Origin of the sequence: Nonomuraea sp. NPDC050643 (assembly GCF_040654715.1) — a bacterium.
Classification (GTDB): domain Bacteria; phylum Actinomycetota; class Actinomycetes; order Streptosporangiales; family Streptosporangiaceae; genus Nonomuraea.
The window spans coordinates 1-56035 of the sequence record NZ_JBFAIM010000078.1 but is presented as its reverse complement, the minus strand read 5'-3'; the positions used below and the strand labels follow the sequence as shown (position 1 = coordinate 56035).

At 69.9% G+C, this 56035-nt stretch carries 53 protein-coding genes (1 of these 53 cut by a window edge); 23 read left to right on the top strand and 30 right to left on the bottom strand.

What is annotated here, in order from left to right; genetic code table 11:
- Nucleotides 1–898: the 3' portion of an aspartyl protease family protein gene (locus AB0I15_RS56325; RefSeq protein ID WP_358116517.1), read on the top strand. Its footprint begins 425 nt before the window's first position; 898 of the gene's 1323 nt are visible here — the last part of the coding sequence; its start codon lies beyond the left edge, outside the window; it ends in the stop codon at nucleotides 896–898.
- Between the two features lie 60 nt (nucleotides 899–958).
- Here the strand turns inward: AB0I15_RS56325 and AB0I15_RS56320 are convergent, their stop codons facing one another.
- From AB0I15_RS56320 to AB0I15_RS56310, 3 genes are all read right to left on the bottom strand, one after another.
- Complete coding sequence (locus AB0I15_RS56320) at nucleotides 959–1459, bottom strand: hypothetical protein (protein WP_358116515.1); 501 nt, start codon at nucleotides 1457–1459, stop codon at nucleotides 959–961.
- Between the two features lie 36 nt (nucleotides 1460–1495).
- Nucleotides 1496–2209 (bottom strand): DNA/RNA non-specific endonuclease, encoded by a 714-nt coding sequence (locus AB0I15_RS56315; RefSeq protein ID WP_358116512.1) that lies wholly within the window; start codon nucleotides 2207–2209, stop codon nucleotides 1496–1498.
- Between the two features lie 394 nt (nucleotides 2210–2603).
- Nucleotides 2604–2741 carry a hypothetical protein gene (locus AB0I15_RS56310; protein WP_358116510.1) on the bottom strand — a complete coding sequence of 46 codons (138 nt, stop codon included), beginning with the start codon at nucleotides 2739–2741 and terminating at the stop codon, nucleotides 2604–2606.
- Here AB0I15_RS56310 and AB0I15_RS56305 point away from each other — a divergent pair.
- The gene (locus tag AB0I15_RS56305) at nucleotides 2740–3225 is read left to right on the top strand and encodes an N-acetyltransferase (protein WP_358116507.1); all 486 of its coding nucleotides are present in this window, start codon (nucleotides 2740–2742) and stop codon (nucleotides 3223–3225) included. The two genes, AB0I15_RS56310 and AB0I15_RS56305, sit on opposite strands and share 2 nt — an antisense overlap.
- Before the next feature lie 173 nt (nucleotides 3226–3398).
- Nucleotides 3399–4394 carry a pentapeptide repeat-containing protein gene (locus tag AB0I15_RS56300; protein ID WP_358116504.1) on the top strand — a complete coding sequence of 332 codons (996 nt, stop codon included), beginning with the start codon at nucleotides 3399–3401 and terminating at the stop codon, nucleotides 4392–4394.
- A 7-nt stretch (nucleotides 4395–4401) separates the two neighbouring features.
- On the opposite strand, the gene AB0I15_RS56295 is transcribed toward AB0I15_RS56300, so the two are convergent.
- On the bottom strand, nucleotides 4402–5088 hold the full coding sequence (locus tag AB0I15_RS56295) for an AraC family transcriptional regulator (protein WP_358116502.1): 687 nt from the start codon (nucleotides 5086–5088) through the stop codon (nucleotides 4402–4404).
- Nucleotides 5089–5360: 272 nt separating this feature from the next.
- Here AB0I15_RS56295 and AB0I15_RS56290 point away from each other — a divergent pair, with 272 nt between their 5' ends.
- Nucleotides 5361–6065, top strand: a complete 705-nt coding sequence (locus AB0I15_RS56290) for an alpha/beta fold hydrolase (RefSeq protein WP_358116500.1) — start codon at nucleotides 5361–5363, stop codon at nucleotides 6063–6065.
- Between the two features lie 384 nt (nucleotides 6066–6449).
- Nucleotides 6450–6662: a hypothetical protein gene (locus AB0I15_RS56285; protein WP_358116497.1), complete on the top strand. Its 213-nt coding sequence runs from the start codon at nucleotides 6450–6452 to the stop codon at nucleotides 6660–6662.
- 64 nt (nucleotides 6663–6726) lie between these two features.
- On the opposite strand, the gene AB0I15_RS56280 is transcribed toward AB0I15_RS56285, so the two are convergent.
- The 4 genes from AB0I15_RS56280 to AB0I15_RS56265 form a co-directional block, all read right to left on the bottom strand.
- On the bottom strand, nucleotides 6727–7131 hold the full coding sequence (locus tag AB0I15_RS56280) for an SSI family serine proteinase inhibitor (RefSeq protein WP_358116494.1): 405 nt from the start codon (nucleotides 7129–7131) through the stop codon (nucleotides 6727–6729).
- A gap of 168 nt (nucleotides 7132–7299) precedes the next feature.
- A complete protein-coding gene (locus AB0I15_RS56275) occupies nucleotides 7300–8088 on the bottom strand; it encodes a hypothetical protein (protein ID WP_358116491.1) in 789 nt (262 codons plus the stop codon).
- A gap of 60 nt (nucleotides 8089–8148) precedes the next feature.
- On the bottom strand, nucleotides 8149–8553 hold the full coding sequence (locus AB0I15_RS56270; RefSeq protein WP_358116489.1) for a hypothetical protein: 405 nt from the start codon (nucleotides 8551–8553) through the stop codon (nucleotides 8149–8151).
- Between the two features lie 21 nt (nucleotides 8554–8574).
- The gene (locus AB0I15_RS56265) at nucleotides 8575–9672 is read right to left on the bottom strand and encodes a DUF6745 domain-containing protein (protein ID WP_358116487.1); all 1098 of its coding nucleotides are present in this window, start codon (nucleotides 9670–9672) and stop codon (nucleotides 8575–8577) included.
- Between the two features lie 202 nt (nucleotides 9673–9874).
- On the opposite strand from AB0I15_RS56265, the gene AB0I15_RS56260 reads away from it, so the two are divergent.
- The 3 genes from AB0I15_RS56260 to AB0I15_RS56250 all read left to right on the top strand — a co-directional run bounded on the left by AB0I15_RS56260 (nucleotide 9875) and on the right by AB0I15_RS56250 (nucleotide 14186).
- Nucleotides 9875–10798 carry a hypothetical protein gene (locus AB0I15_RS56260; protein WP_358116485.1) on the top strand — a complete coding sequence of 308 codons (924 nt, stop codon included), beginning with the start codon at nucleotides 9875–9877 and terminating at the stop codon, nucleotides 10796–10798.
- Nucleotides 10795–12708: a hypothetical protein gene (locus tag AB0I15_RS56255; protein ID WP_358116482.1), complete on the top strand. Its 1914-nt coding sequence runs from the start codon at nucleotides 10795–10797 to the stop codon at nucleotides 12706–12708. Before AB0I15_RS56260 ends, AB0I15_RS56255 begins: the two co-directional genes overlap by 4 nt.
- Before the next feature lie 302 nt (nucleotides 12709–13010).
- A complete protein-coding gene (locus AB0I15_RS56250) occupies nucleotides 13011–14186 on the top strand; it encodes a cytochrome P450 (RefSeq protein WP_358116480.1) in 1176 nt (391 codons plus the stop codon).
- A 4-nt stretch (nucleotides 14187–14190) separates the two neighbouring features.
- Here the strand turns inward: AB0I15_RS56250 and AB0I15_RS56245 are convergent, their stop codons facing one another.
- Together AB0I15_RS56245 and AB0I15_RS56240 are read right to left on the bottom strand one after the other, a co-directional pair.
- Complete coding sequence (locus AB0I15_RS56245) at nucleotides 14191–17025, bottom strand: poly(A) polymerase (protein WP_358116477.1); 2835 nt, start codon at nucleotides 17023–17025, stop codon at nucleotides 14191–14193.
- Nucleotides 17025–18764: an RNA ligase family protein gene (locus tag AB0I15_RS56240; protein ID WP_358116474.1), complete on the bottom strand. Its 1740-nt coding sequence runs from the start codon at nucleotides 18762–18764 to the stop codon at nucleotides 17025–17027. The genes AB0I15_RS56245 and AB0I15_RS56240 overlap by 1 nt, the downstream gene beginning before the upstream one ends.
- 366 nt (nucleotides 18765–19130) lie before the next feature.
- On the opposite strand from AB0I15_RS56240, the gene rox reads away from it, so the two are divergent.
- Nucleotides 19131–20612 (top strand): rifampin monooxygenase, encoded by a 1482-nt coding sequence (gene rox / locus AB0I15_RS56235; RefSeq protein WP_358116471.1) that lies wholly within the window; start codon nucleotides 19131–19133, stop codon nucleotides 20610–20612.
- A 252-nt stretch (nucleotides 20613–20864) separates the two neighbouring features.
- Here the strand turns inward: rox and AB0I15_RS56230 are convergent, their stop codons facing one another.
- Nucleotides 20865–21326, bottom strand: coding sequence for a GNAT family N-acetyltransferase (locus AB0I15_RS56230; protein WP_358116469.1), 462 nt, complete (start codon nucleotides 21324–21326; stop codon nucleotides 20865–20867).
- 252 nt (nucleotides 21327–21578) lie between these two features.
- On the opposite strand from AB0I15_RS56230, the gene AB0I15_RS56225 reads away from it, so the two are divergent.
- The gene (locus tag AB0I15_RS56225) at nucleotides 21579–22388 is read left to right on the top strand and encodes a hypothetical protein (protein ID WP_358116466.1); all 810 of its coding nucleotides are present in this window, start codon (nucleotides 21579–21581) and stop codon (nucleotides 22386–22388) included.
- Nucleotides 22389–22607: 219 nt separating this feature from the next.
- On the opposite strand, the gene AB0I15_RS56220 is transcribed toward AB0I15_RS56225, so the two are convergent.
- On the bottom strand, nucleotides 22608–22931 hold the full coding sequence (locus tag AB0I15_RS56220; RefSeq protein WP_358116463.1) for a hypothetical protein: 324 nt from the start codon (nucleotides 22929–22931) through the stop codon (nucleotides 22608–22610).
- A gap of 280 nt (nucleotides 22932–23211) precedes the next feature.
- Here AB0I15_RS56220 and AB0I15_RS56215 point away from each other — a divergent pair, with 280 nt between their 5' ends.
- A complete protein-coding gene (locus tag AB0I15_RS56215; protein ID WP_358116460.1) occupies nucleotides 23212–24237 on the top strand; it encodes an FAD-binding oxidoreductase in 1026 nt (341 codons plus the stop codon).
- Nucleotides 24238–24718: 481 nt separating this feature from the next.
- Nucleotides 24719–25075 (top strand): hypothetical protein, encoded by a 357-nt coding sequence (locus tag AB0I15_RS56210; protein ID WP_358116457.1) that lies wholly within the window; start codon nucleotides 24719–24721, stop codon nucleotides 25073–25075.
- 351 nt (nucleotides 25076–25426) lie between these two features.
- Here the strand turns inward: AB0I15_RS56210 and AB0I15_RS56205 are convergent, their stop codons facing one another.
- From AB0I15_RS56205 to AB0I15_RS56195, 3 genes are all read right to left on the bottom strand, one after another.
- On the bottom strand, nucleotides 25427–25918 hold the full coding sequence (locus AB0I15_RS56205) for a hypothetical protein (protein ID WP_358116455.1): 492 nt from the start codon (nucleotides 25916–25918) through the stop codon (nucleotides 25427–25429).
- Nucleotides 25919–26257: 339 nt separating this feature from the next.
- Nucleotides 26258–26386, bottom strand: coding sequence for a hypothetical protein (locus tag AB0I15_RS56200; protein WP_358116452.1), 129 nt, complete (start codon nucleotides 26384–26386; stop codon nucleotides 26258–26260).
- A gap of 12 nt (nucleotides 26387–26398) precedes the next feature.
- Entirely contained in the window at nucleotides 26399–27397 is a 999-nt protein-coding gene (locus tag AB0I15_RS56195; protein WP_358116450.1) for a winged helix-turn-helix domain-containing protein, read from the bottom strand.
- A 59-nt stretch (nucleotides 27398–27456) separates the two neighbouring features.
- On the opposite strand from AB0I15_RS56195, the gene AB0I15_RS56190 reads away from it, so the two are divergent.
- Nucleotides 27457–28665, top strand: a complete 1209-nt coding sequence (locus tag AB0I15_RS56190) for an MFS transporter (protein ID WP_358116446.1) — start codon at nucleotides 27457–27459, stop codon at nucleotides 28663–28665.
- Between the two features lie 241 nt (nucleotides 28666–28906).
- Here AB0I15_RS56190 and AB0I15_RS56185 read toward each other — a convergent pair whose 3' ends face one another.
- From AB0I15_RS56185 to AB0I15_RS56175, 3 genes are all read right to left on the bottom strand, one after another.
- Nucleotides 28907–29566 carry a DUF1707 domain-containing protein gene (locus tag AB0I15_RS56185; RefSeq protein WP_358116443.1) on the bottom strand — a complete coding sequence of 220 codons (660 nt, stop codon included), beginning with the start codon at nucleotides 29564–29566 and terminating at the stop codon, nucleotides 28907–28909.
- A gap of 258 nt (nucleotides 29567–29824) precedes the next feature.
- Nucleotides 29825–30544, bottom strand: coding sequence for a helix-turn-helix domain-containing protein (locus AB0I15_RS56180; RefSeq protein ID WP_358116441.1), 720 nt, complete (start codon nucleotides 30542–30544; stop codon nucleotides 29825–29827).
- A gap of 92 nt (nucleotides 30545–30636) precedes the next feature.
- A complete protein-coding gene (locus AB0I15_RS56175) occupies nucleotides 30637–31857 on the bottom strand; it encodes an FAD-dependent monooxygenase (protein ID WP_358116438.1) in 1221 nt (406 codons plus the stop codon).
- A 69-nt stretch (nucleotides 31858–31926) separates the two neighbouring features.
- Between AB0I15_RS56175 and AB0I15_RS56170 the strand changes: the two genes are divergently transcribed.
- On the top strand, nucleotides 31927–32691 hold the full coding sequence (locus AB0I15_RS56170) for an alpha/beta hydrolase (protein ID WP_358116435.1): 765 nt from the start codon (nucleotides 31927–31929) through the stop codon (nucleotides 32689–32691).
- A 100-nt stretch (nucleotides 32692–32791) separates the two neighbouring features.
- Nucleotides 32792–32944: a hypothetical protein gene (locus tag AB0I15_RS56165; protein ID WP_358116432.1), complete on the top strand. Its 153-nt coding sequence runs from the start codon at nucleotides 32792–32794 to the stop codon at nucleotides 32942–32944.
- Between the two features lie 259 nt (nucleotides 32945–33203).
- Here the strand turns inward: AB0I15_RS56165 and AB0I15_RS56160 are convergent, their stop codons facing one another.
- A complete protein-coding gene (locus tag AB0I15_RS56160) occupies nucleotides 33204–33536 on the bottom strand; it encodes a hypothetical protein (protein ID WP_358116430.1) in 333 nt (110 codons plus the stop codon).
- A gap of 376 nt (nucleotides 33537–33912) precedes the next feature.
- Here AB0I15_RS56160 and AB0I15_RS56155 point away from each other — a divergent pair, with 376 nt between their 5' ends.
- The 3 genes from AB0I15_RS56155 (at nucleotide 33913) to AB0I15_RS56145 (ending at nucleotide 35639) form a co-directional block, all read left to right on the top strand.
- Complete coding sequence (locus AB0I15_RS56155; protein ID WP_358116428.1) at nucleotides 33913–34362, top strand: VOC family protein; 450 nt, start codon at nucleotides 33913–33915, stop codon at nucleotides 34360–34362.
- Between the two features lie 108 nt (nucleotides 34363–34470).
- Nucleotides 34471–34986, top strand: coding sequence for a pyridoxamine 5'-phosphate oxidase family protein (locus AB0I15_RS56150; protein ID WP_358116425.1), 516 nt, complete (start codon nucleotides 34471–34473; stop codon nucleotides 34984–34986).
- An 86-nt stretch (nucleotides 34987–35072) separates the two neighbouring features.
- Nucleotides 35073–35639 (top strand): dihydrofolate reductase family protein, encoded by a 567-nt coding sequence (locus tag AB0I15_RS56145; protein WP_358116422.1) that lies wholly within the window; start codon nucleotides 35073–35075, stop codon nucleotides 35637–35639.
- 162 nt (nucleotides 35640–35801) lie between these two features.
- On the opposite strand, the gene AB0I15_RS56140 is transcribed toward AB0I15_RS56145, so the two are convergent.
- Nucleotides 35802–36146: an alpha/beta hydrolase gene (locus AB0I15_RS56140; RefSeq protein ID WP_358116420.1), complete on the bottom strand. Its 345-nt coding sequence runs from the start codon at nucleotides 36144–36146 to the stop codon at nucleotides 35802–35804.
- Nucleotides 36034–36279 (bottom strand): helix-turn-helix transcriptional regulator, encoded by a 246-nt coding sequence (locus tag AB0I15_RS56135; RefSeq protein WP_358116542.1) that lies wholly within the window; start codon nucleotides 36277–36279, stop codon nucleotides 36034–36036. Before AB0I15_RS56135 ends, AB0I15_RS56140 begins: the two co-directional genes overlap by 113 nt.
- 83 nt (nucleotides 36280–36362) lie before the next feature.
- Between AB0I15_RS56135 and AB0I15_RS56130 the strand changes: the two genes are divergently transcribed.
- A complete protein-coding gene (locus AB0I15_RS56130; protein ID WP_358116417.1) occupies nucleotides 36363–37214 on the top strand; it encodes a class I SAM-dependent methyltransferase in 852 nt (283 codons plus the stop codon).
- A 133-nt stretch (nucleotides 37215–37347) separates the two neighbouring features.
- Here the strand turns inward: AB0I15_RS56130 and AB0I15_RS56125 are convergent, their stop codons facing one another.
- Both AB0I15_RS56125 and AB0I15_RS56120 read right to left on the bottom strand, forming a co-directional pair.
- Nucleotides 37348–40152, bottom strand: a complete 2805-nt coding sequence (locus tag AB0I15_RS56125) for a SpoIIE family protein phosphatase (RefSeq protein WP_358116414.1) — start codon at nucleotides 40150–40152, stop codon at nucleotides 37348–37350.
- A 350-nt stretch (nucleotides 40153–40502) separates the two neighbouring features.
- Entirely contained in the window at nucleotides 40503–41369 is an 867-nt protein-coding gene (locus AB0I15_RS56120) for a helix-turn-helix transcriptional regulator (protein WP_358116412.1), read from the bottom strand.
- Between the two features lie 184 nt (nucleotides 41370–41553).
- Here AB0I15_RS56120 and AB0I15_RS56115 point away from each other — a divergent pair, with 184 nt between their 5' ends.
- Complete coding sequence (locus AB0I15_RS56115; RefSeq protein ID WP_358116409.1) at nucleotides 41554–42324, top strand: SDR family oxidoreductase; 771 nt, start codon at nucleotides 41554–41556, stop codon at nucleotides 42322–42324.
- Nucleotides 42325–42357: 33 nt separating this feature from the next.
- Here AB0I15_RS56115 and AB0I15_RS56110 read toward each other — a convergent pair whose 3' ends face one another.
- From AB0I15_RS56110 to AB0I15_RS56095, 4 genes are all read right to left on the bottom strand, one after another.
- Nucleotides 42358–43209, bottom strand: a complete 852-nt coding sequence (locus AB0I15_RS56110; RefSeq protein WP_358116406.1) for a hypothetical protein — start codon at nucleotides 43207–43209, stop codon at nucleotides 42358–42360.
- Nucleotides 43210–43470: 261 nt separating this feature from the next.
- Entirely contained in the window at nucleotides 43471–44043 is a 573-nt protein-coding gene (locus AB0I15_RS56105; protein WP_358116403.1) for a hypothetical protein, read from the bottom strand.
- 161 nt (nucleotides 44044–44204) lie between these two features.
- Nucleotides 44205–44540, bottom strand: a complete 336-nt coding sequence (locus AB0I15_RS56100) for a hypothetical protein (RefSeq protein WP_358116400.1) — start codon at nucleotides 44538–44540, stop codon at nucleotides 44205–44207.
- Nucleotides 44541–45284: 744 nt separating this feature from the next.
- Entirely contained in the window at nucleotides 45285–45527 is a 243-nt protein-coding gene (locus tag AB0I15_RS56095) for a hypothetical protein (protein ID WP_358116397.1), read from the bottom strand.
- A gap of 19 nt (nucleotides 45528–45546) precedes the next feature.
- Here AB0I15_RS56095 and AB0I15_RS56090 point away from each other — a divergent pair, with 19 nt between their 5' ends.
- Nucleotides 45547–45990 carry a DUF2690 domain-containing protein gene (locus AB0I15_RS56090; RefSeq protein WP_358116394.1) on the top strand — a complete coding sequence of 148 codons (444 nt, stop codon included), beginning with the start codon at nucleotides 45547–45549 and terminating at the stop codon, nucleotides 45988–45990.
- 4 nt (nucleotides 45991–45994) lie between these two features.
- On the opposite strand, the gene AB0I15_RS56085 is transcribed toward AB0I15_RS56090, so the two are convergent.
- Nucleotides 45995–46876 (bottom strand): helix-turn-helix transcriptional regulator, encoded by an 882-nt coding sequence (locus AB0I15_RS56085; RefSeq protein ID WP_358116391.1) that lies wholly within the window; start codon nucleotides 46874–46876, stop codon nucleotides 45995–45997.
- A 302-nt stretch (nucleotides 46877–47178) separates the two neighbouring features.
- Here AB0I15_RS56085 and AB0I15_RS56080 point away from each other — a divergent pair, with 302 nt between their 5' ends.
- On the top strand, nucleotides 47179–49311 hold the full coding sequence (locus AB0I15_RS56080; RefSeq protein ID WP_358116389.1) for a hypothetical protein: 2133 nt from the start codon (nucleotides 47179–47181) through the stop codon (nucleotides 49309–49311).
- A gap of 80 nt (nucleotides 49312–49391) precedes the next feature.
- On the opposite strand, the gene AB0I15_RS56075 is transcribed toward AB0I15_RS56080, so the two are convergent.
- Nucleotides 49392–52217 carry a BTAD domain-containing putative transcriptional regulator gene (locus tag AB0I15_RS56075; protein WP_358116386.1) on the bottom strand — a complete coding sequence of 942 codons (2826 nt, stop codon included), beginning with the start codon at nucleotides 52215–52217 and terminating at the stop codon, nucleotides 49392–49394.
- A 110-nt stretch (nucleotides 52218–52327) separates the two neighbouring features.
- On the opposite strand from AB0I15_RS56075, the gene AB0I15_RS56070 reads away from it, so the two are divergent.
- Complete coding sequence (locus AB0I15_RS56070) at nucleotides 52328–52990, top strand: hypothetical protein (protein ID WP_358116383.1); 663 nt, start codon at nucleotides 52328–52330, stop codon at nucleotides 52988–52990.
- 152 nt (nucleotides 52991–53142) lie between these two features.
- Here the strand turns inward: AB0I15_RS56070 and AB0I15_RS56065 are convergent.
- Nucleotides 53143–56035, bottom strand: a 2893-nt coding sequence (locus AB0I15_RS56065) for a DddA-like double-stranded DNA deaminase toxin (RefSeq protein WP_358116381.1), incomplete at its 5' end; no start/stop codon positions are given.

Sequence of the window (56035 nt, the reverse complement as noted above, 5' to 3'; positions counted from 1 at the left end):
CGGTGAGGCGTATCAGGTCCATGGCGAGACCGCGCGGCTGCCGATCCAGCAGATGGATCCGATGCCGCTGGTGGAGGCCTCGATCAACGGCGGACCGCCGAAGCGCTTCACGTTCTACACGGGCGCCCCGAATCTGGGCCTGCGCGCGTCGGTGGCCAGGGAGGCCGGGCTGAGCCCTGTCGCCAGTCAGAAGATCGATTTCGAGGGCGGCTCCGTATGGGCGTACTACGGCATACTGGACTCCTTCAAGCTGGGCGGCATCGAGCTGCGTAACGTCCCGGTGGGCTGGTCGGCGACGGAGTCGGGCGACGATGTCGACACCGAAAGCGACGGCCTGATCGGCATGTGGGTCTTCTACCACTTGCTGACCACCTTCGACTATGCGGGCCGGCAGCTGATCCTGCGCCGCCGGACCCCCGAAGCGGCCAGGAAGGCCCGCGCCGCCGCCACACGGGCGGGCGTCGAGCCGCTGCCGTTGTGGCTGGCCCGTGAGCAATACCTGCACAGCAGGGGCAGCTTCGCCGGCGCCGCCGGCTCCCGTACAGGGATGGTGGGCGTGAACTTCGGCGGAGTCGGCGAGATCGCCGCGGGCATGCGCGGGAAAACGGCCGAGCAGTTGGGGATCCGCACCGACCACGACCGCCAGATCGGGACCTTCGCCCACAGCCACCCGGCCGTCGTCTACCCCTGCTACCCGAAGGAGATCCGCATCGGCAACGCCGTCGCCAAGGACATCTACTGCTATACGAACCCGAACCAGCCGGTCAACGTGCCCTGGCCCTATGGGACAGGGTTCGACACGATGGGCTGGTTCTCCCATTGCTTCTGGAAGCCGTACAACGTCACCGTCGACTTCACCGACATGAACCTCTACATCGCCCGCGGCGCGGCCGCCTGATCGCCGCGACCACATAGGCGTCACGTACGGGCGCGGGGGAAGGGCGGCAAGGAGCCCGCATCAGGATTGGAACAGCACCCGGGCACGACGCCGGTCCGCGGAGACGAACAGGTACATGTAGCCCAGGTCGTCGGCGGGCGGCCAGGCCCGTAGGTCCCATTCCGCGCGTACTTCAGCCACGAACTCGGGCGCGCTGGGCGGCGTGTCATCGTGCTGGATCCAGTGCGGCTCGCCGGTCGTCAGCGGATCGACCGGTACCAGGACGTCCGACGGAAGGACCTGAGGGCCCGCGTGCAGGGCCCTCGGCCGCACCCAGTGGGGGTATTCGCCGACCGGTTCCACGATGGCGGCGTTCCCTCCTTCCTCCGCACGCCACCACAGCACGTCATCGGGGGAAACAAAGACCAGGATGAGAAGGTCGTCGTGGCGGAACTGGCCCCAGAACGGCAGGAGGTCCCCTCCTACGGGCCAGCGGGGAGTTCGTGTCCAGCTCGGCTGCCCGCCGATCCTGGTGACGGCCGCGTCTCGTTCGTCGGCCGCAGCCGGGCGCCACCTCGCCATGATGGCTCCTATCCCCCGGTCAAGCGTCCGCCTCTGCTAGGAGGCGGCGCACCCGGCCTCGCGGGCCGCGTCCTTCATTCTGTTGACCATCGTCTTCATGGGACCCTTCCCATAGGCGATGTTACGGAACGCCATGGTCACCAGCCCCCGTTTGTTCTGGTCACGGTCCCGCTGGATGACCATGGACATCGTCAGATGGTCGGGGACGACACCGGAGTCGTTCCTTTTGTAGAACGCCGTCGTCGTGTAGTTGAGAACCTGCCGGTTCGGCGTCGACAGGCACCGTTTGGCCTGGTTCTCGAATGCTTTCATGAGCGTCAGGTTGACCTGGGTGGTCACGGGCACCAGGTTCGCCCGCTGGCTGGTGCCCTTGAGTGTGGCGGCAATCATATGGCCGCCCTGATGGTTCGGCCCGCCCCATTGCCCCACCTCCTGCTCGCACTTGCTCCGGCGCTGCGTCTGCGACGTGAGATTTCCGGCCTGCGCCTGATGGGGGCGGCCTAGGTCATCCGTGGTGTACGCCCAGATGGAACGGTAGGTATGGTTCTTGGCCAGGTATTTCACGCAAGGGATGCCGGCGCTTCTCGGCGTGGCCACGGGCTGCTTGGTGCTCCTCGGCGAGGCCACAGGCTGTCGGGGGTTTCTTGGTGAAGCGGTGACGGGCGGCGGCTCGAGACGCCCCGATAACGACACCAGCGTGGCCGCCTGCCCAGCCGACGACACCGCGGCCGCGCCGGTGATCGCGATCACGGCCGCACCCACTCTGTGGGACAGTCTGTTCCACCGCATGAAATTCCCCTTCGATTACGCAGCTCATCCGGCTGCACATTCCTGAATGGAGGCCGGCAGGACGTCCGTCGCACCGTGTACGGGCCGCACGACTGCACGCCCGTGACCCGCCCCGTCGACGAAACCCAGAGAGACGGCAGAGGCCGATCGCCTCGAGCCAAGGAAGCGATGGCCTATCGCATGCCGCACGCCACCCGCCGGCCGTGCGGCCGGATGCAAGACGAGAAGCTCGCGTGCTTCAGGTTTCGTGTGGTTCGCGCAGATCCGCGAAGAAGGCCGACCCGCTTGATGAACGCTAGCCAGGTGCAGTGCGCAAACGGTGTCAAAAGGGTGCCAACCACGTGGTGTGCCCGGGTCACGCGGCTGACGTCCTGCGCCTGCGCTGCCGGTAGCGGCCTGACGACGTCCACGACCGCGCGATCGCGGGCCGGTCGAGAACGGTGCCGCCGCTCGCTCCCCTCAGCCGCCGATTCTCGCCGTAGTCTCCGATCATGCCGATCCGGTACGCCCTCCCGCCCGACGCGGACGCCATGGCCGAGATCACCTGTGCCGCGTTCGCCGAGTTCGAGGACTTCGACGTCACCCGCGAACAATCCGCCGCCAACTGGCGCCGGAATCTCCTCGGGGAGGCAGCCGCACGGCCCCGGCCGCACCACACCAGGGTCGCCGAACTGCCGGACGGGACGATCGTCGGCCTGGTCATGGGCGGCCCGGCGGATCCGGGGCTCGGCCTTGACGCCGAGATCTACGCCCTCGCGGTGCGTCCCGGCCATCAGGGCCATGGCCACGGCCGCGCCCTGCTGCGGGCGGTGGCGGCCGATCTGTCTGCCGATGGGTTCGGCTCTCTGGCGATCCGGGTACTGGCCGTGAACGACCGCGCCCGCCGCTTCTACACCGCCCTCGGCGGAGTCCTCGCGGGCGAGGTGCCCCCCGACGAGGTCTTCTACTCCTGGCCGGAGATCGCGGCGTTCCTCTGATCCGGCTCAGCGCTGAACGATCCCCGCCGCCGCAACCGCCGGTCCCCTGCCTCCGGCAAGAGACGCGCCCTGTTCGCGAGCCTTGGTCGCTGCTCAGCACCGGCGGACTCGGCTTTCCCCGCGTGATCTCAACCTCTGTAGCAGTGTTCAGCTCACGCTGCCATGATTCCCCTATGAATCACCAGCGTCGTTGGCGTACCAGCCGCAGTTGGACAAGGCGGCTGCCGATCATCATCGTGGCGATATGTGCACTGATGATGGCGCTCATTTTCCTCCCACCATATTTCGCGCCCAATAGCGCTTTCACCACCGCTGCAGAGGCCGTCCGCGCGCAGCACGAAGCACGAGGGCTGCTCCTTCAAGGACTGGCCGGGTTGGCAGTACTCATTGGTGCTTACGCCGCGTGGCGTCAGTTCCACGTGAGCCGCGAGCAGCTTCAACTGAACCTTCGAGCAACGACCGAACAACTCCTTATCGCCCAGCAAGCGCAGATCACCGAACGCTTCACCCGAGCCGTCGACCAGCTCGGCAGCGAGCAACTCGTCGTACGAATCGGCGGCATCCATGCACTGGCACGCATCGCCAGGGATTCACCGGGAGACAGCGGGGTCATCGCGGAGATTCTCTGCTCCTATGTCCGGCAGTATGCACCGGCGTGCACGCACGACGAAGCTTTGGGAACACCCACATTAGAAACAGAAATACCCCATCTGATCAAAAGAGTCCCTGATGTTCAGGCGGTGCTCACCGTGCTGAGCCAAAGACGAATCCAGCCCGACGAGCACGAGCCCCTGCGATTGATGGGCACCGACTTGCGCAGGGCGAACCTGTCTCGAGCCTTCCTGGTTGGCGCTGATCTGGAAGGGTCACAATTGAACGGTGCCTGGATGCCGGAGGCCCGGTTGGATGACGCCGACCTTACGCGTACCGGTTTGCGAGGGGCCAACCTGGCTGGAGCCATCCTTGACGGCGCCGACCTGACAGATGCGGACTTGTGCAACGCGCATCTGGAAGGTGCATCTCTGCGGGAGGCCAACCTCCGTGGCGCACGGCTCGACGGTGTCGTGGCCAATCAGGCGACCATCTGGCCGGAAGGATTCGTACCTCAGGAGCGGAACGTCGTCATAGGAGGAGGCCGTGATTTCGAGTGGTGGAGATCCGATCACTAACCTCTCGCTATTGCGCCAGGGACATCAGCGGAGGGTGAACGAGTTGCTGGCGACTGGTTCGGTAGCGGCCCGGGGTCGTTCCGATGACGTTGGTGAACGCCGCGATGAAGCCGCTGGGGTTGGCCCATCCGCAGGCGTAGGCGGTTTGGGTGGTGTCGTGGCCGTCGGCGAGGAGCACGAGCGCGTGGTAGATGCGTAGCTGCGTGCGCCATTCGTAGAAGGTCATGCCCAGTTCGTTGCGGAACAGCCGGCTGAGGGTGCGGGTGCTGGCTCCGATCGTCTTCCCGAGGTCGGCCAGCGAGGCGTTGTCCGCCGGATTCTCGTACAGCATCCGGGCAATGGCCTGCAGCCGGTCGTCCCGTGGCTCCGGCAGGTGCAGTGGCTGTTCGTGTGCTTCGCGGAGTTCTTCGACGAGGACTCGAAGGAGACGGGAGCGCGCGGAGCGGCTGTAGCCAGGTGCGGCGTCGTCGTAGTTGCGGGGGCCGGTCAGGGCGAGCAGGACCTCGCGAGCGAGGTCGGAGGCCAGGAACACGGCGGGATGGTCTGATAGGAGCCGGGCGAGGGACGGCGCGAGAAAGACGATCCGCATATCGGTGTCGCCGTGGGCGCGGTGGTAGTGGGTGAACCCGGCGGGGGTCCAGGCGACCCGGTTGGCGGGCACGATCGACGTGCCGCGCTCGGTCTGAACCGCCAAGACGCCGCTGGCCGCGTATACCAGGTGTCCCCGTGCGTGCGACTGCACCGCGCTTGTTCCGCCGGACGGCCAGAGGTGGCGCCCGCCAGACGGCCACATATGTGACGTCACACCGGCGATCCGGCGAGGTTGGCGGCGAACAGGCATCACTTGGCATCCTATCGGTAGTCGGCCACCCCCTGATCTGGTGACATTTCCTCCATACGGCGTGGTCTTCAGTCGCGCAGGGCGCCCGGCCGAACCACATGGCGGCTTGAGAGATGGAGAAACGCATGGCGACGTTCGTCCTCGTGCCCGGCGGTTGGCACGGCTCCTGGTCGTTTGAGGCGGTGGTTCCGCTGCTGGAGCGTGCCGGTCATGCCGTTCACGCCCTGACCCTGACCGGTCTGCGGCCCGACGACGGCAACGCGGCGATCGCGACCGCCAACCTCGACACGCACGCCGACGACGTGTTGCGGCTCCTCGATCGCGCCCACATCACCAGCGCGACGCTGGTCGGCCACAGCTACGGCGGGATGGTGATCGCTGCCGCCGCCGATCGCGCCGGCGGCCGCATCTCACGACTGGTTCACCTTGACGCCTACGTGCCGCGCGATGGCGAGTCGTGCTGGTCGTCAACGACCGAGCGCTACCGGCAGGTGTTCGTCGCCGGTGCCGCGGCCACCGGCTACACCGTCCGACCGCCGGACGGCGGCGATCCCCGCCGCCGTCCCCACCCCCTCGCCTCGTTCCTGCAAACGATCCGGCTCACCGGCGCTCTCGCCCAGGTCCCCCGTCGGGAGTTCATCTACTGCTCGGGATGGGAAGACCGGACGCCGTTCGCCGAACTCCGCACCCGGCTCCAAGCCGATCCCGGTTGGCAGGTCCACGACCTCCCAACCGGCCACGACGCCATGCATGAGGCCCCGGAGGCGGTCGCCGCACTACTGCTCGGCGAACGCACCGCGGATGCGTCGACGCACGGCTGCGGAAGCTGATCGACACCGTCAGCGACGATGTACCCGCAACCTCACCAGCCACATCGCCAGGAGCCTGCTCGAAGCCGGCGGGTTCAGACCGCAGTGAAGTCCGAGCGTTGTCACCGGAGGTTGATCAGGACTACGGTGGCTGACCGAGGGCCGAGTGCGATCTTGAGCGTTTCCGCGGGTCGCGGGGGCCTTCTGCACCATGATCCATCTCGTTGCTTACGGTTGGCCGTCGTTCCCCGATCCGGAATTGATCCACTTCTCCCACTTGAAAGCGAGACGAACGTGAGTAGTCGTCGCGACAGTGATGTGTACCGGTTCGGACCTCCCCGAAACAAGCCGCTGGACGATGCGGTGCCGCTCCCCGTTCACAGTCCCGCTGCGCCTGTCGCGGACATGGATCTGTACGAGGTGGCAACCCTGTCCGTTCAGCAGGACGGCACCCTCGGCTGGTCGACAACCTGCTGGCTGGCCTCCCAGGCGGATGCCGACTTCATCGCCAAGGCGTACGTCACCCGAATCGACCGGGTGTTTCACGCGGCCCACGTCTGGCACCGCGGGATGATCGTCGGCGACTACCGCCGTGACGAGAGAGGTGACCGGCCGTGACAGCCCGGCTCGTCCCCCATCGGGGCGGCGGGCTCGCGGCACCCACGCCAACGACCCCCGGCGTCTAGTAGATGAACAGCCACCCATAGGTGCTGCGAAGGCAGGTCCAGCCCGACCACTGCTCGTCCCGGTTGATGGTCTTGCCGTAGGCGGTCCCGGTGATCCGTGTGCGGAGCGCGCCGTTGGTGGTGGGCGGGCATTTGGCGCCGCCCTGGTTGTACAGCTTGTCCAGGTCGCCGCCGGCCTGGCGCAGGTCGTCACAAGCGCGCCACACGTCCATGTACCAGTCTGTCTCGGCGGTGCCGCCGTCCGGGTCGCAGGTGATGGTGTAGCTGTAGACCTCGGTGGGGCGGGAGGTGGGGTTCCACTGGACGAAGAGATCGGCCTGCGGGTCACTTGCCGCGGCGGCGGGTGCGGCGACGGCGAGCAGTGCGGTGGCGGCGAGCGCGCCGGCCAGTTTGCGGAGCATGGGATCGGCTTCCCTTCGGATGATTCGGCCTCTGCATGGAGGGCGGGACATTCCGTTCCCTGGTGTTCCATCGGCCGTGCCGGCCCGTAAGGCCGGATGGCACGAGCAGGCCAGACGACCTTCACCGCATCTCTGCCGAATACGCCGCCGCCCGGCAGACCTGCCCGTCTAGCGCTTTCTCGCCAACCGGCCCAGGCGTTCCCGGGGTGCGGCCTTGAGTTGCCTGAACCCGAACCAGGTGTCGGCCTTGGTCATCATGCCGTTCTGGGAGCGGAAGGAGCCGTTCCAGTGGCAGGTGACCTCCCCGCACTCGACGTCAGAGGCGGTGAACGCGCCCGGTGTGCCCACGCCCTGAGCGGCGCGGATCTCAGGTGGCATCCCCTGAACCATGAGCCATGCGAAGATCAACCCCACTCCGATGGTCACCCAGCCGAAGCTCCGGCCCAGCCAGAGGAAACGTGTTCGCGTCGGCCGGCCTCGCACCGTGGCCCCGGCATTCCGCCGCTTGGCCGAAGGCGGCTGGTGCTGGTCGAGCCAGTCCTGCAGCCGTTGCCCGGTCTGGTCGTTGTGGTCCCTGAGGTGGTTGAAGACGCGCGCGAGCGAGACGAACGCGATCACCGGCGAGGTGCGCAGGCGGCCGGTGGCATCCAGCCACTCCAGCGTGTCTGACGTCAGCCCGCCGGCGCCGATCACGTCCTCGATCGGGATCGTACGGCCACGCACCCACCCCCGCACCGTGATGGTCGCGGGCGTGCAGACGATCGCCAGCCGGAAGTCACGAACGGACAGGTACAGCATCGCCGGTCCCACCACGACCAGCAGGCCGTTGCCGACCGGTTCCGGCACGCGGAAGACGTCCTCGGTCAAGGTCATGACGCCCATCAAGGCGACAAAGGGCAGGACGAGGCCGACGAAGGCGTTCGCGCAGCAGGTGATCAGTCCATGGCGTAAGTGCACACGCCCAGAATGAACCCCACCGGCGCTGTGGATCAACGAGCCCGCAGTGGGGGCTGGGCCTCAGTCGGCGACGAGCCGGACCTGGTCCGCCTGCTCGCGCTGGCGGCGCAGTTCGTAGGTGCCGGGCGCGATGCCGGTGAAGGCGTGTTCGGGGTGCGCGAGGTAGGCGGTGGCGCCCTCCTCGACGGTCAGCACGCCGAGCGCCAGCGCGCGGCCGGACTGGTCAGGGCTGAAGAACGCCGCGCCGGTCGCGACCAGGAGGTGGGTGTTGGCCTGGGCCTGGCCGCGGACGACCGGGACGCCGGAGGTGGGGATCGGGGTGCGGGCCGGCTCCCTGGTGACCGGGACGACGGCGACATCGCCCTGGAACTGCAGGCCGGACAGGACGGGGATCTCGGCCTGCCGGTCGAGGTGCTCGTCGACGGTGACGCCGAAGGTGGCGATGGCCTGCTCGATGGTGGGCATCTTCTCAGGGCTCCTCGAAGGTCAGGATCGGCGCTGTGCCTGGGCGTACTGGGCGGGGGTGAGGCCGTAGGTCCAGGCGGCGGCCTCGATGGGGTCGGTGCAGTCGGCGGGGACGGTGAGGCCGAAGCGGCGGCGGGTGCCGTCGCGTTCGACGGTGCCGTTGGTGCACAGCAGGACGCGTACGCTCGTGGGGTAGACGTCTGCGGGGACGTCGTGCAGGGTGAGCGTCTGGCCGGGGTTGCCGGGGTCGGGCGCGGCGGGCCCGACCTGGGCGAGGCGGGCCTCGATGACGAAGCGGTCCCAGCCGCGGCGTTCGATGGCACAGCGGCGGATCTCGGCGTTCGGCTCGCGAATGATCTCGTCGGCGGTCAGGGCGTCGTCGATGACGGCCCGGGGGACGTGGGTGCCGTGCCAGAAGTGCAGCCCGAACCCGTCGGCCCAGGTGACGGCGGGTCCGTCGGGGCAGTGGAGCCGGCGCCTGGCCAGGTCGCCCTCGCCGACCTGTTCCTCGCGCAGATCGTCCGGGGGCGGGCACAGCAGGACGAAGTCGCGGAACGGCCACCACCACCAGGCGGCGGGCGCGGACCGGTGGCCCGGCAGCCAGGCCCGCCACAGCAGGCGGATCGCGCCGCGGATCGTGTCCTGCCGCACGCCGCCCACCGCCGCGTCCACCGCCCACCGCACGGCCGCCTCCGCGGCCTCGGTGACCGTGGCCCGGGTGCCGGCGGGCGTGCCGCGCGGCGCGGGGTCCGCCGTCGCGGCGATCTCGGCGTGCTGGGCGGTCGCCGCCGCCCCGTGCACCGGATCGCCCGCCACGCCGGCCGCCGCCGCGTGGACGGCGTCGCGTACCGCCTGCCCGATCGTCTGGCCGGCCGTGGCGTCCACGGCGCGGTGGACCGAGTCGAGGACGCGGGCGTTGCGGTGGCCGGTGGCCAGGCAGGCGGCGATCGGTGCGGCGAACGCGCCGACGAGCGGTGAGGGCACCCACACGACCCGCTCCGGGAACGGGACCCCGATCTGCCGGTAGCAGGCGCGGGCGGCCGGCTCGAACGCCTGCCTCTCCTCGGCGGGCACGTCCTGCCCGTCGGTCGCCGGACGGGCCGGACCCGGTGCGCTCACAGTGGAGACCTCCCATGCCGGCGGCCTGGCTCCGCTTCAGGACGCCGCGGTGTGTACCGGTGTGTACCGTGCCGCGCGGAGCTGTCGATGCCCGCGATCATGCGTCCGGTGGGGCCGAAACGCCTGCGGGCAAGGTCGTTTCGGCGGTAGTTTAACGGATCTTTGACTTGACATGTCAACGGTGATCCGTACATTAGTTCGAATGGAAGTCATGGTCATCGAGGAAGCTTTACGGGCTCGTCCCGACGACCTCGCCGCGTGGCACGCCTACAGCGACCGGCTGCTGCGGCAGGGCGACGCCAGAGGCATGCTGATCCGCCTTGAGCAGCGCCTGACACGCACCCGCCCCGCCGATCGGCCGGCCGTGGAGCGCGAGATCGCCGACCTGGTCGCGGAGCACGAGGACCGATGGGACGACGGCCTGCCGGGCAGGGCGCGGGTGCGGTCACGCCGGTACGGCTTCGCCACGGAGGTGGCCGTCGAGTGGTCGGACGATGTCCGCGAGGTCGTGGAGCAGGTGCTGCGCGCCCCGTTCGTCACCACGCTGCGGATCACCCCGAACGCGGCGGCCGAAGACGACGAGGAGTGGGACGACGAGGACGGGTACGACGACGAGGAGTGGTACCTGGTCGTCGACCGCGGCGAGCCGCGCCCGGGCCGCCTGGACCTGCGCGCCCTCGCCGGGCTGGACCTCGGGCGGCTCATCGAGCTCGACCTGTCCTACCTGAGCGTCGGTTTCGACGGCGCCGAGCTCCTCGCCACCCTGTTCGCGTCGGACCGGTTGCGGGCACTCGACCTGCGCTACTGCCGCATCGCCGACACCGGCCTGGCGGCGCTCGCGGCCTGCCCGCACCTGGGCGGGCTGCGCCGCCTGCACCTGCAGCGCAACAGGGTGAGCGCCGAGGGCGTGCGGTCGCTGCACAGGTTCACGGAGCTGACGGAGCTCGACCTGCGCTACAACGACCTCGGCGAGGCGGGCGCGCAGGCGCTGCTCGCCGCCCCGTTCGCCGGATCCCTCACCCGGCTGTGGCTGTACGACTCCGACGTGGGCCGGAACGGCGTACGACAGCTGGCGCAGGCCGCGAATCTTCCGCCGGGGCTGCGGAGCATGTGGAGGTGCGTGTGAGCATCGAACTTCGGGACCGGTTCTTCGCCCTGTCGGCCGGGGACGCCCCCGCCGAGGAGGTCGCCCGGTATCGGGCGGAGGTGGAGGCGACCGATGCAGGACCGGCCGCGACGGTGGACGGGCTGGAGGTCTGCTGGCATCCGTCGGCGCGGTTCAAGGCCGTGCGCTTCATCGACGCCGAGCTCATCGACGAGCGGGTGCGGGAGCTGTTCGCCCGGCCCAGCGCGGACGCTCCATACCTGGCCGCCGTGTTCGCCGATCCGCACGAGCTGTCGTTCCGCACGTTCGAGAACATCGTCCCGCTGGACCGCCTCCTGGAGGCCGTGCCGCTGGAGATGGAGCTGACCGGGCCGACGGAGCACGCCGAAGGGGTGTTCTCGTTCTCGCTGCGCCTGCCGGATCAGGCCCGCGACCGGCTGACGCGGCTGGACGACATGAACCTGTACGTGCCGCCGCTGAACGCCGCCTCCCGGGGCGGCGAACGGTTCATCTTCCACTCGGCGCTGCTGGCCGAGGCGTTGACCGCGGCAGTGGCCGACGCGGTGGCCGACTCGGTGGCCGACGCGCTGCCGGCGTCCGTGGCGGAGGGGTTCTCGCACGTGAACCCGGTGTTCCGGTGCAACGGGTTCGAGCCCGGTGACGCGAATTTCCACCTGCATCGGGACACGCCGTACTACGACGCGACGCGCCGGCACATCTCCCGCTACACGCTGCTGCTGTACCTGACCGGCGGCACCGGCTCGCCGGCGCTGGACCTGGTCGGCGGCGCCGCGATCGGCGAGATCGGCGCCTTCACGTGTGTGATCTTCGACCAGCGGTACGAGCACGAGGGCGCCCCCTACCGCGACGGCCGCAAGGTGTTCCTGCGCACCGAGCTGATCTTCACCGCCGGCGAGGTCACCGAGGCGCCGGAGATCGGCGCGCTGTTCAGCAAGGCGTGCTACCTGACCGGCGAGAGCGTGTTCGCGCCCGAGCTGGCCCGGCACGCCGACGCGTACTACGACCGGGTGGCCGCCGCCCACTGGGACGGCTGGGGCGAGGGCCCCGCCCGCGAGACCTTCGTGCACAAGGAGTTCCGCGGGGTGCACTTCGTGACCAACGGCTACGACTTCTGGTTCCCCGCGACCGACGCGCTGCCACCGGCCGAGTGCGCGGCCATCACCCTGCTCGACTACTTCAACTGCAAGCTCGGCGACACCGCGTTCCGCGCGCTGTGCCGGACAGAGGCCATCGAGGCCGAGGACGCCCGCTGGATCCCGGAGTTCCTGCGGGACAAGCACGGCCACTCGGTCATGACACGGGTGGACAAGTCCGCGTTCTTCCCCGAGCCGGAGCGGCCCCACGGCGCGATCTGCTGCCCGTTCCACAGCTCCGGCCACTTCGACCCCACGCGCTTCGACGAGGTCGTCAAGCTCTACACCGACGCCCAGTCCTTCGCCCAGGCGCACATCCTGCCCGCGCCGATCCTCATGCTCGGCGAGGACGTCGCCCTCGACCCGGACCGGTTCGTCATCCAGGACGGCCTCATCCACGTGCTCGGCAAGAACGCCCTCACGCCGGTCAACTTCGCCGCCTGCTGGAACGACGAATCCATCCCCGAAGACTACGTGGTCGTCGCGGCCAAGGTCGGCGTGGAGCGGTTCCTCGTACCACCGATCATCTACAACGAGTCCGCCGGCTGCCGCCACCTCAGGTTCGACTTCTTCCGCAACTCCTGGATGGTCGGCCACCAGCGGGCCACCGTGCCCGTTCCCAGGATCACCGAGCTGAGCTGGGCCGATCCCGAGGACAGCCAGGCCTGGCGGCGCGAGGTGGACGACTCCCTCATCGACGACGAACACCCGCTGGAGCCCAGCGACCTGTGGGACGACGACGAGGACGACGACTGGGACGACGAGGACGAGGAGTGAACGGCCGGAGCCTAAGGTATCGGCTGCGAACCGGGCGGCTGCCTGGCAGATGGGTACGCCGGGCCGGGCCCGTGGCGGCGCGGCAGCGTTCGGCGCGGCGATTCGTCTACGCGGGCTTGCTGGTGACCCTCGCGGCGGTCATCGAAGTGCCCGGGCTTCGGCAGGAGGAAGTAGGCACCTGACGGGATGTCCACGATGTCCGGCCCGGCCGCCACGTAACCGTTCCGAGCAGGCGCTGGATCAGTGCGGACGGCGCGTTCACAATCACGGCCAGAGCCCTCCACGCTGAGAGGCGGTCGATCGTGATCGTGTACAACCCGAACGACCCGGAGCTACGCGCCGACCCGTACCCGACCTACCGGCGGCTGCTCGACGACGTCCCGCTGTACCACCACGAAGCGCCACCGCGCTACTGGGCGCTGTCCCGCCACGCCGACGTCGCCTCCGCATGGCGGAACTTCGAGCTCTACTCCAGCGATCACGGCGTGGTGATCGAGCAGTGGGGATCGGACGCGCACCGGACCATGTCGTTCCTGGCCATGGACCCGCCCGGGCACACCAGGATCCGGGCGCTGATCTCCCGTGGGTTCACGCCGGCGCGGGTGGACCGGCTGCGGCCGCGCATCGCCGAGCTGAGCAGGGACTATCTGGAGCCGGTGCTGGACAAGGGGACGTTCGACTTCGTCACGGACTTCGCGGCCATGATCCCGGTGGACGTCATCTCGGAGCTCATCGGCGTGCCCGTGTCCGACCGGCCCATGCTCCGCCGCCTGTCGGAGGCCATCATGGAGCGCGAGGACGTGGACGGCAATCTCACCGGCAAGGTACGCGACTCCGTGACGGGGCTGGCCGCGTACTACACCGAACTGGTGGCGGAGCGGCGGCGGCACCCGCGCGAGGACCTGGCGAGCGCGCTCCTGGCGGCGCGGATCGACGGCGACCGGCTCGCCGAGGGCGACGTCGTCTCGACACTGATGCTGCTCGGCACCGCCGGCAACGAGACCACGCTCAAACTGCTGGCCACCGCCTGGCGGCTGGCCTGGCAGCATCCCGGCCAGCGCGAGCGCGCGTTCGCCGACGTCGACGCGTGGGTGGAGGAGAGCCTTCGCTTCGAAGGCCCCTCGCAGTACACGGCGCGGCGGCTGACGCGCGAGGTGAAGCTGCACGGCCGTACGATGCCCGCCGACTCCATGGTGCTGCTGCTCATGGGCGCCGCCAACCGCGACCCGCGGGTCTTCCCCGATCCCGACCGCTACCTGATCGGCCGGGACACCTCCGCGACACTGGCGTTCGGGGTGGGGCGCCACTTCTGCTTCGGCGCGGCGCTGGCCCGCCTGGAGGCGCGAGTCGTGCTGCGCGAGGTGGCGGCGGCGGTGTCGCCGGACTACGAGGTGCACCTGGAGCACGCGGAATGGGCGCTCAGTTCCAGTGTGCGGGGACACTCGCGGCTGCCGACCACGGTCACCCGCCGAGCCTGAGCCTCTACGTCAAGGTCGGTACGGCGCCGCACTCCGCCCACTCGATCGTGACCCCGGCCAGGCCCCTCGCCCATCGGCCGGAGATCTCACCGAGCCGCGCGGCCCGCACAGGCGTGCGGCCCAGGCCGATCGCGTAGCGGACCTGCCCGGGGCCGCTCTCGAACGGACGCGGCCAGGCATGAACGCCCCCGGCCTCCTCCAACTCGGCGAGCAGCTCCAGCATCCGCCCTCTGACGCGGCCGAGCGTCGCGTCGAGCTCCGCCGGACGATCCGAGCGCACGGTCAGCACCGCCCAGGCCGCGTGCCGACGGTGGAGGAGCGGCAGGGCGGGCAGTTCCGCGGACCAGCCGTCCTCCGTGAGCTCCCATGCCCGGTAGAGCTCCTGGGTGAGCAGGTCGAGGCCGCCTGGAGTGACGTGGCGGGCGCAGTTGCGTAAGGGAGCGCTGGGCGTCATCACCACGACGGGGGCCGGCTCCCGCGAGGCGGGGCCGAGGGCGATCGGGTCGCGCCAGTTCCAGGCGGCCCACGTACCGAAGAAGCGCCCCAGCAGGGCGCCGTCGGGGAGGTCGCCGCTCTCGCGTACGGTGTGCGCCACCATGACCGTCCAGGCCAGCCCCGGCAGCCCGCCGAACGGGGCAGAGTCGAGGCCGCGTGCCCGGGCCCAGCGCTTGACCTGCCTGGCCAGGCAGGCGAAACGGGCGTGGCCCTGGCCGACGGCGGCGCGGATCGCGTCCGCGTCACTGACCGCGCTCATGGCGATCGCCGCCGCCTGGCCCAGCTCGGCGCGGCGGGCCACCGCCTGCCCGGGTGGGACGGGTCCGGTGGGCACCACGGTCAGGTCCACGTCCAGGCCGGCCGTGCGGAACCGCAAGCCCGGCACCCGGGCGCCCGTCACCTGGCGCAGCCGGGCCAGGCCGGGCAGGGCGGCGCGTACTCCGGCCTCGACCTCGGACAGGTCCGTCTCGCCTGGCAGCGCCGCCACGAGATCCAGGTCCGCCTCCGGAAGTTCACCGCCCATGCGGCGGGACCCGGCGACGTACACGACCCCCGGCCGCAGCGCCTCCTCCAGCCGCCGCACCACCCGATCGGCCAAGGCCGCCCGGCCGGGCCGGTCCTCTTCGCGGATCGCCGGTTCGGGTTCGCCGCCGTTCGGCTCCTCGGGCTCTTCGCCAGGCATCGGCTCAGGGAGCCGGTGGATCTCGCCCGTGCCCAGGACGATCCGCGCGCGGGGCCGCATGGGCTCGCCCGCGCGGCGCGACAGCAGCACGAGCTCCCCGACCCGCGCCGTCATCCCGGGCAGGCGGATCACCTCTTCCGTACGGCCGAGCGTCAGGTGCGGAGTGAAGCCCTCAGGGCGCCCCGTGCACCGGGGGAAGCGTCGTTCGAGTGCGTGCCGCAGACGGGCCCAGGGCGCCAGGTCGCCGGCGGCGGGGTCGAGCCAGGCGGTCACGTGATCGCCATGCCGGAACGTACGCACCCCTTCCAGCCTGGCGGTGAAGGGCTCGACCTCGGCGGCGGCCACGGCCAGCAACTGCTCCGCCGCCTCGAAGTCCGACTCCGGCACGAAGCCGAAGAGCAGGTTGACATGTGGCGGCCAGCGGTCGATCTGCGGGTCGTGCGCGCGGCGGACCTCCTGGATCGCCGGCCACAGCTCCCGCGGCGGTATCCACGCCACCGCCGTACGCGCCGTCGGCACCACCTCGAGCAGCCCGTCCGCCTCGCCGCCGGAGACGTCGAGAACCGCTTCCACGCCGTAATGGTCGGAGATGTACAGCCCCTCGGGGTCGGGCGCGTCGCCGTGCAGGGTCGCCGACAGCACCCGAGGCCGGCCACGGAGCAGGATCCGGTCCAGGCGCGCGGCCCGCCCGGATCGGGAGGAGATCGCCGCCAGCGGGTTGACGACGGGGTCGAAGGTGGGGGTCTGGTCGGATCCGTACGCCTCTGTCCAGGCATCGCGCAGGCCGAGCGCGGAGGCGGGAGTGTCCGTACCGTCGTTGAAGTCGCCCAGCAGGATCAGGTCACCGTCCACACCGGCCAGCCCCTCGGCGATCCCGGCCAGCTCGGCGCGCCGCCTGGCCGCGCCGTCACGGGAATGGTCGCTGGTCAGATGGGTGACGGCGACGGTCAGGGGCCCGGTGGCGGTGTCCACGACGATGGCGGCCACCGACTTGTGCGGGCCGAGCTCGTGCCGGGCCGCCTCCCGGACGGGCAACCGGCTGAGCAGCAGGAGGCCGCCATCGTCGACGTCCTGACCGTGCGGGTCGGTGCCGAGGGTGTGGTGGGCGCGTACCCAGGGGGTGGCCAGCAGCATCCACAGCAGGGCGGGCTCGACCTCCTGAAGGGCGATGACGTCCGCGTCGGCCTTCTCCAGGGCCGCGAGGAGGAGGGGGCGGCGGCGGGCGGTGTCGATGAGGTCGCTGTCGTAGCGGTCCCACAACGTGTTCCACGTCAGCACGCGCGGAGCCGCGGGCATGGCGCGCGCGTGCGCCGCAGGTCCGGTGTGCGTGCGTGCTGCGGTGGGCCGCCAGCCGGCGGCCGGGTCCCAGGCGTACGGGGTGCCGGCGGTGAAGAACGGGGGCCGCAGGCGACGCGGGTCTCGGGCCCGGCCGGCCTCGCAGGTGTCGAGGCGGTCCAGGCCCGTGGCGCGGTCCCAGACCAGCTCACCGTCCGCCTCGACGAACAGCACCCGGTGCCAGGGGATGTCACCTCCCGGGGTGAAGACGGGCAGCGCGACGCGCTTGGGGCCGGCGTGACGCTGGCCGACCCCCAGGACGAACCGGGACGGGTCGAACCGCGGGTCCCAGCGGATCCGGTGGTAGACCTCCTCACTGGTACGCATCACGCCTCCCGCCCGGCCAGGGCGCCGTCCACGTCGTCGACGGTTCCGCGCGGGCCGACGTACCAGATGCGATGGGCCTGGCCCGGATAGGGCGGCACGAACCGGCGTGTCTGCGCGGTCAGCACGTGGGAGGGCACCGGATGGGCGCGGTGGGCGTTGCGCCGCCGCAGTTCGTCGTCCTCCACCAGCATGACCGCGCACGTCGTCAGCGCGTCGCGGCGGCGTGCCACGGCGTGGACCAGGCCACGCTGGTGCGGGTTGAGCGAGGTGGCATCCCACACCACCGTGCCACCGGACGCCAGGGCGGCATCGAGCCGATCCAGCCCTTCGCCGAGCACGTCGCGATTGGCCCCCTGGTCCGCTCGCGAGCCCCTGGCGGCGCGCAGGTCGTCCAGCGACAGGTACGCGTCGATCCCCGGCAGCCCGGCCGCGAACACGCTCTTCCCACTGCCCGACGGCCCGACCAGGTGCACCAGCCGCGGAAACCGCCCCGAACGCCACCGCCAGGTCGCCGCCACGGCCTCCTCGGCCATCGCCACCCTTCCCCTGGCCCAGGCGTCACGCGTCTCCGCCCAGCACCGGTCGGCCGCCCCCTCACCGAGCCCGGCCAGCGCCTCGCGCAGACCGGCCCGCAACGGCTCCAGCGGCGCCGGCCCGAGCAGCCCGGCGTCCTCGGCGTGCAGGGCCGACCATTCGACCTGCTCACGCTCCTGATCGTCCAGGCTCCCGGCCGCCGCCACGGCGTGCAACACCCCCAGGTCGGCGGCCAGCGCCAGCCGCCTCAGCCCGGCACGCCGCCCCTCGTCCGGGTACGGCCTGCGCAGCCCGCCGGACAACCCGACCAGGTCCGCGACCCGCCGCGCCGGCCGCATGCCCAACGGCCCCGCCAGCCGCGCCCCCACCTGGGCCCGCGGCAGGGACCGCAACGCCACGGCCAGCACACCCGCCAGCCGGGCGTCCCCACACCGCCCGATCCCATCCAGCCGAGCCGCCACCTCGGCCACCGCCTCCGGAGCGTCGGACCCCATGTCGGCTCGGGCGTCGTCTCGAGCGAGGTTCACCGCGGCCAGCAGTGCGCTCACGTCGGGGTCCGCGCCCGAGCGCACCGACCACAGCGCCGCACCCAAACCGAGAACGTTCGGCACGACGCCGGCGTGCATCCAGTGCGTATCGGTCTGTACGTGCCCCCGGCGCACCCACTTGGCCACCCGCCCCGCGAACTCCTCCCGCCCGAACCCCTCCACGGCCCGCACCACATAGCCCTCTTGCCGCTCCGTGTCCAGCCGCAGCCCCCGCAGCGCCCGCTCGTCGAAGACCCCGCGCCACAACACCGCCGGAACCGGGATCCCCAGCTCCCGCAGAAAGGCGACCATGCGATCCCAGCTCAGGCATCTATCGCCGGCCCAGACCGAGAACCCGTAGAAATAGCTCTCCAGCTCCTGGTAGGCGATGGAGTGCCGGGCGTACATGTTCTCCCCGCACACCCGCCACCCCGCCGGGATCCGTCCGCCGACCCGCCCCTGCAGGCCCTTCACCCACGCACGAGAGGGATGGTGGGCCGAGTCCAGCGACCGGGCGTGCATCCCGTCCGGATAGAGGGTGGTGTTCTCCCCGTCGAGCTTCTCCGTGACCACGACCTCGCGCCCCCGCAGCCCGGACAGCCCTCCCGCACGAACGTCGTCCGAGGTCACGCCGGGCGACCAGGGCACGTGAGGGGTACGCGGATAGTGCACGCGCATGATCCCTCCCCCGACGCCCGTTGCGGCCGGAGTCACTGTACAAGCGGCGAACAGGGCGCCTCCATCGAATATCATCCGAGCGCCTTTACATTGTAGATTTTCATAGCCGCCCACCATCCGCCCTCCCTTGGTTGCACCCCCGTGCGCACGGGCCCGTTCGGAGTCGTGATCACATGGCTGGAAAAGGATTGGACGGTGTGCTGCTCGGGCTTGTAGCTTGCAGTCGACCGTGACACCGCCCGAGGAGGTGAGCCCCATGAACGCTGTATCGATGTGGGTGCTCCCCCTTTCCGTCACGGCCGGGCGATTGACGTAGGTGTCGCCGGGAGCGCCTCGACAACAAGGCACTCCCGAAAGGCAACACCTATGCACTCTCAGCAGGTCACCGCCGAGCCGCCGTCCGGCGCCGAGCGCGCGCCCCGCACCTTCGATGTGATCATTGCCGGGTGCGGGCCGACCGGTGCGATGCTGGCCGCCGAACTGCGGCTGCACGATGTGCGGGTACTCGTGCTGGAGAAGGAAACCGAGCCCGCGTCGTTCGTCCGCATCGTCGGTCTGCATATCCGCAGTCTCGAGCTGATGGCGATGCGCGGACTGCTCGAGCGCGTTCTCGAACACGGAAGACAACGTCCGGTCGGCGGTTTCTTCGCCGCCATCCCCAAGCCCGCACCCAAGGGCCTGGACTCCCCGTACGCCTATCTGCTGGGTATCCCCCAGCCGGCCATCGAGCATCTGCTCGAAGCGCATGCGATCGAACTGGGTGCGCAGGTCCGGCGCGGTCGTGCGGTCACCGGGTTCGAGCAGGACGACGAGGGCGTGACCGTCGAGCTGGCCGACGGGGAACGGCTGCGTTCGCGCTTTCTCATCGGCTGTGACGGCGCGCGCAGTACGGTGCGCAAACTGCTCGGCGTCGGCTTCCCCGGCGAGCCCGCACGGAACGACACGCTCATGGGCGAGATGGAAGTGGGGGTACCGCAGGAGGAGATCGCCGCCAAGGTGACCGAAATCGGCGCGACCCATCAGCGATTCTGGCTCCGGCCCTTCGGCAAAGGGATCTACAGCGTCCTGGTCCCCGCCGCGGGAGTCAGCGACCGTGCGGAACCGCCCACCCTCGAGGATTTCCAGCAACAGTTGCGCACCATCGCCGGAACCGATTTCGGCGTGCACTCCCCGCGCTGGTTGTCCCGCTTCGGGGATGCCACCCGGCTGGCCGAACGTTACCGCGTCGGGCGGGTGCTCCTGGCCGGCGATGCGGCGCACATCCATCCGCCCATCGGCGGGCAGGGACTCAACCTGGGCGTTCAGGACGCATTCAACCTCGGCTGGAAACTGGCCGCACAGATCCGCGGCTGGGCCCCGGAAACGCTGCTGGACACCTACCAGGCCGAACGTCATCCGGTCGCCGAGGACGTGCTGGACAACACCCGCGCCCAGGTGGAACTGCTGTCCACCGAACCGGGCCCGCAGGCCGTGCGCCGGCTGCTCACCGAACTGATGGACTTCGACGAGGTGAACCGCCATCTGACCGAGAAGATCACCGCGACCGGCATCCGCTACGACTTCGGCGAGGGCCCCGACCTGCTCGGCCGCCGCCTGCACGACATCGACGTGAAACAGGGCAACCTCTATGGTCTGCTGCATCGCGGACGCGGTCTGCTGCTGGACCGCACCGAACGCCTGACCGTCGGCGGCTGGTCGGACCGGGTCGATCACCTCGCGGACGCCACTGCCGTACTGGATGTTCCGTGCGTCCTGCTGCGCCCCGACGGCCACGTCGCCTGGATCGGCGACGATCAGCAGGACCTGGACGACCACCTCGCCCGCTGGTTCGGCAAGCCCGCCACCTGATTTCGCCTGAGCCACCGAAAGGCCCGTGAGGATGATCGGAACGGCCAGTAACGACTGACCATCGGGAGGCTGGAGACGGCATCAACCGTGGTGCTCTGACGCCAGGGCCGGCCTGCGAGGAGGGCCGGCCGCCGAGTGACGACCGGAAGACGGCGGAAGAGCACCACGGGGTGGATCGGCGCAGGCGTCGAGTTCGCCGCCGACGGTGGTAGCGCTGGTGATCGACGGCCGGGCCGGTATCCCGGTCGGCCCTCAACGCAGGGTCGAGGTCTGGTTCACGTCACGCCGGTAGGTGTAGAGGATGAGCCCGTTGTGGAACTTGCCCACCTTGTCGTACAGCGCGCGAGCCGGGGCGTCTTCCAACGTGTTCCAGTAGAGGCCTGGGAAGCCGTGCTCCTTGGCGTCCCGCGCCACCCACTCGATCATTTCCGTCGCGATACCCCGCCGCCGGACTTCCGCGTCCACGAACAAGTCCGCCATGTAGCATCTCCCGGCGTACCAGACACTGGCGTGGAACAGGTAGTGCGCGATAGCGACCATTCTGCCGTCCAGCCAGGCGGCGATCCCGCGTATCTGCTCGTCGTCGAGCAGGCGTCGCCAGGTCCGTTCGTAGTCGTCGTCGCGGCGTTCGACCTCGAAGTACGTGTCCTTGCCGCGGGCCAGCGATTCCCAGCGGGCGCGGTCGGATTCGGTCAGTAAGTTGATCTCCATCATGGCGCCCATCCTGCCGCACGGTCTGGTCTGCGTTGGGTTCCCCGATGATCGGCTCCGCCGTGAGCGCCGGGTCTCGTACGGACTGGAAGCCCTGTGCCCGCCGGCCTGCGGACGAGGTCATCGGGCTCGGGTCTCGCCGGGGCCCGGTCCTTCTCCCTCACGGTCGGAAATTCCGCATCATGGGAGGTCGGTATTCGACCATGTGATCACTCCGTATCTGACGCGGACGTGATCAACTGATCGGGGGCGATCTTGGGACGTCGTGAGCAGCCGCTGGATCCGCTGGCGGGACCCGTCGCCCGCTTCGCCTCCGAACTGCGCAAGCTCCGGCAGGACGCGGGCGGCCTGACCTACCGGGCGATGGCCAGGCGCGCGCTGGCCGAGGCGGCGCGCGACGCCACCGTGCTGGTGAGCCCCATGAGCGCCGCCGAACTGCGGGAGGCGATCATCAAGCCGGCCGCCGGGACCGGTCTGGTCGTGGAACGGGAGCTCACGGCGCGGATCATCGCCGAGGTCGAAGGGGAGCCCGGCGGCCTGCCCCTCATGGCGCACGCCCTGCTGGAGACATGGCGGCGGCGCCGCGCCAGGACTCTGGCCCTGGCCGCGTACGAGGCATCCGGCGGCATCCACGGCTCGATCCCGCATACCTCGGAAGACCTTTACGCCGGGCTCACCACCCGGCAGCAGGGGCGGTTGCGCCACCTGCTGCTGCGCCTGGTCAACCCCGGCGATGACGCTCCCGACACCCGCCGTCCCGCCGATCGCGCCGAATTCGCCACCGACGACGCGCAACCCCTGCTGGAACGGCTGGCCGAGGCCCACCAGGTCACCCTCGGAGAGGAGCAGGTGGAGCTGGCGCACGAGGCGCTGCTCACGGCCTGGCCCCGATTACGCGGCTGGATCGACGAGGACCGCGAGCGGATACGGCTGCAGCGCCGCCTGACCGGGGCGGTGTGCCGCCGGGCCGGCGGCGGGTTGCCGGAGGCGGACTGGCGGCCCTTCTTCGCGCGGCTCCCGTACCAGCGGACCTGCCCGGCGACGGAGAGCGCCCTGAACAACTGACCGGGAGGGTTCTTCTGAAGCTCCCCGGCATTCCGCGCATGCCGGTGCGCCCGCGGTGGCTTCCTGGCTCCGTAGGCGATGATCACTCCGGTGTTGGCTTGGCCGCCATCCCCAGGCCGGGCTCTTGTCCCGCAGCGACCGAAGCCGGGACTTCCTGGGACTGATCGGCGACCGCGGAAGGCGTCCAAGGCCCCGCCGTGGACGCCCCGCCCACCGGGTTCAGGGGATGTACATGAGGAAGTAGTAGCCCGCCAGACGGTACCGGTCGCCCCCGTCCCAACGGCAGGGGCCGAGCCCGGTGAACTGGCCGTTCTCAGCGGCGTCCTGGAAGCCCACATCGCAGGCGTCCATGGTCTCGTAGCGACCGGACCAGTACCAGTCCGGCGGCAGCGGAGAGAGAGCGTGCCTTCCGGCCGAGGCTGACGTGACGCCGGCCTGGTCGTTGACGGTGGCGGAGGCGGAGGTGGGTGCGGCGCCGGCCAGGATGGCGGCGCCCAGAGCTGTCGCGAGCAGAGCTGCGGCGGATAGGCTGCGGATCTTCACGGGGCTCCTCACGGTCGGGTGAGAGGACACCTTCAGATCAGCACTGATCGCCGGGGGTGGGAAGTACTCCGTTTCCATATTTCGGCCGTATGGTCCCTTGATTGGGGCTACTTTGTGCTGGCGGCTTTCCAGGGTCAGGAGCGGATCTGCATGCCTTCCGCCCCAGGCAAGATCATCTCGCTCTGACCTGCGAGAAAGGCCAACCAATGGAGCCTGGTGGGTTGGCTCCGGTGGCCAATACTCGGTGTCGCGGCAGAGCCTCACCTGCTAGAACACTGGCATGGCTGATCGCAGCATCGTCGTGGTCGGCGCCGGCATCACCGGGGCCTCACTGGCGTACCACCTGGCCGGGCGCGGCCGACCCGTCACGTTGATCGATGCGGGCCTGCCTGCATCGGGCGCCACCCGCGCTTCTTTCGCCTGGATCGGACGACCGCTCGCCAGCGACCTACCCTCGGCACCGCTGCGCTACCTCGCGCTGGACGAGTACCGGCGGCTGGAGGCTGAGCTTCCCGCATTGTCGATCCGCTGGTCGGGTTCACTCAGCTGGGACGGCTTCGACGAGACCCCCGGGCCGCACACGGACGATGCCGGAGTGCTCGAACCGCACCTGCTCGATCCCCCGGCCGTGGCCGTCCATCGCCCGGAGGACGCGGCGTTCGACCCGGTCGCGGCGACCGAGCTCCTGGTCGTCGCCGCGCGCGACCGGGGCGCGCGGTTGCTGACGGGGACCCTGGCGACCGCTCTCGCCCACCAGTCGGGCACGGTGAGCGGGGTCCACACGACCGCCGGAGTCGTTCCCGCTGAGACCGTCGTCCTGGCCGCCGGTACCGGCGCCGTCGCCCTGTGCTCCGGGATCGGCGTCACCCTGCCCGTCGAGCCGTCGCCCGCCGTCCTTGTCCGGTTGCGCGCAGCACCGGGCCTGGTCCGGACGATCGTCGCGACGCCGTCGCTGGAGGTCCGGCAACTCGACGACGGTACGGTCCTGGCCCCCACGGCGTACAGCGGCGAAACGGACCAGGCCGCGCTGCTCGAGACCGCCCGACGTGTCCGCGACCGGTTCGCTGCCTCCTTCTCCGGAGCCGGCGGCACGAAGGTCGTCTCCGTCGAGATCGGCTGGCGCCCGATGCCCACCGACGGGGAACCGATCATCGGCCGGCCTGCCGGCACCCGAGGTCTGTACGTCACCGTGATGCACTCGGCGATCACCCTGGCGGCTGCCGCCGGCCGCCTTGCCGCCGCCGAGATCCTCACCGGGTCACCAGCCCCCGAGCTCGCCGGTTGCCGACCAGACCGGTTCCACTGATTCCCCAGCGACGACCTAACCAAGCGAACGTTACACTCTGGCCGGCCACCTGACACACCGGGGCTTGGGAGCCTGACGCACATCGATGCCCCGAACCGACCACGGCCGAAACCTTTCCCAACACCCCGGCAGCCCCCGCTGACCAACAGCTCCGATTGCCAAAGCCGAAGACGTGGACGAAGTGCACAGGGGGTCGGCTGTGACCGTGGCTTCGTGCAGCAGGCGTGATCCTCCGCGAGAGCGAAGCCTGCCTCCTCCTCAACCGGATGACTCATCTCACCGGACTCACGGCAGACTGCCGCCGTGCACCAAGTCACCGGACTGGGAAAACCTGGAATGAACGCGGGTTTGGATCGTCGGACCGCCCGGCGCGGCCGGGGGCTCCTTTGACCACTCTTGCCCTGCTCGTAACCCCTTGCACCGAGCATCCCCGAGATCCTGGAGTCAGGCACGCTCACAACCACCCGCCGGGGGAACCTTCGTGATCGCTGTGCATGCTGTCGCCGCCGTCCTGATGGCCACCATGACGACCACCGGGACGACCGCCTGCGCCACGCCGCCCGCACACATCTACGAGTGCGGCCAAGCCTCAAACGGGCTGGGCGTCACCGCGGCCAGCACCAAGGACCAGACCACCGCCTGTGCCACCGCCGTACAGGTGGCGAACACCTACATCGCCAATGCCGCCGCGCCCGATCGCGACGACGTCCTTTCGGAGATCACTGTGAGCGGCACCTCGTGGGCCTGTCAGGGCGTCCAGGACTTCGGTGACGTGAACAGTCACGGGGAATGCGTCAAGTTCGACGATCCCACCGAGACGGTGGCCCTGTCGTCGTAACGACGACCCCGGTGCATCCCACCCCAAGCATGGGATGGCCTCGAAAATACCTTGACGAACGCCGCGCTCAATGACGTCGGAATATTCTGGCTGGAAAAGGCAGGACAGCTCGCTATTCCGCTGTCGGCCGAGAATTTGTGAGGCCTGGGCGGGACACTCTCTCGCGCGCCTAACCGCGTGGCCACGCGGTTAAGCGCGCGAGGGGTGCGCCCACGTTCTACAGCCCGCCGATCAAGGAGACAGCGTGCCGCCGCAAAGTGGCGGCTGCCGATCGGACCGGCCGTTTCGGTAAGGCCATCGCGGTCCTTTCGAAAGCACCGCGTCGCCTATGCCGCATGAGATGAAGAACGTTTACGGATTTCCGTTGTAGACCTGAAGGACGACCGAGGTCGCGTCGCCGCCGCTCCACGTTAGGTAACCGCTGTCGATACGGGCGTTCGTATCCGGCAGGATCACCTGGTTGAACCCTTTGCTGGCGCGCGCCTGGTCGCCGGGGCAGCCGCAGCCGCCCTCGCGCAGGATCACCGTGCCGTGGTAGCGGATCGCGCCGCCTGACATCAGGTCCGCGTAGGCGATGATCTGCGTGTAGACCTCCTCCTCACAGCCCTTGCCGTCGTCGTAGATCAGTTGCTGGCTGGTGGTGACGATGTCGTTGTCGAAGAAGAGGTGATCGCAGGTCGGGTTCCTCCCGAAGGTGTCGTCGTCCAGTTGGTGAATGCTCCCGGACACGATGACCCGCCGCGAGGGCTCGGCTGATGCCGGCCCAGCCACACCCACTACTCCGACGCTCGCCATCAGGGCGGCGAACATCGCCGTCACTTTCCTCGCCGTGGTTTTCCGCATCGGGCGACCTCCCTTTTTTGAACGAGCGCGGGGCCTGTTTTCCGCGCTCGAGCTTCGTCATTCATTTAATTCGGCAAAGCGTCCGCCTGCATCCGATTTAAATCCGCACAATTGCTCCGAATGCGGAAAATACTGGATTTGCAGGCCGGACTGCGGTGGCTGGCAGGTCACGCAACGAGGCGGCCGACCTCGGCGAAGTCAGCGGCGCGGGCCAGTGCGGCCAGTTCGTCGATCGGCCACCGATATGCCGGCGTCACCTTGTGGCGGCCAGGTCCAGGGCGTCCATCGAACCGACTTCGAAGCGCGGCTCCGGATACGCCTCACGGGCAAGGTCGATCATCACCGCCGACAGGTCGAGGCCCGGCGTCCCAGCTCCGGCGTCCAGATGTTCAGGTACAGGCAGTCCTCGGACTTGTCCTGCGTGCGGAGGTCGAACATGGCCGGGATGAACTGCGGGCGCGCCGGCATCGAGGGTCGCCTTCAGTCGCCGGCCAGGGTCCCGCCCAGAGGGGTGCGCTCGTAGCGTACGGATTGGCCGGTCCGCGTCCGCGTGACCAGGCCAGAATCGCGTAGCACGGCCAGGTGGCCCCCGACCGCGCCCAGGCTGAGACCCAGTTGCCGGACCAACTGCGTGGTCGTCGCCGGCACCGCGAGCGCCCGCAGCACCTGCGCGCGGTGCGGGCCGACCAGCCGCGCCAGCGCCGCCGAACCGCCCTCCGGGGGCGGCGGCCCGAGCAGGTTCGCGACGCCACGCGCCGGATACACCAGGGCGTACGGCCAGGGCGGCTCGACGTAGCTGATGAGGGTGCCGAAGACGGTCGGCATCAGCAGCAGCCCCTTGCCGCCCAGCCGGTGCCGCTCCCACTCGTTCCGGGGGCCGGTACGCACCTCGATCACACCGTCGGCCCCCTCGGAGCGCCAGCCCACCCGCGGATCCAGGTCGGACAGCGCCGCGGCCCAGCCGTACATGGCGAGGTGCCCGGCGCGGTGCACCAGGTCGCGCTCCAGCACCGTGCGCAGCCTCGGCCAGTCGGGCTCCACCAGCGCGTGCCAGGTCGCCTCGATCGCGTCGGAAAGCTGGGTGAGCACGTCCGGGGCGGCCAGGATCTGCTGGACGTGGCGCGGCGGCGTACGCATCCCGGCCAGGTTGCGGGCGATCTCCGCGCGAACCTGGCGCAGCGGTGTCGCCCGCACCACGGCGAGTTCGACGGCGAAGTCGTCGCCGGGGCCCGAAGGCGGAGGATGGATGAAGTCGGCGTTGTAGCCGCCGCGGCGGAACAGCGAGGTCAGTGCCCCGACCGCGGGCGTCTCGGAGAGGAGTCGCGCGTACCGCGGCGCGATGCGTTCCGCCCAGGGCCGCAGCGGCCCGGCCGGCTGCTTGCCCGACGCGACCCGCAGCGCGTTCATGGCTTCACCCAGCGGCGAGATCGCGTAGCGGGTGTGCGCCACGTCGACCGGCCCGACTTCGATGGCAAGCATCTTTCGCCTCCACGCGAAAGCTTAACGCCTCCGCCCGCCCCGCCCCGAAACTGGCCCGCATGACGACGTTCCAGGCCGCACCGGCGCGGGCCACCTACCGCGAGGTGTTCGCGGTAGGCCAGTTCCGCGTGCTGTTCACCGGCTACACACTCTTCCTCGGCGGCGAGACGGTGAAGATGCTCGCGCTCTCGGTGACCGTCTACGCCGGCACCGGCTCGCCCCTGCTGGCCGCGCTGGCCTACGTCGCCGGCTTCCTGCCCTACGCCCTCGGCGGCACGCTGCTGCTGGCGTACGCCGACCGGTGGCCGCCGCGGGCCGTGATGGTCGGCTACGACCTGGTTCGCGCCGCGGTCGCCGCTGTGCTCGCCGCCGGGCTGCTCTCCCCCACCGCGATGCTGGTGCTGGTGTTCGTCACCGGCATCCCCAGCGCGGTCGCCTCCGCGGCGCGCAGCGCGCTGCTGCCCGAACTGCTGGACGGCGACCGGTACGTGCTCGGCCGGGCCGTGTTCTCCATGGCCGCCGGCGGCACGCAGGTGCTCGGCTTCGCCGTGGGCGGGATGCTGATCGCGGCGCTCGGCCCGTACGGCGCACTCTGGATCACCGTGGCGAGCTGCCTGCTGTCCGCCGCGCTGCTGCGCCTGCGGCTGACCGAGCAGCCGCGCCGCGACACGGCCGCAGGGTACGCGGTACGCGAGACCTGGCGCGTCAATCGCGAGCTGCTGCGCCGGCCGGCGATCCGTTCGCTGCTGCTGGCCCAGTGGCTGCCGCCCACGCTCGTGGTCGGCGCGGAGGGTGTGCTCGTCCCGTACGCCGTCCAGATCGGCATGCCGGACTCGGCCGGGCTGCTGTTCACCGCCGTGGCGCTCGGCATGCTCACCGGCGACCTCGTGATCGGCCGGCTGGTCACCCCGGAGCGAAGGGAACGGCTGGCCGGGCCGCTGGCACTGCTGCTCGGCGCGCCGCTGCTCGGGTTCGTGCTCACGCCCGGGCCGCTCATCGCGGCGCTGCTGCTCGCCGTGTCCGGGTTCGGGGTCGCGTACCAGCTCGGGCTGGCCCGGCGCTTCCTTGAGGCGGTGCCGGAGGCGAACCGAGGCCAGGCCTTCGGGCTGGCGCTGACCGGGACCATGACGTTGCAGGGGCTGTTCGCGGCCGGCGGCGGGGCGTTGGGCGAGGTATTGGCGCCCGGCCTGGTCGTCGGCGCGGCGGGCGCGGCGTCTCTGCTCGCCGTATTGGGTCTCTGGCGCGTGTTCGCGTCGCCGAGCGTGTAGCGGCGCCGATGCCGGAAGAGGGTTTGATCAAGGTCGCCTCTGGCTGCTCGGCTGTTCCCCGGCCCCGGAACCACACCGGGCTGGTCAGAATCCGGGCAGCGGGGACGTCCGGCTCGTAGCGAACGCCCCGGTCACCGTTCCGCAGCGGCCAGTCGAGGCCATCGGCCACTGTCAGTCTGACCAGCGCCTCCCCCGGCCATCTAGCGTCGGCGGGGTTAGGCATACTCCTCGCCGGCTGGAGTCAATCGCCTGTAGAACGGGATGTGGGCCTGCGCAGCAGCCACTGCCCGACCGTCCGACGCGGGGGCCGGACCACCACGCGGCCGTGGATCAGCTGACCGACCAGCTCCACTCGCAGAATGACCGGCGTATCAGGATTCGTCAGAGCCTGAAGGTGCTTGACCCTGCTGTGTACCAGCAGCAGACCATCGGTGTCGACCACGATGCCCGGCCTCGTGACCAGTGTCAGGGCCTTCCCCGTCATGCCCACGTCGATCCGCAACGTGTCGTGCGTGATCACTGCGTCAGTGAAGTCAAGGGTCACCTCGCAGTACGTCACCGCGAGCTCCAGCCTCCGCGGCACCACCCAGCGCCCGACACGCTCGACCGCGCCGCTGAAGACCTGTTCGATCCGAACTAACTCCTTGGCCTCTACTCCAGCTCCGCCGACCGTGGCCGAAACGGGCGGCAGGTCAGCGGTGAGCGCGGTCAGCTCGCTCAGAGTCCGAGCCGACAGGGCGGCTTCCAGACGTTCGTCCAACTCGTCCGCGGTCAGCAGGCCGTCTCCCGCCGCGATGCGCAGCACGTCCACCACCCGGTCCCGATCCGCATGAGAGGCTCGCAACACGGGCGACGAGCCGGGGTCGGTGTGCTTCCCGGTGGGCGGTATCTCTCCCGACATGCTTCCGTCCTGGTGCTGTCGAACCTCTCCGTGCGACGCGGGCAGCGGCGCGAGTAGAAGAATAACGCTATATCGCGACATAGATCACGCGGTCCAACGCCTGCACGCCCCGCGGAACCTCGCCGGCTCTCACAGCATGTTGTGTGGACCATCACCAGCCGGGCGGCCGGAACCCGGAAGACGCGCCGGCTTACCTTGCGCTGGCCGGGTGCGGAGACGTGGACGGGGCCGGTGTAGGTGTGGCCTTGAGGACGTGGGTCATCTGGTTCCGGCGGCGCCTGCCGCAACGAGGCCCAGGAGGTTGTCGTGGATCTCGGCGAACCGGGCCCGCACCGCTTCCGCGGCCTTGGCGACATCGCGCTCGGCGGGGTCGCGAGGCCGTTCGAGCAGCAGGCTGACGGTGTCGGCGAGGGCGGTTTCGGGCTCGTCGATGCTGAGCGGGCCTGCGACGTCGGCGTCGTTCATGACGGTGCTGAAGCCGACCAGCACGGCGTGCAGGGCGTACATCTGCCTGGACAGCGGGAGATCGTCGCGTACGATCCCGTGATCCCGCAGGATCGTCACGACCGCGATGCCCATCGCGCTCGTGGTGGCCTCGGCGAAGCGCTCCTGGTCGGCGGGGCGGTGGAGCAGTTGCCGCAGGGCGCTGTCGTTGCTCATGAGCCACCGCAGCCACGGGTTGCCCAGTGTCGTGCGGATGAGCAGCGGGGCGAGACGGCGGGGCAGGATGGACTGCGGGTCCTGGGCGATCTGGTTGTTGATGGTCGCGATCCAGGCCAGTACCTCGCGCGCGGCCAGCCCCACGAGCAGGTCTTCCTTGGTTTCCCAGTACAGGTAGACCGTGCCCTTGCCCACGCCCGCGGCCGCGGCGATCTCGGCGATGGTCACCTTGCGGACGCCGTGTTCGAGGACCAGCTCGCGCGCGCTGTCGAGGATTCTGGCCGCCTTGACGGAGTCGTGTTCGATCAGCCGGCTCACCGTCGTGGTCCCTCCCGTACGCTCTTCGGCGGCGTGATGTCACGTGGGTTCACGGAGGTGAACCCTACCGTGCGGCGGACCCCGGGGCCGGGTCACGTCAGGGCGATGTCGACCGTCTTCATCCGGGAAGCCTTGCTGCGGTGCTCGGCCTCCGAGAGGAGCGTTCTGCCGAGGGTCGTCCCCGCCACATGGTCGAAGACGAACCGGATCCCGTACTCGGTGCGGTCGGCCGGTACGAAAAGCTTGCGCATGGCCATGCCGGAGCCCTGGTGGAATTCGATGAAGGGGCGGAGTTTCTCCTCCCAAGCCCGCAGCGCCCGCGGCACGTCCCCGGGATACCGCTCCAGCATCGTGCCCAGCATGTCGGCCCCGGCCAGGCCGCTGGAGGCCCCCATCCCGGAGTAGAGGGTCAGGCACCACGCCGAATCGCCGACGAGCACCACCCTGCCCTGGTGCCACGTGTCGAGGCGCACCTGCTCGGCGGTGTCGAACAGGTGGTCCGGCGCCTGCTCGAACTGGTCGAGCAGCCAGCCGAGCGTCGCACCCGTGGGCTCCGGGCCGAACACCGCCCGCAGCGAGTCGATGGCGGGCCGGGTGAACTCGCCGTCCACATCGTCGGTCCGGTAGTTGAACAGCACCGTCGGTGGCCGGTCGGCGAAGGCGAACACCCATGCCGACCGGCCCAGCTCGGACATGATGATTCCGTCCGTACCCCGGAAGCCGGGGACCGGGCCGGGCAGGGAGCACGCCGCGAGCATGTAGCCGAGACGGTGGATGCGGCCCTCATCGGGCCCGAACGCCAGCCGGCGCACGGTCGAGCGCAGGCCGTCGGCCCCGACCACGAGGTCGAACCGTTCGGTGGTCACCGTGCCCGCGGCCCGGTCCTCGATGTCGACCTGCACGCTTTCGGCGTCCTGGCGTAGCGCGGCCGGAACGCGCGAGTACCGGATCTCCACGTCCTCGGGCAGGGCGTCGAACGCGGCCTGCTCGACGTCGCCGCGCACGACCGGGCGTGACTCGCCGGCCACGGCCTCGGCGAAGCCCATGCCGCGCCGCCGGCGGCCCGCGCGATCGACGTTGTAGTAGGCGATGTCCGTCGAGAAGCGGTTCGGCACCTCGATGCCCAGGCGCTCTGCCGCGGTGATCCCGGTGCCGAAAAGGGTGAGGAAGTAGCCGCCGCGGCGGCGTTCGGCTGCTCTCTCCAGGACGACAACGTCCCAGCCCGCCTTGTGCAGCCGCAGCGCGGAGGCGGTTCCGCTGACGCCGAGTCCGACTACAAGAGCCCGCTGTCGCGGGGTGGTGTTCGTCTTCATGCCCCGACTATACTCGCTGACCAGATTGGTCATCCGGTCAGTCTGCCCAACATGAACGGAGTTCCCGCCATGCCAACCGTTTTCGTCCACGGCTTCCCTGAGACGCCGGAGGTCTGGGAGCCACTGCTCGACGAGCTCGAACGCGTCGCTCCCGCTCGGCCCGGCCCGATCCGCCTGTCCCCGCCCGGTTTCGGGGCGCCCTTGCCGGCAGGGTTCGGTGCGACCGTCGGTGATTACCGGGACTGGCTCATCGGCGAACTGGAGCGTTTCGCCGAGCCCGTCGATCTGGTCGGGCACGACTGGGGCGGCGTGCACACCCTCAACGCGGCGATGGCCCGCCCGGACCTCGTACGCAGCTGGGTCAGCGATGTGATCGGCCTGTTCGACCCGGACTACGCATGGCACGAGTTCGCCCTGAGCCAGCAGGCGCCGGAGAGGACGGGACCGGATCCCGCCGTCCCGCTCGGCCCGGACCTCGCAATGCGGGTCGCGATGCTCGTGAAGTTCGGCATGAGCGAGCCGGTGGCGAAGCGGGTCGCGGCCGGCCAGGATGAGGCGATGGGGCGGGCCGCGTACGCGCTCTACCGATCAGCCGCCCAACCGGTGATGGCCGAGCTGGGCCGGAACCTCGAACGCGCGGCGCAGCGGCCGGGCCTCGCCCTGCTCGCCACCGAGGACCTCTTGGTCGGGACCATCGAACAGCGGTCCCGCACGGCACGGCGAGCCGGAGCCGGGACCGCGACGCTGGACGGGCTCGGCCACTGGTGGATGACCCAGGACCCCGGCCGTGGCGCCCAGGTGCTCACCGAGTTCTGGGACTCACTGGACCGCTGAAGAGAGACTCACCGTCCGTCGGAGGCTAGGAATACGGCGCGGCACCATGCTGTTCACGCCCATACGTTCAATTTTCAACTTCTGACGGAGGGACTATCTCATGGCCATCGTATTCATGCTCGTCATGAGCCTCATCGTGGGCGGCTTCCTCACCGCCGCGATGGCCGCTCTCGTGCTGAGCGGCATCCGAGACCGCCAGTGGCCGGTCCTGTGGCGGCGGCGCGTGGTCTACCGCGGCTTCATCCCGCGCTGACCGCGTCACCCCTCCCGAGGCCCGGCCCTTCCGTCACCCGCTGACTCCCTGACCGTCCTCGTTGGTCGTGGAGCGCGACCTGCGTGGCTGCTGAGTGGCGGTCGGGCTCGGGCAAGGCCGTCCACGGAGGGCCCGATCCTGGACGATGCCTTGGCCGCGGCAGAGAGCGATCTCAGCAGCGGCCACCTGACGTCACACCCCCTCCCCCACCATGGAGATCACGCCCATGGCCGCCCTTTAGAGCCGGACGGCTCGTACGTCAACTACAGCGCGCGACCCGGGTCACGGAGGACGGCTTGTAGACGGCGGCGTAGAACTTCTTCTTGCCCTTGGTCTTGGCGTTGACCGTCATGCAACGGGACTTGGACGCCTTGTCACCGACCGAGCCCTTCCGTACAAACGTGATCTTGACACTGAGCCTGTGACTGCAGTGGTTGTTGAAGTAGATGGTCGCGCTCGTGTTGCCCTCGCCCCAGGAGAAGTTGGCCCACTTGCCGCTGGGCTTGGAGCACCTGACGCTGTCGCGCTCGACCGCCGTCGTGGCCGCACCGGTCTGAGCCTGTGCGGAGGCGGCCGTCGCCGGGGTCAGCAACAGGGCCGCCGTGGCAGCGGAGCCGAGCAGAACGGAGGGCCAGATCCTGCCTGCCCTGCCCCAGGCACTCGGCTGCAGGCCGGTTGCACGTCAAAGGGCTCGTGTGGTTCGCGATCTCGTGACTTGACCACCGTCACAACAATGTGAGGAACGCCAGGACTTGGGGTGGCCGTGATCGTCACCGTCTTCCCCTTCGCCACCTTCGTCGGCGGTGGCCAGCCCGGCTGGGAGGGCACCTCTGCGCCGCTGGCGGTTTGACCGGGGCCGCCGAAAAAACTTCGAGCATGAGCCGTGAAGGATGTCGAGAACGCGGTGCGGGCTCCGTCCCAGGGACACCAGCGGCCACGAACCGGCCGCACGACGAAGGAGTCCCAGCATGACAATCCGGCGGATGGACAACGTCCTCATCGTCGTCGACGACCTTGACGCCGCCATCGCGTTCTTCGTCGAACTCGGCCTGGAGCTGGAGGGCAGGGCGCCGCTCGAGGGGCGTTGGGCGGAGCAGGCGGGGCGTGTCATCGGCCTCAACGGAGTCCGGCAGGAGGCCGCGATGCTGCGGATCCCGGGCGGCGCCGGCGGAATCGAGCTGGCGAGGTTCCACACGCCGAAGGCGATCAGCACCGAGCCGAAGGACGCGCCGGCGAACACGCTGGGCATCCGCCGCGTCATGTTCGTCGTCGACGACATCGACGACGTCATCGCCCGCCTGCGTCCCCACGGTGCCGAACTCGTCGGCACGCTGGAGCAGTACGAGGACAGCTACCGGCTGTGCTACGTCCGCGGCCCCGAGGGCATCGTCGTCGGCCTGGCCCAGCAACTCGGCTGACGGTCCGTCGCGACCGACCAGGGCAATCCGGCTCGCGCCCGCAGCAGCCGGAGACGACGCTTTCCCGCCAACAGCGACCACCCCCTACCGCGGCTCAAAAAATAGATCATGGGAGAAATCACAGTGGAACCGAACAAGGTCACCGAGGTTCTGAACCGGCCGCTCAGCCAGGAACTGCTGGCCCGCGACGTGACCCGCCTGGCGTACGTCGCCAAGGACGGCACACCCCGCAACATTCCGATCATCTTCGCCTGGAACGGCACGGAGATCGTCGTGTGCACGCCGAAGAACGCCCCGAAACTCCAAGCCCTGCGCGAGAACCCGATGGTCGCCCTGACGATCGACACCGAATCGCACCCGCCCAAGATCCTGCTCATCCGCGGCCGGGCCGAACTCGACTCCGTCGACGGCATTCCCGACGAATACCTCCAGACGACCACCACCTACCAGATGACACCCGAGCAACGAATCGAATGGGAAGCGGAAATACGTTCCCTCTACCACGACGGCATGGTCCGCATCGTCGTGACCCCCACCTGGGCCAAACTGATCGACTTCGAGACCACCCTGCCAAGCCCGGTCGAAGAACTGATCCGGCAACGGGAAGAACGCCAGTCCGCCTGAGCGCCGCTCCAGTTCCTCCGGCATCGGATCCACCACGGATGTTCCGTATCAGCGGACCTCGACAGATATTCGAAAGGCAGTCAGTAATGCGAAAGCTCATAGTGCAGCAGTGGGTCACCGTCGACAACATCGCCGCCGAGGAGGACGGCGGGCTCAGCTTCGTGTCAGGAGAGCCCTTTTCCGAGACCACCAACCCCGCGTTCAAGGAAAGCGTGATGGGGTTCGTCGACGCGGTCGACACGCTCATTCTCGGCGCGAACACCTACGCCCAGACCAAGGACTACTGGCCGTACACCGACGAACAGGGCGAGTACGGCAAGAAGCTCAACAACCTCACCAAGTTCGTCGCCTCAACGAAACTGGACGACGCCCCCTGGGGCGACTTCCCCGCCGCGACCGTGACCCGCGACCCCGCCACCACCATCCGAGACCTCAAGAAGCAGAACGGCAAGCACATCTGGCTGTGGGGAAGCCTGACCCTCATGCGCTCCCTGCTGAGCACCGACGTCGTCGACGAAATCACCCTGCTCATCTGCCCCACGTCACGCGGCAAGGGAACACGCATCTTCGAAAACCGGCAAAACCTCAAACTGATCGAAGCCACCGCATTCGAAAACGGCATCGCACTTCTACGCTACGCGATCAAGAAATAGGCCAACAATCCCGCGCCTTCGAAGCGTCGCTGGTGGAGAAGGTGCTGGACCAAGCTCGAGCGCGTGAGCCCACGGGGGTGCGGCCACAGCACGGCGGCAGGAGGACACCGCAGTGCGAGCCGCCGAACAACCCCCGTGGCGGGATCAGGACCCGATCACGCCTCAGGAGGCGCGGCAGGACACGTCACGCGTGGGCATCTCGCCGTCGACCAGGTGGCTCGTGGCGGTGTTCCACGCGCAGGCGTTGTCGCCGAGGACGTAGGCGCCGTGGCCGCCGGCGTCTTCGCTCACCAGGCGGGCGCGGTCGCCGAACTTCTCGCGGAACATCTCACCGCCGCGGTGGGGAGTGGGGACGTCGCGCCTGTTCTGGACGAGCAGGATGTTGGCCGGGCCGTCATCGGTGATCTTGACCGGGGCCTCGGCCGGCTCGTGGGGCCGGTAGGCGCACGGCGTGCTGTTCGCGACGGCCGCGCCGTACAGCGGGGACCGTTCGCGGTCCTGGGCCACGGCGCGTCACTTCTTCGGGCCAATCGGTGTCGTTGTTCTCGATGCGGCTCAGGCTGGAGGGACTCATAAGGGCGCGTTCGGCGAGATTGTCCAGAGACCAGCCGCGGGCCTGCCGCAGGCTCCGGATGCGCATGCGGACCGCGGCGTCCAGATCGCCTTCTTGCGTCATACGCAAGAGGTTATTCGATCCATGCAAGGCCGCGTTACGGTCCACGTATGAACAGCACCGAAACCCATCCGTTCCACCCGCACCAGAACCACACCGGAGCCGACGCCGACGCCGTCGCGATGGCCGAGCTCCTGGAGCTGGATGCCGAGGTCCTGCGGGCCTACCTGTCGGAGCTGACCGGCTGGCTGGGCGAACTGTCCGACCGGGAGCCCGGTCGCATCGTCGACCTGGGCAGCGGGACCGGGACCGGGACGTTCGCCCTCGCGCGGCGTTTCACGCAGGCCCGCATCACGGCTTTGGATCTTTCTCCCCAGATGCTCCACCGGCTCTCGAAGAAGGCATCCGCGCTCGGCCTCTCCGACCGGATCCGGGGCGTCCGGACGGATCTGAACGAGGGCTGGCCGCAGTTGGAGACCAGCGACCTGGTCTGGGCGGCTGCCTCTCTGCACCACATGGCCGATCCCGACCGCGTGCTGGCCGGCGCGTTCGGCAACCTGCGGCCGGGCGGCCTGCTGGCCGTCACCGAGATGGACTTCTTTCCCCGGTTCCTGCCCGACGACATCGGCGTGGGGCGCCCCGGTATGGAAGCGCGCGTCCACGCCACGCTGAACCCGGGCCCGCCCGTCGACTGGACCGAGCACCTGGCCCGCGCGGGATTCGTACGGGAAGCCAGGCGGCCGTTCGTCATCGATCTGCCCGCCCCGCTGCCGGCCGCCGCGGCCCGTTACGCGCAGGTGTGCCTGCGGAAGCTGCACGCCCACCTCGACGGCCGGCTGCCCGCCGACGACCTGGCCGCGCTCGACGCGGTCCTCGACGGCGACGGCCCTCACAGCGTGCTGCGGCGCGACGACCTCACCGTCCGCACCACCCGCACCACGTGGGCGGCCCGCCGCCCCTGACCCCGTGCGGCCGCACGTCGCCACCCGCTCGCGCCGGCTTCGGGGATACGCGTGCACGTCCTGCCGGACGCCTCGGCCACGTCGATCGCAGCCACCCGTCCGTGGGCGGCCGTGACAGGACTGCGCGGACCGATCAACCGGGCAGGGGTTGTTCGGTCCAGATGCATTTGCCGTCGGCGGTGAAGCGGGTGCCCCATCGCTGGGAGAGGGCGGCGACGAGTTGGAGGCCACGGCCGCCTTCGTCGGTTTCCGCCGCGCGGCGGATCCGGGGCGTGGTCTGGCTGCCGTCGGAGACCTCGCACACGAGGGTGCGGCTGCGCAGCAGCCGGAGCCGGAGCGGGCCCTTGGCGTGGCGGACGACGTTGCCGACCAGCTCACTGGCCACCAGCTCGGTGGTCATCACGAGGTCTTCCAGATGCCAACGGCCGAGTTGCTCGCGTACGTGCTCGCGGGCCTCACCGGCGGCGATCGGGTCGTCGGGCAGGGGCCAGGAGTCGATGTCCTCGGCGGCCAGCCGGTGCACACGGGCGATGAGCAGGGCGGCGTCGTCGCTGATCGGTTGTTGCGCGCCGGGCAGCATGGCGTCGGTCACGGCGTCGCACAGGTGATCCAGTTCGCTCGTATGTTGCTCGGAGAGGAGCCGGGTCAGCTCGGCCATGCCGTCGTCCATGTCACGGGTGGGCGACTCGATGAGACCGTCGGTGTAGAGCACGAAGAGGGCCCCATCCGGCAGGTGGAGCTCGGCCGTGGTGAAAGGCGGCTCGGCGGCGCCCAGCGGTGGGTCAGGGGTCGTTGGCCGGACCCGCACCGTACCGTCGGGGTGGACGATGGCGGGTGACGGGTGTCCGGCGCTGACGAAGACGCACTCGCCGGTCGTCGGGTCGTAGACGGCGTACAGGCAGGTGACGTAGGTGTCCTCGCCGAGGTCGTTGACCAGGTCGTTGAGGTGGGCGAAGAGTTCGTCGGGCGGCAGTTCGAGGTCCGCGAGGGCGCGCACGGCCGTACGCAGGCGGCCCATGGTGGCGGCCTGGGACAGGCCGTGGCCCATGACGTCGCCGATGACCAGGGCGACCCGCTCCGCGGAGAGCTGGATGATGTCGTACCAGTCTCCGCCGAGTTCGGTGCCGCCGGCCGGCAGGTAGCGGGCGGCGGCGGTGATGGTGGGCAGGGACGGCAGGTCGCGGGGCAGGAGCAGATGTTGCAGCTCCTGGGCGCGCAGGTGTTCCGCGTCGTACATGCGGGCCCGCGCCAGGGCCTGCGCGATCAGGCCGCTGAGCGCCGTGGGCAGCGTGCGCTCTTCGCCGGTGAACCGGCGCGGAAGGTCGAAGGCGATCACGCAACAGCCCTTGGGGTGTCCGGGGACCACCAGCGGGAGCAGTGCCCAGGCGTTCATGCCCGAGCCGGCCGTCAGGGTGTCGGGGCCCGGGTGTCGCCCATGGTCTTCGATGAAGGCGGGCAGGCCCGTCTGGAGCACGTCGGTGAGGATGGACTGGTCGGTGGCCGTACGCTGCTCGATGCGGCCGAGAACGTCGGGAGGGTAGCCCGCGGCCCCGACGACGTGCAGGCGATCGTACTCGACCGTGACGATCACCAGGCCGGCGGCGGCGAAGAGCGGCAGAACCCGCTTGGTGAGGACCCGCACCATGTCTTTGACGGTCACCGCCTCGCTGAGGGTGGAGGTCAGCTCCTGAATCCAGGCGGCCCGCTCCGCGGCGGCGTGCTCGGCGGCGATGCGCTCCGCGTCGCGGATCCGCTTTTCGGTGAAGTCCGCGAGATAGAGGGTCAGGCCGTCCGGCACCGGCACCAGGCGCACGTGGTACCACCGCTGGTCGGTCGGCCACCGTACGTCGAAGCTGGCGGGCGCACGCTCGGCGGCGGCTCGAAAGCACCGTGACCGCAGCTCGGGCACGTCGCCCGCGGGCAGGTCCCACAGCACCCGGCCGTGCAGGTCGCTGGAGCCCAGGAGGCGCTCGGCGCCGAGATTGACGAAGATGATCTGCCAGTGGCGATCCACCGCGAGGAACGCATCGCTCATGTACTGCAGTGCGCGGCCGGCCGACTCCCTGGCGAGGCGGCTCTCGGTGGTGTCCCAGACCGTGCCGACCATGCGGACCGGCTCGCCGTCGGTGTCCAGGATGAGGCAGCCGCGCGCGTGCATCCAGCCGGTGGTGCCGTCGGGGCGGCGGGCACGGTACTCGACCTCATAGACGCTCCTGGCGCGGATGGCCTCCTCGGTCGCGGCCATCACCCGGGGCAGGTCCTGCGGGTGGACGATGTTCACCCAGGTGTCGATGTTGTGTGGGGCGGTGCCGGGGTCGACACCCATCATGGTCATGGCGGCTTCGTCCCATTGCAGGTCGCCGGTCCGGATGTTCCAGTCCCAAGACCCGATTTTGACCGCTTTCAACGCCTGCTGGAGGTGGGCGTCGGCCTGCCAGAAGCGGTGCGTGCCGCCCGACTCCGGGGTGGAGGTCTCGAGTCGTTCGGCAAGCCAGCCGGCCAATGACCGGAGGAACAATTGCCGTTCTTCCGGCAGTTCAGCGGAATCGTCGGTCAGGACGGACATGACGCCAGGGGACGCGTCGGAGCCGTCGAGCGGGACGGCCGTCAGCATCACCGTGCGGGACGGGGTGGCGGCGAGCGGGACGGGGCGGCAGGTGAGCTCCCTGGCGTCCAGCGCGTGCGAGATCACGTCGCGGACATCGCCGCGGGTACGCAGCTCCGGCGGGGGCAACCCCGAGGCGACCACCAGGCGCAGCTCGCAACTGCCGACGGGGCCGCGCCAGTGCACCATCCCGCTCAGCGCGTGCACATCGGCGAGCGCCTGGTCCAGCGCGTACTGCAGAACCTCGATATCGCTGAGGCCGGCGCATGCGACCGCGAGTATGCGCAGCCGTTCCTCTTCCGAGGCGGCAGCGGAGGTTTCCCTCGTCCCCATCACATCGCCCCCTTCTCACGTTACCCGGTGCCTGACCTGCTCCCGCGGGCGACAAGACTCCTGTGGTCAAACGAGAAACAACGGAGCACAAAATCGAGCCCGCTTTCATGCGACCTCGAATGCTTTGGCAGTCGCCGCGAGAGCTTTGCATACGGATAGGCCAAGCGGGCTCCCCTTTGGCGCTATCTTGGCTCTCGGGTGGCGCCTCACGGAACGGATTGTTCAGATTCTCGGCGAGCGAGCGGTGTCGGCCGCGATGAGCTGCAGGAGCTGGCCGACGCCGCCCTGCGCAACTGGCCGCTCTCCTGAGAAGCGCCCGGTTCCGGGTGGTGGGTCGCACCACGGCGTCCCTACTGGCCGGCTGCGGAGGTGACGGCCGGGGTGGTGATCCAACTGTTCAGCAGCCGCAGTGCTTCGGCGGTGCCGGTGGCCGGTTCGGCGTTGTAGACGCACAAGGTCTGGTCGGGGTCGCCGGACGGCTGGAATGACTCGTAGGCGAAGTGGAGTTCGCCCACGACGGGATGGAGGTAGCGCTTGGTGCCGTTCGTACGGCGCAGGACGCGGTGGTCGTTCCACCAGGTGGTGAACTCGGGCGAACGCAGGGTGAGCTCGCCCACGAGGTCGGCGAGGCGCCGGTCGTGCGGATGGCGTCCGGCTTCGAGCCGGAGCACGGCGACGGTTTCGGCGGCGATCTGTGCCCAGTCTCCGACGCGTTCGCGGGCCTCCGGGTCCAGCAGGTAGTAGCGGGCGAGGTTGCGCTGCGGGACGGGCAGCGTGTCGAAGTCGGTCAGGACGGCGCGTGCGAGGCGGTTGGCGGCGAGCACGTCGGTGCGGCGGCCGAGAATGAAGGCGGGGACCTGCTCCAAGGTCTCCAGCATGAGGTGGAGGCCGGGGCGGACCCGCTGCGGAGCCACCGGGGCACGGCGGCGCGCGGGTGTGGGGCGTGTCAGCAGGTCGGTCAGGTGTTCGCGTTCGGCGAGGTCGAGCTGGAGTGCGTCGGCGAGGCCCTCGACGACCTCCGGGGAGGGGATTCCGGCGCGGCCCTGTTCGAGGCGGGTGTAGTACTCGGTGCTCACGCCGGCGAGGCGTGCGACCTCGTCGCGGCGCAGGCCGGGGACCCGCCGGGGGCGACCGTCGGCGGCCAGCCCCGCCTGGTCGGGGGTGATCCGGGCGCGGCGGGAGCGTAGGAAGCCGGTGATCTCGCTGCTACGGTCCATAGGTCCAGTCTGGCCTCGGGCGGCGAGTGGTTCGGCCCGGCTGGGTGGCCCTGCCAGTACCTGCCTGCTCAGGGCATGCTGCGGCCCCTTCGGACGGGGGTCGGGGATGGTGTGCTGGATGCGTGGCCGGGCCGATCGACTCGTGACCTGGCCCTCCATCCACCTCAGCGAAAGGCCGTGTGCCGTGGAAGCGCTTGCCAAGTCCCTGACCTCCCGTGTGGCCGTCGTCACCGGTGCCTCCAGCGGCATCGGGGCGGCTGTGGCCGAGCACCTCGCCCGGCTGGGGGCGCGGGTAGCCGTTCTGGCGCGGCGGGTGAACCGGCTCGATGAGCTGGTGTCCCGGATCGAGAAGGACGGCGGTACCGCTCTGGCGATCGCCGTCGACGTGACCGACGCGACGGCGGTACGGTCGGCCGCCGCCCGCGTGAAGGACGAGTTGGGCGGTGCCGACCTGCTGTTCAACAACGCCGGCATCATGTTGCCCGCGCCGATCGAGGAACTGGCCGTCGAGCAGTGGCGGCGCCAGATCGACCTCAACGTCACCGGGCTGACAAACGTCGCCGGCGCGTTCGTCCCGCACCTGGTCGAGGCGGCGGGCGAGCGTGGCGTGGCCGACATGATCAACACCGGGTCGATCGCGGGGCAGAACATCTTCCCCGGTTTCGCGGTCTACAGCGGCACCAAGGCTTACGTCGCCCACTTCTCCCGTACGCTCCGGGCCGAGCTGGGGGCGAGGAACGTGCGGGTGTCGTGGCTGGAGCCGGGCATCACGGGCACCGAACTGCAGGGGCACGTCACCGATGAAGGCGCGCTCCAGTGGCTCGACGGCACCAGAGACACGATGGAGTGGCTCACGCCGCAGGACATCGCCGAGACCGTGGGCTTCATCGCCACGCTGCCGCCGCGGGCGAACATTCAGCAGGTCACGGTGATGCCCACGCGCCAGGTCAGTTGACGCCGGCCCGAGCCCGGCGGTTTGCTCGCCGGCTCATGCCTCCACCGTGGTCCGGGCGGCCGGCTCGTGGCGCGGGGCGGCGAGGTCATGGGCGGAGCGGGTCAGCCAGATCATGATCAGGACGCTGGCGACCACGCCGAGGGCCTCCACGGCGCTCCCCTCCTCCGGGAACGGCAATGCCGCCAGCGTCAGGAGGAACGGCGACACCAGGCCGGCGATGCCGTACACGACGGTCATCGTCCCCCAGCGGTCGTCGTACCCTTGGGCCCGCAGGACCAGCGCCGTCCAGGCCAGAGCGGTCAGGCCGCAGATCAGCTCCGCCCCGCCCAGCATGGGCCAGCCGGCGAGGTCGAACACCTCGATGACGGTGAAGCCGCCGTACCCCAGCACGCCCGCGCCCCGCATGTACGGCCGGTCGCCTCCCAGCACCCGCATGAACAGCAGTACGACCACCCACATCACCGCGGAGTCGATCACCGTCGGCCCCGCCCAGATCGACGCGGTGACGTGGAGCAGCCACGTCGTCGACGCCGAGGCGTACAGCGCCACGCGCAACCGCCGCGTGTCCCCGTCGTGATGCTGATCGTCCCGGTCGGCCTGGCCTTCTACCTGAGCCTGACGGTCCTGGTCGGGCGGCGGCCCGGCCAGTGGCCCGCGCAGGATCTGCCAGATCCCCCATGCCCAGGACAGCCCGGCCAGGACCAGGAGGATCAGGTTCTGCCCGGTCGCCGCGACACCTTCGGGCACGGTCGTGAACAGCGTCATCCACCACAACGGACCGAGTTCGCCGGAGATCAGGGCGACGACGATGGCGACCGTCAGCGCGGCGCCGTACAGGCCGGTGACGAGCAGGGCGGGCAGGGTGGAACGGTGACGACGTAACACGGGACGTTTCCTGGGGGTTCGGAAGGGATGGAAGCGAACGTCTCACCCTACAATCGATCATGAGGAGTGGCGCGCCAGGCGGGGGCGTGCGTCCACGGGCGGGATCGATCTGGGACGTCATCCCAGGCAGGTCCTGACAAGCTCGGGGTGGCCCGGGAGAGAACGAGTTCGCCACACCTCTGGACTGTGCTGGATCCGGGCTCGCGGTCTGGACCTGACCGGCGCCGCAGGAGCAGAACGAAGGCTCCTCCGTACGAGGTGTCAGAGCTTGATCCCTTTGATGATCTTCGCCAGTTCCGGGACGAGGGGCGTGCCGGCCATCACGGTGACGACGACTCCCTTGCGCTCGACCCAGCCCGCGTAGCGGCCGTCGCCCAGCGCGCCGTCGCCCTCCCGGATGAGCACCTGGCGCCCGCCGATCCTGACGGTCGTCGTGCCGCCGGAGAACCTCCCGAACTCCAGCGGCGCGTTCTTGAGCTGCGCCAACCGGCTCGCCTTCGGCCAGCACACCACCCTGACCCACAACGACCGCTGCTTGGAGTCCGCGTTGGCGCGCTCGTCCCCCCACTGGTAGCCGTACTCGGTGATGCCGTCGTGCTTGCTGATCACGACCCCGCCGTAGGTGAAGCCTTTCGGAATGTGGTTGACGCGGACGCCGTTGATGGCGGCGGCGCCCCTCGGCGGCTGGTCGACCTTGTCGTCGTTGGCCTGCTTCACCTCCGCCTTGCTCGGCAGGGGGCAGCCGGGGCGCTCCGCGGCCTGAGCGGGCAGGGCGATCAGAGCCGCGGCTACGGGCAGCACGGACAGGGCGGCAAGCTGCTGAATCTTGTTCATGTCCAGGTTGGATGCGACCGGTGTGACAAAGGTTCAGCGGTTCTTGACCGTGAAATCGGCCGCAACCTGTCGGTCATTTTCATCATCAAACCGGAATGCGGCGAGCGCGGGACCGGCCATGTACGGTGACAACGGCTGGTCCCGATGATCGATGGATCGTGTTACGCGGAGTCCTGGCAGAGAATCGTGAACTGCGCGAACCACACCTTCCCGCTCTGCCAGGACACCTCCTCGAACGGGTTGCAGTCCGTGAACCCCTCCTGCGCCGCGCTCGCTCTGGCCGCGCTCTCACCGTTGGCCAGCGCGGTGGCCTCATCGAGGCCGACGCCCACTTCGGTGAACATCCGGCCGGTGACGGTCGCGGAAGCGGTGGCGGTGGCGGTGGCGGAAGCGGTGGCGGTGGCGGTGGCGGGCAGCGCCGCGCCTGCGGCGACGCCAGAACCGGCCAGCGTCGCGGCGGCCAGCGCGAGCAGCAACCTCTTCGTCAGGGATCTCATGACATCTCTCCTGTGGCTCGATCAGCGGGGCCTTCAACCAGAAGGCGTGCCATGCCGTTCCACGGTGTGCCGCCGCCCGGCTGGGGCGAGGCGTACGCGTACCGCCGGCACGATCAGGATCACGGGGCAGGGAGCGTGTGCAGCACCATCAGCCGGCCCAAGCCCGGGATGCTTCATTTCCGTTCAGCCGCCACAGATTCCTGAGATTCACGGAGCTACGGGAGCGATCACTACGATGAGATATTTACTCCAGCCGGCCTGGTCGCCACCGACTTCCTTACGGACAAAATCCCGAGCCTGGACGCCATATGAGTCGCTCGATTCGAATGACCGGATGGTCAGACTTGTATGGTCCCAGCGCGTGGATTCCATTCTCGTGTACGTTGCCCCTTCTCCCGTGAACACCCATCCACGCTGCTGAAGCCTACTCTTGCGACACGCATTCCTTCTTCGGAAGACCCTGCCCCGGTGTCGAGGACCAGAATTTCGTCGAACTGAATGGTGTTTTCGAACATGAGGTCATCCTGGGTCTGCGCCCTGCGAAATCGTGGGATCGCACAGGAGACGCTGATCCGCGTTGGCCGACTGCGGAGCGACGTCGCGCTCGGCCAGGTGCCGGCTCGCTCCCCCGGCCGGGCTTGAGGAGGCTCGGACGCCCTGGGATCACAACTCCCCCGACGACGATCGGCTACCCGGCCGGAGCGCTGGCCGCCACGGTGGGCGGGGCGAGGGCGAGGGCGTCTGTCAGGGGGCAGGCTGCTCGTGCAGGTCGACGTTGGGGCGGTGCTGGGCGATCGAGGTCAGGGGCTGCTGCTCCCGCTCGTCGACGACCGGCTCGTAGCCGTTGCGCTCTCGCCGACGTTGATCACTGGCGGTAGCGGGGTCTTGGCCGCCCGGGGAGCGACGGATGTTCGATTGTTCACGGTAGTTCGGTCGGCCTTCCTCGCGCCGGGCGAACAGGGAAACGTCGAGGTCACGTCCCCCCACTCCTCCTGGAGGAAGCAGCATGTACCGAGCGCTCACCGCTGTCACGCTGGCCGCCGGCCTTCTCCTGACCGCGTCCCCGGCGTACGCGCACAACGACCCCGGGCCCGGCCGCGGGCCCGGGCAGGACATCGGCTCGGCCAAGCACACGAAGCGAGCCTGCAGCGGCAGGCGGTGCGACGGGCTGGACCCGATCGTTCAGGGATGCAACAGCGACGCCCGCACCACCTTCCGGCTCTCCACCAGGCGCGGACACCTGGAGCGCCGCTACAGCCGCCTGTGCAACGCCTCGTGGGCACGGATCACCAACACCACCCCGGGAACCTGGTTCTACGTGCAGAGCTGTTACGCCTCCTACTTCAGGCCCTTCCAGGTGCCGCCCGGCTACGACAACGCCTATACCGACATGGTGCCCGGATCCCGGGACATCCGGGTGGGCAACCTCGCCGACCACGGCCCCTGCTGACGGCCTACGCGCAGCGGGTACGGGCGATCGGGCCGTCGCCCTGCGGGGTGCGCACGTACGCCTCGGCGTACACGCAGCCCGAAGTGGTCGTGAGCATGTTCCCGTAACTGCTGACGTCCTGGCCGCTGAAGGAGCTGGGGGCGAACACCTGGTCGGCGGAGCGGTAGACGGCGATGTGCACGACGCGGTCGGAGCCGTGCGGACCCAGGACCTGTCCCCAGCTCGCCCGGCACGCCGGCTGGTGACGCAGGCGCAGGCGGCCGAACTCCGTGCCCTGCGGCAGCCGGACGGACACGTCGTCCAGAGTGATCACCGTCGCGGCGACCGCGGGGGAACCGCACTCGGCGCGGATCGGATCCATGCCGTCGCCGGGGTCGTCAGGGTCCGGGGGCAGCACCTCGGCCAGTTCCCGCCACTCCCCCGTCTTGGTGGGCGGGGAAGTGGCGGAGGAAGCCGGTTGCTCGTCGGGGATCAGCGCCCGGATCAGGACACCGACGATTCCGACGATGACCAGCGCCGCGCCGATGAGCGCGTACAGCCGCAGGCGGTTTGCGGGCGAACGCACCGGAGGTACGGGCTCAGCCGCGGGGGCGGGTCCTGTGCTTTCCGCGGCCGGAGGATCCTGTACGCGGGCGGCGTCGGCGACGAGCCAGCTCGATCGCCAGGTGGCGGGATCTTCACCGCAGGCTTGGACGAATGCCTCGGTCACCTCCCACGAGGGCAGTTGATCGCCCGACTCCGCCTTGGACAGGGTGCTGGGCGCGTATCCGGCCTTGTCGGCCAATCGCCGGATGGTGAAGTTCCTGCCGGCCCGCAGTTCGCGTAACCGCAACGCGAAACGTTCGGCTTCGGTCGAGCCACCGAGTGGCTTCTGCCGTCGGCCCATGCCGTCCCCTCCCCTGCCGATGCCTTCGGGGCCTCTCCGATCTTCCTCGAACGGCGACCACAAGCAAACCCCGGAAAAGCCGTCATAGCGATGACCAGGAGCAGGACGCGGATCACGGCTTCGGGGAACGGCTGAGCAGGAAGTGACAGGCGTTCACGCCGGTGTTCGAGGTCGAGTGCTGTCACGGCTGACCGGCCAGGAGCGCTCTGACGCACCAAGCCCTCCACCAGATCCGCAGGAACTCTTCGCGCCCGCCACGCGTCACTACTCATAGTTACTGAACGGATTCTGAGGGTGAGCGGATGATGGTTCGGCGGCGCGTCCTGGTCATCGCGGCCGTTCTTCTGGCCGGCGTGGCCGCGACCGTGCTCGTGCACCCCCTCGGTGAGGAGGTGGCCGAGCGGTGGGTGGCGGTCACCGGGCTCGTGTGCTCTCTCGCCGCCCTGGCCGTCAGCCTGATCGGCCTGGCCCCCAAGGCCCCGCCCGCCGAGCGCGTCGACGGCGCGAACCGCGACCTGGCCAGGGCCGTCAAGGAGCAGTGGCAGGCCGAGTGGCGGTTGCGCCGGCTGCAGGACCCCTGGCCGATGCGCGTGCGCTGGGACGCCGCCGATCCGCTGCTGTCCGACCACGCCGGCAACGTTGGGTGCGATCGGCTCGACGGCGAGTTCGGCGACATCGCCGGTTTGTTCCGCCGCCTGCCCGGCGGGCGCCTGGTGGTGCTCGACGGCCTCGACGAGATCCCGCCGCCGCTGCGCGGCGAGGCCTTGCGCAGACTCAACAACGAGCTGGACGCCGGCGCGCCCGCGCTGCTGACGTGCCGCACCGAGGCGTACCGGGAGATCGTCCGTGAATGCGACGTCTTCACCGCCGCGGCGGTCATCGAGCTGCTCCCGCTGACGCTGGACGAGGTCGCCCGCTACCTGAACGGCACCAGCCGGCGCCACACCGCCTCCGCCTCCACGAAGTGGCAGCAGGTGCTGAAGGTCCTGGCCGCCGAACCGCAGGATCACGTCGCCCGGGTGTTGTCGGAGACGTTGTCCGTGCCGCTGATGGCCGCGATGGCCCGCGCCATCTACAGCGACACCGGCGCCGACCCCGCCGAACTGCTCGGCCCGCGCTTCGCCGACCGGGCCGTGCTGGAGGCGCATCTGCTGGACGCCTACATCCCGGCCGGCTTCGCGCCCGCGCCCGGCCTGCCCGGCGCGGCCCGGCCCCGCTGGACCGCCGCGCAGGCCACCCGCTGGCTGGCCTTCCTCGCGCGGGCGGCCGAGCGGCGCGGCAGCAGGTGCATCGCCTGGTGGGAGCTGCCGGACGCGCTGCCCAGGGCCGTCCGCCTGCTCCCGTCCGGGCTGCTGGCATGCGCGGCGGTCACCGCCGCGTGGTGCCTGGCCCACCCCGTCCTGCACGTGACGCGGTCACTGGTCGGGATCGTGCTGTACGTGGCGGTGCTGGGCGTCGGGCTGAAGACGCAGCCGATCCCGCGCGCCCGCGCCGTGCTGCTCGGCGGTGCGATCGCGGGGCTGCTCACCGGGCTCATGCAGCAAGTAGGTGGGCCATCGATCCGGCTCAACCCCAACGGGGCGGGACCGATGCTGACCGTGCTGCCCGACCTGCCACTCGCCGCCTACTGCGCGGCCGTGGTGACGAGTGGGCTGATGACCGCGCTGATGCTGGGAACCGCCAGGATCGGCAGCAGACCCAGGCCACTGACGATCCCGTTCAGAGTGTCCGGCGGCCGGCGCGTTCCGGCGGACAAACCGGCGCAGGTGCTCGACCTGGCCAGGGCCGCGGGGCACGGACTGGCGCGCGGCGTGCTCGGCGGAGGCGGTTTCGGCCTGATCGCAGGACTGTCCTGTGGCGCGGTCGTCGGGCTGCGCGGGCAGGAGTTCGTCCCCCCGTTCATGGAGTCGTGCAAGTTCGGGATCTCGATGGGGCTCATCCTCGGGTTGGTCAGCGGGCTCGTCGGCGCGCTCTACCGGTGTTCGGAGCGGTCGGCCGACACCGCCACCGCGCCCAGCCCTCATTCGAGCCTGCGCGCCGACCGGTACGCCGCCTTCGGCCGCGCACTGCTCGGTCTGCTGTTCCTGTGGCCTCTCCTGCTGCTCGCCGCGGCGCTGAGCGGGGCCGGCATGATCGACGACCGGGTCGCAGGTGCGCTGGTCATCCTGCTGTTCGTACCGCTCGGGCCGCTGGTGATCCTGCTGGCCGCGTGGGGGCGGTTGCTGGCGGCGCGGCTGTGGCTGTGCGGGCTGGGCCGGCTGCCCTGGCGGCTCATGTCCTTCCTCGCCGAGGCCCACGAGAAGGGTGTGCTCCGTCAGGTCGGGGCGGTCTACGAGTTCCGGCACATCCGCCTGCAGGAGCGGCTGGCCCACCCCCATCGGCTCTCGTGCCACTTGGCCGGCGACTCCTCGGCCGTCGGCAGCAGCACCGTCTAGGTCGGCTACCTCGGCGGACGGCGACGGCGTTGGATCGGATTCGGGCGTCGCCGAGGCCATCGAGCCGCCGCACGCTCGCGCTAGAAGTGCTTGACGGGGTCGGGAGGCTGCGGAAGGTCCTGGGCGAGCAGGACCTCCAGCTCCTCCTCGGTGAGGAGATGGACGTCGCACAGGATCCGGGCTGACCGGTGCCAGCACGTCCGTGCCTCCTCCTGCCGTCCGAGATCGTGCAGGGTGTCGCCGAGCCCCCACAGGCAAACGGCCTCCACCGCGCGGTGACCGGCCTTGTGGTGGAGGTGGACCGCCCTCCTGTATCCGGCCTCGGCCTCGGCGAGCCTGCCGGCGCGTCGGTAGGCATCGGCCAGCGTGTCGGTCGCCCCTCCCTCGCCATAGGGATTGTCGAACTCCGCCCAGAGCTCCAGGCTTTGTCGGCCCGCGTCGATCGCGTCGGCCAGCCGGCCCATTCTGATCAGCACCCCGGCCCGGCCGTTGAGACCGATCGCCTGGGAGTCGCGCAGGCCGCTCGCTCGGGCCGTCGCTATCGCCTCGTCAAGCGTGGCGAGCGCCTCGTCGAACCGCTCCAGCTTGCCGTAGGTCGTGCCGAGGTTGTTGAGGGTGCCCGATTTACGCAGGGGCAGACCTGCTCGATCCCAGCACACGAGGGCGCGCTCGAACTGCTCGACCGCAGGCTCGAAGCGACCTTGGTTCTTGTGGATGCAGCCCAACTGGTTGTGCCCACGGGCTTGGCCCGCCCAGTCACCGGTCTGGACGGCCACCTGCAGGGCCTGGTGATGGATCCTGGCAAGATCAACGAGCCAGCCTCTGTGGCTGAAGGGTCCGTTGAGACTGGCGGCGAGGCCTTCGACCGTGCCGGGATCGTCGGTGCGGGTTGCGGCCTGCCGGGCGACGGCGATGAGGTTGTCGCGCTCCAGCTCGATCCAGTCGATCGCCTCCTGTGGGGTGTCCAGCCGAAGGCCCGGCCGGTCGGCGCGAAGGTTTCTGACGATGACGGAGGCGGGGTTGAGCAGAAGGCTGGCCGACCTGGCTGTGGCGAGGTAGTGGTGCAACGCGCGGCGGGTGGCGGCCACCCGATCGCTCTCCTGGACGATGTCGTCCGCTTGTTCGCGGGCGTAGAGGCGGACGAGGTCGTGCATCCGGTAGCGGCCCAGCCCCGCCGATTCGAGGAGCCGGGCGTTCAGGAGGCGGTCGAGCGCGGCCTCCACCGTACGCTCGGGCCGGTCGGCGAGAGCGGCGGTGGCCGCTGGGCTGTGGGTGGGCGCGTCGAGGAGGCCGAGCAGGGCGAACAGGTGGGCGGCGTCCTGGCCGGCGGGCTCCTCCTGCAGGTGATGGAGACTGACGGCGATGCAGGCGCGGACGGCCAGGTCGGCGTACGCCAGCGTGTCCAGGCGGCGGGTGGCGTCGGCGAGCCGGTCGGCGAGGTAGGACAGCGTCCAGTCGGGGCGGGCGGCCAGGCGCGCCGCCACGATGCGGAGGGCGAGGGGCAGCCCGCCGCACAGCCGGATGATCCGCCCGGCGGCCTCCGGCTCGGCGTGGACCCGGCCGGGACCGGCGATCCGGGCCAGCAGCGCGGTGGAGTCGGACGGGTCGAGCCCGGACAGGTTCAGCCGGCTCGCCCCATCGACCGAGGTGAGCACCTGCCGGCTCGTGATGACGGCCGCGCACCCCGGCCCGGCGGGAATGAGCGGGCGGACCTGGCGGGTGTCGAGGGCGTTGTCGAGGATGATCAGCACGTTCCGCGCCGAGGTGAGGGATCGGTAGCGTGCCGCGGCCTCGTCGACCGTGGCCGGTACGGCGGAGCCGTCCAGCCCGAGCGAGCGTAGAAGCCGGCCGAGCGCCTCGATCGGCGACAGCGGCCGGAGACCCTCGGTGGCGCCGCGCAGGTCGATGTAGACGACGCCGTCGCTGTAGCGGTCGGCGACGGCGTGCGCCAGGTGCAGGGCCAGCGCGGATTTGCCGATCCCGCCGGGACCGCCGATGGCGACGATCGCCGGCGCGCCGGCCCCCACCTTGGTGAGCGCCTTGTCGAGCCAGGCGAGCTCGGCATCGCGGGCGGTGAAGGCGCGGGTGCCGGCGGGCAGCTCGGCCGGGGCGACGGCGTCGCCGAGCGTGGCATCCTGCGCGGGGACGGTCAGATCGAGGACGGGATCGCGAACGAGGACCGCCTGCTGGAGACGGCGCAGCGCGGCACCCGGCTCGATGCCGAGCTCCTGGATCATGACGCGGCGAGTGTCCTGGTAGACCGCGAGCGCTTCCGACGACCGCCCGGCGCGGTACAGCGCCAGCATCAGTTGCGCATGCGGTCGCTCCCGCAGCGGGTGCGCCTCGATGTGGACGCTCAGATCCGGTATCACCGCGTGGTGATCGCCCGCCGCCATCCGCAGTTCGACGTGATCTTCCACAGCGGTGAGACGTTCCTCCGCCAGGCGGGTGGCCTCGATCTGGGCCCACTCCGCCGACATGCCCGCCAGGGCCTCTCCCCGCCACAGGGTCAGAGCCTGCCGGAACGACCTGTCCGCCGTGACGATCTCTCCTCTGGCCCGGCCGGCACGCGCTTCGCGTATCAGCCGGATGAACAGGTGAGCATCGACGTGATCAGGCGGCACGTCCAGGCAGTATCCACCCGGCGCGGTCACGATGACCTCGTCGAGCGCCCGGGGCGCAAGGAACTCGCGAAGCTTGGACACCACGATGTGGAGCTGCTTCGGCGCCGTCGACGCCCGGCTCTCGCCCCACACGTCGGTGAGGAGCTGCTCCGTGGTGACCACCCGACCGGCGCTCAACGCCAGCCGGGTCAGCAGGCCGATCCGCCGGCCGCCGGTCAGCGGCAGCACGTCGCCGCCTGCCGTCAGCTCCCAGGGCCCCAAGATCTTGATCGCCAGTTCCATCGCACAACCCTCCCAAGGCAGGACAAGGGTCTCACCGGTCCTGACTGTTTTACAGATGTTATTGACACTCCTGACTATCGTTTGTCATCAAGAACGAGCCATCGGAGGACATGAACCCCACCCTCTACCCCGACGAGCCGGTGGCCGGCCCCTGGCAGGCGACGGCGGTCGGCGACGTGATCCGGATCCTGGTCGACGCCGCGGGCGACCCGCCGGGCCGGCCGCGGATCGTGGCGATCGACGGTCCCGGTGGCGCCGGCAAGACCACCATCGCGGCGACGCTGGCCGGCGGCATGCCGTACGCCGCCGTGGTGCACACCGACGACGTGGCGTGGCACCATTCCTTCTTCGGCTGGACCGACGTGCTCGTCGAAGGTGTCCTCGAACCGCTGCACCGCGGCGAGGCCGTGTCCTGCCGACCGGCCGCCTGGGCGCGACGAGGCCGCGCCGGAGCCATCGACGTGCCCGCCGGCCTTAACATGGTGATCGTGGAGGGCACCGGCGCCGCCCGTCGTGAACTGACGCCCCTGCTCGACGCCGTCGTCTGGGTACAGGCGGACCTCACCGAGGCCAGGCGCCGCTGCATGGCCCGCGAAGGCGGCACTCAGGCCGCACGTGACTTCTGGGACGAATGGATGCGGCAGGAGATCCCCTTCATGGCCGGCCACCGGCCATGGGAGCGGGCGAACCTCGTCGTCGCCGGAACGCCGGCGGTCCGCTACGACCCCGCCCACCACCTGCTGACCGCGCGTCCTCCGTCACGAGCCGCCTGACAGGCCACGCTTTCGGCGCGCGGCGCCGGGTCCGCACCGGCCGTCGGGACGGGGCCGCGGAATGGCCGGAAGCCCGGCCCCGCCGGCAAGCGCTGTCGCAGCTCACCGGTGAAGCCAGGCTCCCTTGAGGTCTCCGTCCGCGTCGGGCAGGCTCAGTCCAGCCAGCGGCCGACGCCACGCACGGTGACTTGAAGCAGTTCTGCCGGATTCTCCGGGTCGGGGTAGTAGATGGTCATGGTGGTGCCGGCCGGGAGCAGCATCTTGATGGCTTGGATGCACCCTGCCACGGCCTGTCGCTGCCGGTCAGGCGCCGTGTTGGGCAACGGCACCGCGTCACAGACACCGCCAGGGTTGTTCATGACCAGCCGTAGCGTGTTGTCGCGTAGCGCCACCTCCCGCGTGGCGACGCGATGAGCGAGCTGCGTCTCGAGGTGCCACGCCGGAGGTGCCATGGGCACCCCGAACGTCTGCCTGTACAGCAGCGCGAGGCGGTCTTCGAGGGCCGCCAGGTCGTCGTGCAGCCCGCTCTCGACCGTGTATCTCGCCCAGTTCTGGAGATCGTCGATCGGCGGAAGATTCGCGATCGGCAGTCCGTTCGCGTCGAGCACCCGTCCGGACGCGTCGACCATATAGCCCTGGTTGTTCTGCAGCTTGATCGACTCACTCACGCTCCTGAGCTGTTCTGCGGCATCCGCGTAGGGGCACTGCCCGCCCTGGACGCACTCGAGCGGAAGAATGCGCAGGAGCGATGTCGCGAGGTCGCTCTCATAGATCGCCCAGATGATGGTCCGATCGGCCAGGTGATGTTGCAGGTACATCGGGCCCAAGACCGAGTTGTACTCGGCGAACCGGAGCTCTTCCGGGATGAGCGACTCGACGAAGGTTCCCCTCCACTCCTTCGAGTATTCGTTCCAGTCGGGATCTTCGCTCAGATCCAGGGCTCCACTGATGCAGTCCGAGAACGCCTGCCCCGCGTCAAAAGGGTTTCCCTTGGGGGCGCCCCTGCAGTCGTTGACCAAGGAGTACTGGGAGGCGGCGTTGATCAGGTCCAGCGCGGTCAGGCCGAAGTACTCTTCGGCGAGACGATGGGTTTCGCTCTCCCGGTCGCCGATCCCCCTTGCCGCGAAGGTGAAGAGCGGGCTCATGACGAGGGACATGCAGGCGTCCTGGGCCTTGCCGACGAACTGGTTCCTGCAGTGCTCGATGTTGTCCTTGGCGTAGCCCTCCGGGTCGTGAAGGGGCCCCTTGGGGTCGTTGAGAATCTCCTCCACGCGAGCGTTGCAGTCGTGGTATCCGGGCAGGCCGTCCTCGGGGCCCCACTCACAGGCTTGTTTCCACACGCTCTTGAGCTCACGCAGACGACTCTCGGCCTCTGTCCGATAACTCTCGAACACCTGGGCGGCGATGAGAGCCGCGTTCGACGCGCTGTTGCCGGCCCGGACCTGCGCCGCGTACGCGGTGTCGTAGGCGGCGAAGGCGCTGGCCGCGTCCTGTGCCGCCGAGACGGCCGAGGCGCGGGCCCAGCGTGCCGAGAGGGACGCCTTCCTGGCCGACTGCTGGGCCTGCTGGGTCGCGGCGGCGGCGGTGCGGACGGCGGCCGCGGCCCGTTCCGCGGACGCGGCGGCGTCGCGTGCGTGGGCGACGGCCTCGGTTGCGAACGTCCGCGCCTGCTCGGCCGCTCTGCCGGCGGCGTTCGCGTACCCGATGGCCTCCTCCGCCGCGCCGCGGGCTCGTGCCGCCGCGGCCTGCGCGGTGCGCGCGAAGTCGACGGCGTGCTGCGCGACCTGCGAGGTCTCGATCATCAAGGATGAGGCGATGTAGTTGTGCGTCGCGGTCGCGTAGTCGCGTTCGGCCGCGCGGTGCCGTTCCACCTCCAGGAACTCGAGTTGCATGGCCGTCGTGCCGGCGAGAGCGACCTGGGCGCCGTTCCGCACCTCGGTGCCGTTCGAAGTGTCGCCGGCGATCGCGCCGACCTTCGTCCGGATGTCGATCGTGTAGGCGGTGTTGTACGTCGAGTCCAGGAACTCGTCGAGGGCGTCCGGATCGTCCGAGCGCAGGGCGTTGTTCGCCGCTTCCTCGATCTCCGCGTTGCCGGTGCTGCGGGCCTCGGCGAGGATCCGCCCGATCCGCGCTCGTAGTTCGGCGGCCCGCTCGGGGTAGGCCGGGTTTTCGAGGAACTCGATGACGGCTTGCCGTCCGTCATCGAGGGCGTCCTGAGCAGCGGCTCTCATGGCCGGGGAGCTGGTGACCAGGAGACCGGTCAGCGTGGTGCGGTCGTCCTGCTCTTCGGCGGCGGCGAGCCCGCGCCTGACGAAATCGAGGACAAGGAGGTCCTCGTCCTCGCCGAGAGCGGCCACGGCCGCCGAGCTGGTCCACGTACCGGGCGAAGTCGCGAAGTAGCGAGCCACCTGCCGCGCCTTGCCGACCGCCACCGCCTGATCGGTCTGCGTGTTGGCGGCCTCGGCGATCAGCGCGTCGATCGCGGGCGTGTGATAGCGAACCATCGGCGCCCCGAAGCTGCGGGCGTCCCCCAACCTGGCCTGGGCGGCTTGCGCACTGACGTGCCTGGCGAAGGACAACTCGAGTTTGAGCTCATCCTGGAGTCGTTCGGTGTCCGCCTCGCGCGCCGATTCGTAGACGATCTGGGCCGTTTCGGCCGCCTGTATCGCGTCCTCCGCCGCACGGAAGGCATTGTTCGCGTGCTCTGTCGCCAGCTCGGCCGCGTTGACGGCGGATCCTGCGTGCGCGGCCGCGCTCGCCGCCGCGCTCGCCGCCTGCTCCGCATAGGACACCGCACGCGTCGCGGCGTCTCGCGCCTTGCCGGCCGCGTCCTGGGCGATGTCCGCGTGACGCACCGTCTCCGCGGTGGCGCGCTTCGCCTCTGCCGCGCTTGCTCCCGCACGCGCGGCGGCGGCGAACGCGGCCCTGGCCTCGGCGCTCGACGCCCCCGCGTAACGGCCGGCGGCCTCCGTGATCAGGAACTCGAAGGTGCGGCTCTCGTCGTACAGCGCGAGTTGGCGTTGCAACCGCGCCGCGACAGATCGG

Excerpts from the sequence above, each read along its gene's own strand:
- AB0I15_RS56320 (WP_358116515.1), bottom strand. The coding sequence starts at position 1,459 with ATGGCGAGGTGGCGCCCGGCTGCGGCCGACGAACGAGACGCGGCCGTC.
- AB0I15_RS56305 (WP_358116507.1), top strand. The coding sequence starts at position 2,740 with ATGCCGATCCGGTACGCCCTCCCGCCCGACGCGGACGCCATGGCCGAG.
- AB0I15_RS56310 (WP_358116510.1), bottom strand. The coding sequence starts at position 2,741 with ATGATCGGAGACTACGGCGAGAATCGGCGGCTGAGGGGAGCGAGCGGC.
- AB0I15_RS56300 (WP_358116504.1), top strand. The coding sequence starts at position 3,399 with ATGAATCACCAGCGTCGTTGGCGTACCAGCCGCAGTTGGACAAGGCGG.
- AB0I15_RS56290 (WP_358116500.1), top strand. The coding sequence starts at position 5,361 with ATGGCGACGTTCGTCCTCGTGCCCGGCGGTTGGCACGGCTCCTGGTCG.
- AB0I15_RS56285 (WP_358116497.1), top strand. The coding sequence starts at position 6,450 with ATGGATCTGTACGAGGTGGCAACCCTGTCCGTTCAGCAGGACGGCACC.
- AB0I15_RS56280 (WP_358116494.1), bottom strand. The coding sequence starts at position 7,131 with ATGCTCCGCAAACTGGCCGGCGCGCTCGCCGCCACCGCACTGCTCGCC.
- AB0I15_RS56270 (WP_358116489.1), bottom strand. The coding sequence starts at position 8,553 with ATGCCCACCATCGAGCAGGCCATCGCCACCTTCGGCGTCACCGTCGAC.
- AB0I15_RS56260 (WP_358116485.1), top strand. The coding sequence starts at position 9,875 with ATGGAAGTCATGGTCATCGAGGAAGCTTTACGGGCTCGTCCCGACGAC.
- AB0I15_RS56245 (WP_358116477.1), bottom strand. The coding sequence starts at position 17,025 with ATGCGTACCAGTGAGGAGGTCTACCACCGGATCCGCTGGGACCCGCGG.
- AB0I15_RS56240 (WP_358116474.1), bottom strand. The coding sequence starts at position 18,764 with ATGCGCGTGCACTATCCGCGTACCCCTCACGTGCCCTGGTCGCCCGGC.
- rox (WP_358116471.1), top strand. The coding sequence starts at position 19,131 with ATGCACTCTCAGCAGGTCACCGCCGAGCCGCCGTCCGGCGCCGAGCGC.
- AB0I15_RS56230 (WP_358116469.1), bottom strand. The coding sequence starts at position 21,326 with ATGATGGAGATCAACTTACTGACCGAATCCGACCGCGCCCGCTGGGAA.
- AB0I15_RS56215 (WP_358116460.1), top strand. The coding sequence starts at position 23,212 with ATGGCTGATCGCAGCATCGTCGTGGTCGGCGCCGGCATCACCGGGGCC.
- AB0I15_RS56205 (WP_358116455.1), bottom strand. The coding sequence starts at position 25,918 with ATGCGGAAAACCACGGCGAGGAAAGTGACGGCGATGTTCGCCGCCCTG.
- AB0I15_RS56200 (WP_358116452.1), bottom strand. The coding sequence starts at position 26,386 with ATGCCGGCGCGCCCGCAGTTCATCCCGGCCATGTTCGACCTCCGCACG.
- AB0I15_RS56195 (WP_358116450.1), bottom strand. The coding sequence starts at position 27,397 with ATGCTTGCCATCGAAGTCGGGCCGGTCGACGTGGCGCACACCCGCTAC.
- AB0I15_RS56190 (WP_358116446.1), top strand. The coding sequence starts at position 27,457 with ATGACGACGTTCCAGGCCGCACCGGCGCGGGCCACCTACCGCGAGGTG.
- AB0I15_RS56185 (WP_358116443.1), bottom strand. The coding sequence starts at position 29,566 with ATGTCGGGAGAGATACCGCCCACCGGGAAGCACACCGACCCCGGCTCG.
- AB0I15_RS56175 (WP_358116438.1), bottom strand. The coding sequence starts at position 31,857 with ATGAAGACGAACACCACCCCGCGACAGCGGGCTCTTGTAGTCGGACTC.
- AB0I15_RS56170 (WP_358116435.1), top strand. The coding sequence starts at position 31,927 with ATGCCAACCGTTTTCGTCCACGGCTTCCCTGAGACGCCGGAGGTCTGG.
- AB0I15_RS56165 (WP_358116432.1), top strand. The coding sequence starts at position 32,792 with ATGGCCATCGTATTCATGCTCGTCATGAGCCTCATCGTGGGCGGCTTC.
- AB0I15_RS56155 (WP_358116428.1), top strand. The coding sequence starts at position 33,913 with ATGACAATCCGGCGGATGGACAACGTCCTCATCGTCGTCGACGACCTT.
- AB0I15_RS56150 (WP_358116425.1), top strand. The coding sequence starts at position 34,471 with ATGGGAGAAATCACAGTGGAACCGAACAAGGTCACCGAGGTTCTGAAC.
- AB0I15_RS56145 (WP_358116422.1), top strand. The coding sequence starts at position 35,073 with ATGCGAAAGCTCATAGTGCAGCAGTGGGTCACCGTCGACAACATCGCC.
- AB0I15_RS56135 (WP_358116542.1), bottom strand. The coding sequence starts at position 36,279 with ATGCGCATCCGGAGCCTGCGGCAGGCCCGCGGCTGGTCTCTGGACAAT.
- AB0I15_RS56130 (WP_358116417.1), top strand. The coding sequence starts at position 36,363 with ATGAACAGCACCGAAACCCATCCGTTCCACCCGCACCAGAACCACACC.
- AB0I15_RS56125 (WP_358116414.1), bottom strand. The coding sequence starts at position 40,152 with ATGGGGACGAGGGAAACCTCCGCTGCCGCCTCGGAAGAGGAACGGCTG.
- AB0I15_RS56120 (WP_358116412.1), bottom strand. The coding sequence starts at position 41,369 with ATGGACCGTAGCAGCGAGATCACCGGCTTCCTACGCTCCCGCCGCGCC.
- AB0I15_RS56105 (WP_358116403.1), bottom strand. The coding sequence starts at position 44,043 with ATGAACAAGATTCAGCAGCTTGCCGCCCTGTCCGTGCTGCCCGTAGCC.
- AB0I15_RS56100 (WP_358116400.1), bottom strand. The coding sequence starts at position 44,540 with ATGAGATCCCTGACGAAGAGGTTGCTGCTCGCGCTGGCCGCCGCGACG.
- AB0I15_RS56090 (WP_358116394.1), top strand. The coding sequence starts at position 45,547 with ATGTACCGAGCGCTCACCGCTGTCACGCTGGCCGCCGGCCTTCTCCTG.
- AB0I15_RS56085 (WP_358116391.1), bottom strand. The coding sequence starts at position 46,876 with ATGGGCCGACGGCAGAAGCCACTCGGTGGCTCGACCGAAGCCGAACGT.
- AB0I15_RS56080 (WP_358116389.1), top strand. The coding sequence starts at position 47,179 with ATGATGGTTCGGCGGCGCGTCCTGGTCATCGCGGCCGTTCTTCTGGCC.
- AB0I15_RS56075 (WP_358116386.1), bottom strand. The coding sequence starts at position 52,217 with ATGGAACTGGCGATCAAGATCTTGGGGCCCTGGGAGCTGACGGCAGGC.
- AB0I15_RS56070 (WP_358116383.1), top strand. The coding sequence starts at position 52,328 with ATGAACCCCACCCTCTACCCCGACGAGCCGGTGGCCGGCCCCTGGCAG.